51 protein-coding genes (1 of these 51 running past the window's edge) are annotated in these 57,671 nt (G+C 70.6%); 21 read left to right on the top strand and 30 right to left on the bottom strand.

Annotated features, from left to right (window positions below; genetic code table 11):
• Together ACTOQ1_RS27700 and ACTOQ1_RS27695 are read right to left on the bottom strand one after the other, a co-directional pair.
• Nucleotides 1–473 carry the 5' end (the start) of an ATP-binding protein gene (locus ACTOQ1_RS27700; RefSeq protein WP_440070942.1) on the bottom strand. The gene continues 1,567 nt to the left of window position 1, outside the view, so only the first 473 of its 2,040 coding nucleotides appear in the window; the start codon lies at nt 471–473; its stop codon lies off the left edge, out of view.
• Complete coding sequence (locus ACTOQ1_RS27695; RefSeq protein WP_440070941.1) at nt 470–2,587, bottom strand: ATP-binding protein; 2,118 nt, start codon at nt 2,585–2,587, stop codon at nt 470–472. Before ACTOQ1_RS27695 ends, ACTOQ1_RS27700 begins: the two co-directional genes overlap by 4 nt.
• A 467-nt stretch (nt 2,588–3,054) precedes the next feature.
• Here ACTOQ1_RS27695 and ACTOQ1_RS27690 point away from each other — a divergent pair, with 467 nt between their 5' ends.
• On the top strand, nt 3,055–4,074 hold the full coding sequence (locus tag ACTOQ1_RS27690; protein WP_440070940.1) for an adenosine deaminase: 1,020 nt from the start codon (nt 3,055–3,057) through the stop codon (nt 4,072–4,074).
• Between the two features lie 174 nt (nt 4,075–4,248).
• On the opposite strand, the gene ACTOQ1_RS27685 is transcribed toward ACTOQ1_RS27690, so the two are convergent.
• From ACTOQ1_RS27685 to ACTOQ1_RS27675, 3 genes are all read right to left on the bottom strand, one after another.
• A complete protein-coding gene (locus ACTOQ1_RS27685) occupies nt 4,249–5,151 on the bottom strand; it encodes a hypothetical protein (RefSeq protein ID WP_440070939.1) in 903 nt (300 codons plus the stop codon).
• Nucleotides 5,138–5,689 carry an RNA polymerase sigma factor gene (locus tag ACTOQ1_RS27680; protein WP_440070938.1) on the bottom strand — a complete coding sequence of 184 codons (552 nt, stop codon included), beginning with the start codon at nt 5,687–5,689 and terminating at the stop codon, nt 5,138–5,140. The genes ACTOQ1_RS27685 and ACTOQ1_RS27680 overlap by 14 nt, the downstream gene beginning before the upstream one ends.
• Before the next feature lie 110 nt (nt 5,690–5,799).
• Complete coding sequence (locus tag ACTOQ1_RS27675) at nt 5,800–7,908, bottom strand: ATP-binding protein (protein WP_440070937.1); 2,109 nt, start codon at nt 7,906–7,908, stop codon at nt 5,800–5,802.
• Between the two features lie 408 nt (nt 7,909–8,316).
• On the opposite strand from ACTOQ1_RS27675, the gene ACTOQ1_RS27670 reads away from it, so the two are divergent.
• The 3 genes from ACTOQ1_RS27670 to ACTOQ1_RS27660 all read left to right on the top strand — a co-directional run bounded on the left by ACTOQ1_RS27670 (nt 8,317) and on the right by ACTOQ1_RS27660 (nt 10,757).
• Nucleotides 8,317–9,027: a class I SAM-dependent methyltransferase gene (locus ACTOQ1_RS27670; protein ID WP_440070936.1), complete on the top strand. Its 711-nt coding sequence runs from the start codon at nt 8,317–8,319 to the stop codon at nt 9,025–9,027.
• 272 nt (nt 9,028–9,299) lie between these two features.
• Entirely contained in the window at nt 9,300–9,506 is a 207-nt protein-coding gene (locus tag ACTOQ1_RS27665) for a hypothetical protein (protein ID WP_440070935.1), read from the top strand.
• Nucleotides 9,507–9,728: 222 nt separating this feature from the next.
• On the top strand, nt 9,729–10,757 hold the full coding sequence (locus ACTOQ1_RS27660) for a GlxA family transcriptional regulator (protein ID WP_440070934.1): 1,029 nt from the start codon (nt 9,729–9,731) through the stop codon (nt 10,755–10,757).
• A gap of 37 nt (nt 10,758–10,794) precedes the next feature.
• Here the strand turns inward: ACTOQ1_RS27660 and ACTOQ1_RS27655 are convergent, their stop codons facing one another.
• On the bottom strand, nt 10,795–11,952 hold the full coding sequence (locus tag ACTOQ1_RS27655) for a zinc-dependent alcohol dehydrogenase family protein (protein WP_440070933.1): 1,158 nt from the start codon (nt 11,950–11,952) through the stop codon (nt 10,795–10,797).
• A gap of 413 nt (nt 11,953–12,365) precedes the next feature.
• Here ACTOQ1_RS27655 and ACTOQ1_RS27650 point away from each other — a divergent pair, with 413 nt between their 5' ends.
• Nucleotides 12,366–12,566 (top strand): hypothetical protein, encoded by a 201-nt coding sequence (locus ACTOQ1_RS27650; protein WP_440070932.1) that lies wholly within the window; start codon nt 12,366–12,368, stop codon nt 12,564–12,566.
• 147 nt (nt 12,567–12,713) lie between these two features.
• Here the strand turns inward: ACTOQ1_RS27650 and ACTOQ1_RS27645 are convergent, their stop codons facing one another.
• From ACTOQ1_RS27645 to ACTOQ1_RS27635, 3 genes are all read right to left on the bottom strand, one after another.
• Complete coding sequence (locus ACTOQ1_RS27645; protein WP_440070931.1) at nt 12,714–13,859, bottom strand: acetyl-CoA C-acetyltransferase; 1,146 nt, start codon at nt 13,857–13,859, stop codon at nt 12,714–12,716.
• 192 nt (nt 13,860–14,051) lie between these two features.
• Nucleotides 14,052–14,882: a class F sortase gene (locus ACTOQ1_RS27640; protein WP_440070930.1), complete on the bottom strand. Its 831-nt coding sequence runs from the start codon at nt 14,880–14,882 to the stop codon at nt 14,052–14,054.
• Nucleotides 14,883–14,895: 13 nt separating this feature from the next.
• Nucleotides 14,896–15,804 (bottom strand): hypothetical protein, encoded by a 909-nt coding sequence (locus tag ACTOQ1_RS27635; protein WP_440070929.1) that lies wholly within the window; start codon nt 15,802–15,804, stop codon nt 14,896–14,898.
• Between the two features lie 860 nt (nt 15,805–16,664).
• Here ACTOQ1_RS27635 and ACTOQ1_RS27630 point away from each other — a divergent pair.
• The 6 genes from ACTOQ1_RS27630 (at nt 16,665) to ACTOQ1_RS27605 (ending at nt 23,973) form a co-directional block, all read left to right on the top strand.
• Nucleotides 16,665–17,339 carry a DUF2291 family protein gene (locus ACTOQ1_RS27630; protein ID WP_440070928.1) on the top strand — a complete coding sequence of 225 codons (675 nt, stop codon included), beginning with the start codon at nt 16,665–16,667 and terminating at the stop codon, nt 17,337–17,339.
• Nucleotides 17,336–18,928, top strand: a complete 1,593-nt coding sequence (locus ACTOQ1_RS27625; RefSeq protein WP_440070927.1) for a sugar ABC transporter ATP-binding protein — start codon at nt 17,336–17,338, stop codon at nt 18,926–18,928. Before ACTOQ1_RS27630 ends, ACTOQ1_RS27625 begins: the two co-directional genes overlap by 4 nt.
• Before the next feature lie 86 nt (nt 18,929–19,014).
• Nucleotides 19,015–20,037 (top strand): ABC transporter permease, encoded by a 1,023-nt coding sequence (locus ACTOQ1_RS27620; protein WP_440070926.1) that lies wholly within the window; start codon nt 19,015–19,017, stop codon nt 20,035–20,037.
• A 215-nt stretch (nt 20,038–20,252) separates the two neighbouring features.
• Nucleotides 20,253–20,843, top strand: a complete 591-nt coding sequence (locus ACTOQ1_RS27615; protein WP_440070925.1) for a 2Fe-2S iron-sulfur cluster-binding protein — start codon at nt 20,253–20,255, stop codon at nt 20,841–20,843.
• Nucleotides 20,840–21,871, top strand: a complete 1,032-nt coding sequence (locus ACTOQ1_RS27610; RefSeq protein ID WP_440070924.1) for an FAD binding domain-containing protein — start codon at nt 20,840–20,842, stop codon at nt 21,869–21,871. The genes ACTOQ1_RS27615 and ACTOQ1_RS27610 overlap by 4 nt, the downstream gene beginning before the upstream one ends.
• Nucleotides 21,868–23,973, top strand: a complete 2,106-nt coding sequence (locus tag ACTOQ1_RS27605) for a xanthine dehydrogenase family protein molybdopterin-binding subunit (RefSeq protein ID WP_440070922.1) — start codon at nt 21,868–21,870, stop codon at nt 23,971–23,973. The genes ACTOQ1_RS27610 and ACTOQ1_RS27605 overlap by 4 nt, the downstream gene beginning before the upstream one ends.
• A gap of 121 nt (nt 23,974–24,094) precedes the next feature.
• Here ACTOQ1_RS27605 and ACTOQ1_RS27600 read toward each other — a convergent pair whose 3' ends face one another.
• The 4 genes from ACTOQ1_RS27600 to ACTOQ1_RS27585 form a co-directional block, all read right to left on the bottom strand.
• Nucleotides 24,095–25,156, bottom strand: coding sequence for a glycerophosphodiester phosphodiesterase family protein (locus ACTOQ1_RS27600; RefSeq protein ID WP_440070921.1), 1,062 nt, complete (start codon nt 25,154–25,156; stop codon nt 24,095–24,097).
• 697 nt (nt 25,157–25,853) lie between these two features.
• Nucleotides 25,854–26,504: a hypothetical protein gene (locus tag ACTOQ1_RS27595; RefSeq protein ID WP_440070920.1), complete on the bottom strand. Its 651-nt coding sequence runs from the start codon at nt 26,502–26,504 to the stop codon at nt 25,854–25,856.
• A gap of 202 nt (nt 26,505–26,706) precedes the next feature.
• Complete coding sequence (locus tag ACTOQ1_RS27590; protein ID WP_440070919.1) at nt 26,707–27,540, bottom strand: class F sortase; 834 nt, start codon at nt 27,538–27,540, stop codon at nt 26,707–26,709.
• Between the two features lie 12 nt (nt 27,541–27,552).
• On the bottom strand, nt 27,553–28,872 hold the full coding sequence (locus ACTOQ1_RS27585) for a hypothetical protein (protein ID WP_440070918.1): 1,320 nt from the start codon (nt 28,870–28,872) through the stop codon (nt 27,553–27,555).
• Between the two features lie 377 nt (nt 28,873–29,249).
• On the opposite strand from ACTOQ1_RS27585, the gene ACTOQ1_RS27580 reads away from it, so the two are divergent.
• On the top strand, nt 29,250–30,395 hold the full coding sequence (locus ACTOQ1_RS27580; protein WP_440070917.1) for an acyl-CoA dehydrogenase family protein: 1,146 nt from the start codon (nt 29,250–29,252) through the stop codon (nt 30,393–30,395).
• Between the two features lie 130 nt (nt 30,396–30,525).
• On the opposite strand, the gene ACTOQ1_RS27575 is transcribed toward ACTOQ1_RS27580, so the two are convergent.
• On the bottom strand, nt 30,526–30,783 hold the full coding sequence (locus ACTOQ1_RS27575; RefSeq protein ID WP_440070915.1) for a hypothetical protein: 258 nt from the start codon (nt 30,781–30,783) through the stop codon (nt 30,526–30,528).
• A 392-nt stretch (nt 30,784–31,175) separates the two neighbouring features.
• Between ACTOQ1_RS27575 and ACTOQ1_RS27570 the strand changes: the two genes are divergently transcribed.
• Entirely contained in the window at nt 31,176–31,337 is a 162-nt protein-coding gene (locus ACTOQ1_RS27570; protein ID WP_436761249.1) for a hypothetical protein, read from the top strand.
• Nucleotides 31,338–31,427: 90 nt separating this feature from the next.
• Here ACTOQ1_RS27570 and ACTOQ1_RS27565 read toward each other — a convergent pair whose 3' ends face one another.
• The 5 genes from ACTOQ1_RS27565 to pdxH form a co-directional block, all read right to left on the bottom strand.
• Entirely contained in the window at nt 31,428–32,201 is a 774-nt protein-coding gene (locus tag ACTOQ1_RS27565) for an alpha/beta fold hydrolase (protein WP_440070914.1), read from the bottom strand.
• A 53-nt stretch (nt 32,202–32,254) separates the two neighbouring features.
• Entirely contained in the window at nt 32,255–34,480 is a 2,226-nt protein-coding gene (locus tag ACTOQ1_RS27560) for a SpoIIE family protein phosphatase (protein WP_440070913.1), read from the bottom strand.
• Nucleotides 34,481–34,597: 117 nt separating this feature from the next.
• Nucleotides 34,598–35,302: a metal-dependent transcriptional regulator gene (locus ACTOQ1_RS27555; protein WP_440070912.1), complete on the bottom strand. Its 705-nt coding sequence runs from the start codon at nt 35,300–35,302 to the stop codon at nt 34,598–34,600.
• A 159-nt stretch (nt 35,303–35,461) separates the two neighbouring features.
• A complete protein-coding gene (locus ACTOQ1_RS27550; protein WP_440070911.1) occupies nt 35,462–36,709 on the bottom strand; it encodes an MFS transporter in 1,248 nt (415 codons plus the stop codon).
• A 56-nt stretch (nt 36,710–36,765) separates the two neighbouring features.
• Nucleotides 36,766–37,392, bottom strand: coding sequence for a pyridoxamine 5'-phosphate oxidase (pdxH, locus tag ACTOQ1_RS27545; protein WP_440070910.1), 627 nt, complete (start codon nt 37,390–37,392; stop codon nt 36,766–36,768).
• A 196-nt stretch (nt 37,393–37,588) separates the two neighbouring features.
• Between pdxH and ACTOQ1_RS27540 the strand changes: the two genes are divergently transcribed.
• The gene (locus ACTOQ1_RS27540) at nt 37,589–38,695 is read left to right on the top strand and encodes a citrate synthase 2 (RefSeq protein ID WP_440070909.1); all 1,107 of its coding nucleotides are present in this window, start codon (nt 37,589–37,591) and stop codon (nt 38,693–38,695) included.
• 201 nt (nt 38,696–38,896) lie between these two features.
• Nucleotides 38,897–40,006 carry a phosphoserine transaminase gene (gene serC, locus ACTOQ1_RS27535; RefSeq protein ID WP_440070907.1) on the top strand — a complete coding sequence of 370 codons (1,110 nt, stop codon included), beginning with the start codon at nt 38,897–38,899 and terminating at the stop codon, nt 40,004–40,006.
• Nucleotides 40,007–40,151: 145 nt separating this feature from the next.
• On the opposite strand, the gene ACTOQ1_RS27530 is transcribed toward serC, so the two are convergent.
• From ACTOQ1_RS27530 to ACTOQ1_RS27485, 10 genes are all read right to left on the bottom strand, one after another.
• On the bottom strand, nt 40,152–40,559 hold the full coding sequence (locus tag ACTOQ1_RS27530) for a BlaI/MecI/CopY family transcriptional regulator (RefSeq protein ID WP_440070906.1): 408 nt from the start codon (nt 40,557–40,559) through the stop codon (nt 40,152–40,154).
• Between the two features lie 596 nt (nt 40,560–41,155).
• A complete protein-coding gene (locus tag ACTOQ1_RS27525; protein ID WP_440070905.1) occupies nt 41,156–41,803 on the bottom strand; it encodes a rhomboid family intramembrane serine protease in 648 nt (215 codons plus the stop codon).
• Between the two features lie 154 nt (nt 41,804–41,957).
• Entirely contained in the window at nt 41,958–42,722 is a 765-nt protein-coding gene (locus ACTOQ1_RS27520; RefSeq protein ID WP_440070904.1) for a crotonase/enoyl-CoA hydratase family protein, read from the bottom strand.
• A gap of 10 nt (nt 42,723–42,732) precedes the next feature.
• Entirely contained in the window at nt 42,733–43,506 is a 774-nt protein-coding gene (locus ACTOQ1_RS27515) for an SDR family NAD(P)-dependent oxidoreductase (protein ID WP_440070903.1), read from the bottom strand.
• Between the two features lie 84 nt (nt 43,507–43,590).
• A complete protein-coding gene (locus ACTOQ1_RS27510) occupies nt 43,591–43,929 on the bottom strand; it encodes an STAS domain-containing protein (RefSeq protein WP_344750334.1) in 339 nt (112 codons plus the stop codon).
• Nucleotides 43,930–44,089: 160 nt separating this feature from the next.
• Nucleotides 44,090–44,803: an energy-coupling factor ABC transporter ATP-binding protein gene (locus ACTOQ1_RS27505; protein WP_440070902.1), complete on the bottom strand. Its 714-nt coding sequence runs from the start codon at nt 44,801–44,803 to the stop codon at nt 44,090–44,092.
• A 65-nt stretch (nt 44,804–44,868) separates the two neighbouring features.
• Entirely contained in the window at nt 44,869–45,633 is a 765-nt protein-coding gene (gene cbiQ / locus ACTOQ1_RS27500) for a cobalt ECF transporter T component CbiQ (RefSeq protein WP_440070901.1), read from the bottom strand.
• Nucleotides 45,633–46,700, bottom strand: coding sequence for an energy-coupling factor ABC transporter permease (locus tag ACTOQ1_RS27495; RefSeq protein ID WP_440070900.1), 1,068 nt, complete (start codon nt 46,698–46,700; stop codon nt 45,633–45,635). Before ACTOQ1_RS27495 ends, cbiQ begins: the two co-directional genes overlap by 1 nt.
• A 69-nt stretch (nt 46,701–46,769) precedes the next feature.
• Complete coding sequence (locus ACTOQ1_RS27490; RefSeq protein ID WP_440070899.1) at nt 46,770–48,704, bottom strand: glycosyltransferase family 2 protein; 1,935 nt, start codon at nt 48,702–48,704, stop codon at nt 46,770–46,772.
• Nucleotides 48,705–48,902: 198 nt separating this feature from the next.
• Nucleotides 48,903–49,925 carry a hypothetical protein gene (locus ACTOQ1_RS27485; RefSeq protein WP_440070898.1) on the bottom strand — a complete coding sequence of 341 codons (1,023 nt, stop codon included), beginning with the start codon at nt 49,923–49,925 and terminating at the stop codon, nt 48,903–48,905.
• Between the two features lie 663 nt (nt 49,926–50,588).
• Between ACTOQ1_RS27485 and ACTOQ1_RS27480 the strand changes: the two genes are divergently transcribed.
• From ACTOQ1_RS27480 to ACTOQ1_RS27455, 6 genes are all read left to right on the top strand, one after another.
• Complete coding sequence (locus tag ACTOQ1_RS27480) at nt 50,589–50,834, top strand: hypothetical protein (protein WP_440070897.1); 246 nt, start codon at nt 50,589–50,591, stop codon at nt 50,832–50,834.
• Nucleotides 50,835–50,915: 81 nt separating this feature from the next.
• Complete coding sequence (locus tag ACTOQ1_RS27475) at nt 50,916–52,103, top strand: sensor histidine kinase (protein WP_440070896.1); 1,188 nt, start codon at nt 50,916–50,918, stop codon at nt 52,101–52,103.
• On the top strand, nt 52,100–52,762 hold the full coding sequence (locus ACTOQ1_RS27470) for a response regulator (RefSeq protein WP_440070895.1): 663 nt from the start codon (nt 52,100–52,102) through the stop codon (nt 52,760–52,762). Before ACTOQ1_RS27475 ends, ACTOQ1_RS27470 begins: the two co-directional genes overlap by 4 nt.
• A 175-nt stretch (nt 52,763–52,937) precedes the next feature.
• Nucleotides 52,938–55,004: a multicopper oxidase family protein gene (locus ACTOQ1_RS27465; protein WP_440070894.1), complete on the top strand. Its 2,067-nt coding sequence runs from the start codon at nt 52,938–52,940 to the stop codon at nt 55,002–55,004.
• A gap of 791 nt (nt 55,005–55,795) precedes the next feature.
• Nucleotides 55,796–56,161 (top strand): hypothetical protein, encoded by a 366-nt coding sequence (locus ACTOQ1_RS27460; protein ID WP_440070893.1) that lies wholly within the window; start codon nt 55,796–55,798, stop codon nt 56,159–56,161.
• A gap of 321 nt (nt 56,162–56,482) precedes the next feature.
• Nucleotides 56,483–56,971, top strand: a complete 489-nt coding sequence (locus ACTOQ1_RS27455) for a hypothetical protein (protein ID WP_440070892.1) — start codon at nt 56,483–56,485, stop codon at nt 56,969–56,971.
• Between the two features lie 310 nt (nt 56,972–57,281).
• On the opposite strand, the gene ACTOQ1_RS27450 is transcribed toward ACTOQ1_RS27455, so the two are convergent.
• On the bottom strand, nt 57,282–57,671 hold a 390-nt coding region (locus tag ACTOQ1_RS27450; RefSeq protein ID WP_440070891.1), incomplete at its 5' end, for an NUDIX hydrolase.

The raw sequence follows: 57,671 nt of genomic DNA, 5'->3' as shown, positions 1-57,671 counted from the left end.
GGCTCGACGACCATGACGACCTCCAGCGGCAGGCCGAGCTCCTGGCGGCTGGTCACGATGATCTGGACGTCGGGCGCGCCGGTCAGGACGGCGACGACCATGGCCGCGCAGGACTCGATCAGGTGTTCGCAGGTGTCGAGGACGATGAGGAGACGCCGGTCGGCGAGATACTCGATGAGGGACTCCAGGGCGGGGCGTTCGGCCTGGGTGTGCAGGCCGAACACTCCGGCGACGCCGTGGATGAGCAGGCCGCCGTCGCTCTCCGCGGAGAGCTCGGCCACCCAGACGCCGTCGGGGTAGTCGTCCCGGACGTTCCGCGCGGCCCGCAGGGCCAGCCTCGTCTTGCCGACGCCCCCGGGACCGCGCAGGGTGAGCAGGCGCGTCCGGGTGAGGAGTTTCGCGATCTCGTCGAGCTCGGTGGCGCGGCCGACGAAGCTGTTCATCTCGGCCGGCAGATTGCCGCAGCGCGTCAAGAAAAGTCTCCCTGGAGTGCGTGTTCCACGGCTTGGCGCAGGCTGATCGAACCTCCCCGCGCCTCCAGCCGGTCGAACTCCGCCCTGCCCAGGCGCCCGCGCAGCCTCAGCTCGGCCGCGCGGATCCGGCTCGCGATCATGGGCGAGCGGCTGGGCGGGACACCGGCGCTCTTCCACGCGGCGGCGGACGCCCCGAACATGGCGGCGGCGAAGGTGTCGTCGGCGCACGCCTCGGCGATCACGACGAACACCTCCAGCGCCTCCATGAGGGAGATGCTGTCGCCGAACAGGCGTGCCCCGCGCAGGGAGGCGCAGGCGAACTCGACGGCCGAGGCGGTGTTGCCGAGGGCGTGCTCGGCCTGGGCCAGGAGGAGGTCGAGGCGGATGAGCGTCCAGTAGTCGCCGCAGGACTCGCAGAGCTCGCGTCCCTCGCGCAGGACGGCGACGGCCTGGTCGTGGTGGTCGCCGAGCATCATGGCGGTGGCGACCACGGTGTAGGTGGGCAGGAAGCCGGGGAAGACGTTGCCGGTGGAGCGGTGGCGCACCCGGGCGTGCTTGATGAGCCGCAGCGCCTCGACCACGTCGCCCCTGACGACGGCCAGGTGGGCCTGGAACTGGCTGACGTAGGCCGTGGCGTAGCCGTCGGCGTCCTCGGCGGCGCATTCGGTGAGGATGCGCTCGGCGCGTTCGAGGTCGCCGCGCTGGATCGAGACCCAGGCGTGCACCCAGAGGGCCTTGACCCGCTCGGGGCTGGGGGTGTGGTCGAGATCGAGGCCGCGCTGGAGGAGGTCGTCGCCGGGTGCCTGCATGCCGCAGCACGCCCACAGGAACCACAGGTTGCCGACCAGGTCGAGGCCCTTGCGGTATTCCGGCGGCCGGGAGTAGCAGTATTCGATGGCGCCGCGCATGTTGCCGCATTCGAGGACCAGCCTGCGGTACCACTCCAGCTGGCGGCCCTGCCAGCTCATCTCGGCGCGGGCGGACAGCGCGAGGAAGTGGTCGCGGTGGCGGCGCTGGGTCTCGTCGGTCTCGCCGAGCCGGTCCAGCCAGACCACGCCGAACTCGCGGACGGTGTTGAGGAGGCGGTAGCGGACCCCGCCCTCGCCCTCCTCGCGGACGAGGACGGACTTGTCGAGCAGGCCGAGCAGCCCGTCGAGGACGTCCTTGACGGCGAGGGCGCCGCCGGCGCAGACCTCCTCGGCGGCCTCGATGTCGAAGGTGCCGGCGAAGACCGAGGCCCGCGCCCACAGGAGGCGCTCCTGCGGGGTGCAGAGCTCGTGGCTCCAGCCGAGGGCGACGCGCATGGAGCTGTGCCGCCGGGGAGCGGCGGCCCGCCCGCGCGGGGTGGCGCCGGCCCTCTCGGCGTGGATCTCGCGCTCGGCCGCGGGCGTCGTACGGCCTTCGAGGGCCGCGGCGAGCTCGTCGGGGGAGGTCACGTGGCCGTCGAAGGCGGCGAGCCCGGCGGTGGAGATCGGGCGGCCGTCGAGAGTGGCGGCGAGCCCGTCGAGGGTTCCGGGGGTGCCGGGGGTGCCGTCGGCCACGGCGAGCCGGATCGCCAGCGGCAGGTTGTCGAGGCGCCGGCAGAGCTCGGCCGGATCGGTGCCGCCGAGCCTGTCACCGGCGAGGGCGGTGATCAGGTGGACGGCGTCGGCGTCGGGCAGGCCGCCGACCGGGTAGAGGTGCTCGCCGGGCAGGCCCAGCCGCTGCCTGCTGGTGGTCAGGACGCGCAGTCCCTCGACCGAGCGGAGCATCAGGCCGACCAGGATGCCCGCGGTGCCGACGACGCGGTCGCAGGTGTCGAGGACGAGCAGGGTCCGGCGCGCGAGGAACTCGTCGACCAGGGCCCGCAGCGCGGGGACGCCGGGCTCGCGGCGGGTGCCGATCGCGCCGGCGAGCGTCTCGGCCAGGGAGTCGAGGTCGGCGGGGGCCTCCGACAGCTCCACGACGTGGACGCCGCCGGGGAACGCGGGTTCGAGGGTGCGGGCCAGCCGCAGGGCGAGACAGGTCTTCCCGACCCCCGCGGGGCCGGTCAGCGTGACGTGCCTGACCCTTTCGAGCAGCGCGGATACGTCGGCGAGTTCCGTTTCCCTGCCGACGAAGACGTCCGCTTCCATGGCAGCCCCAGCGTCCTGACAACGTGTGCCTCCACGGTCGCACGGAGACGTGGTCCGCTGAAAGCCCGTTTCCTAAATTTCCTCGATATAACAGGGGATCGGATATGGATGGGTGTGCCCCGAACCCGGTAACCCCCGCCCGAAATAACACCTTAAAACCTATAAATAGGCAATTGGGAAAACCGCAAGAAATACCGGGGAGGACGGGCGGGGGCCTGCGCGTTCCTGCCCAGGTCCTCGGCGCCGTGCGGTGACGCGCCACGAAACCGGGATCGCGGCGGCGCCGTACTCCGTACGGCAGGGGCCGTACCCCGTACGGCGGGGCACCCGTCGAAGGCCGCCTCGTCTCCTTCCGCCGCCGGCGAGGCCCCTCCCGCCCTCCCCGGCACGCGAACGGATCGTCAGGTCGAGGCCAAAAACCGCGGGGCCGTCGATCGGGGCCGCCCGGGGTACGGCACCATGTTGAAATGCCACGTCCCCTCAGCGAACTGCCCAAGGCGCACCTGCACCTGCACTTCACCGGCTCCATGCGTCACTCGACCCTCGTCGAGCTCGCCCGCGAGCACGGGTTACACCTTCCCGACGCGCTCGAGGAGGACTGGCCGCCCCAGCTGCGCGCGACCGACGAGCGGGGCTGGTTCCGCTTCCAGCGGCTGTACGACATCGCGCGCTCGGTCCTGCAACGGGAGAGCGACGTCTACCGGCTGCTGCGCGAGGCCGCCGAGGACGAGGCCGCCGAGGGGTCGCGCTGGCTGGAGATCCAGATCGACCCCTCCGGGTACGCGTCGAGATTCGGCGGGCTCACCTCGGCCATGGAGCTGATGCTCGACGCGACGCGCAGGGCCGCGGACCACGCGGGGATAGGGATCGCCGTCGTGGTGGCCGCCAACCGCACCCGCCACCCCCTCGACGCCAAGACGCTCGCCCGCCTCGCCACGCACCACATGGACCAGGGCGTGGTCGGGTTCGGGCTCTCCAACGACGAGCGGCGCGGACGGGCCCGCGACTTCGACGGGGCCTTCCGGCTGGCCAAGCGCGCCGGGCTGCTGGCGGTGCCGCACGGCGGGGAGCTGCTGGGCGCGGCCAGCGTGGCCGAGTGCGTCGACGTGCTGGACGCCGACCGGGTCGGGCACGGGGTGCGGGCGGCCGAGTCGCCCAAGCTCATGGAGCGCCTCGCGGCCCGGGGGATCACCTGCGAGGTCTGCCCGACGTCCAACGTCGGTCTCGGGGTGGCCGAGCGCGCCGAGGACGTGCCGCTGCGGCGCCTGTTCGAGGCGGGGGTGCCGATCGCGCTGGGCGCCGACGACCCGCTGCTGTTCGGCGCCAGACTGCTGCCCCAGTACGAGCTCGCCAGGCAGGTGTACGGCTTCTCCGACCCGGAGCTGGCCGAGCTGGCCCGCCAGTCGGTACGGGCGTCGGCGGCTCCGGACGGCGTGCGCGAGAAGCTTCTCCAGGAGATCGACGACTGGCTGGCGCCGGAGGGCTGAGCGGGCGATCCCCGGCTCCGACGCGCCACGCGACCCGTCGGCCGCCAGGTGTCCGGCCGGCGGACCCGAGCGGGCGATCCCCGGCCGCGACGCGCCGCGACGCGCCGCGCGGCCGGTCGGCCGGTTGGTTGGTCGGCCGGTCGGCCGGTCGGTCGCCAACGCGCCGGGCCGGCGTCAGCGGACCGAGCGGGCGATCTCCAGGGCTCGGCCGAGCTCCCCGACGCCCTCCAGGCGCAGGCCGACCCGCCCCCGCTGCCAGATGAGGGTGGGCCCGGCCGGGCGAGGACGGACCGCGGCCTGGCCGCCGCTCCTGGGCAGGTAGGAGAGGCCGTGGTGGACCGGGATCCACTGCGCCCGCGAGGCGCCCACGCTGGTCTCCTGCGGCCAGGGCGGGCCGAGCTCCTTGCGGAAGACGAGATGGAGGCTACCGTCGTACTCGTCCAGTCTCAGGCCGGGCCAGAACAGCGACACCACCCTGCCGCCGTCACTCGTTCTGACCTCTGTGGGAGCGCCGAGCGCGGCCGGGAGGGAGATCGGGAACGCCACCTGTTCCCGGGCCCGCTCCAGGGTGACCCGCCGCTCGCCGGGCAGCGGCTGGGGCACCCCCGAGGGCAGTGGCCCCGGGCCGCCGGCCCTGAACTCGACCCCCGCGAAGCGCAGGATCTCCGCGACCGCCGCCCTTCCCGCGGGCGTCGCCCCCAGCAGCAGGGCGACGAGGATCGCGACGGCGGCGACCGCCGCCCGCCGGCGTGCCCGGCCGCCGTCCCGCAGCGCCTCCCACCCGCGCCGGAGCGCGCCGGGAGCACCGGGGACACCGGGCGCCTCGGGGACACGCGTCCCGGGAGCGGCGGTTCCAGGGGCCGTCGCCGGTGTCTCGGGGACGGGTGTGCCAGGGGCCGGAGTCTCGGTGACCGGTGTCTCAGGGGCCGGGGTCCCGGAAGCCGGTGTCCCGGAGGCGAGGGATGATTCGAGGCGGGCCCGTACGGCCCGCGCGACGTCGGCGGGGGGCGGGGACGGGACGTCGAGGGACTCGCCGAGAGCGAGGAGCCGGGCTTCGAGGTCGTCAGGTGAGGTCACGGGCCACCTCCTCGCGCAGACGGGCCAGGCCGCGGGAGGTCCGCGACTTGACGGTACCGACGGGAAGGTCGAGCACCTGGGCGGTCTCGGCCTCCGACAGCTGTAGGAAGTACCGGCAGACCACGGTCTCGCGTTCCCGTTCGGGCAGCGTACGCACCGCGTCGAGGAGCCGCGCCCTCCGGTCGGTCGCCACCGCCGCCTCCTCGGGCCCCTCGCCCGGCTCGGGGACGGCATCCGTGAGCCGAGCGGCCAGCCTGTCGCGGCGTCCGCGGGAGCGGGTCAGGTTGTGCGTCTCGTTGGCCACGATCCGCAGCAGCCAGGGGCGGAAGTGCGCGTCCCTGCGAAAGGAGGCCAGGTGGCGGTGCGCCTTGACGAACGCCTCCTGGACCACGTCCTCGGCCTCGTCGGCGGCCCCGAGCATGGCCGCGGTGCGGTGCGCGATCGCGCTGTAGCGGGTGACCAGCACCTCGTAGGCGTCCAGATCACCGGCCAGCGATCGGGTGATCGCCTCGTCGTCGTCCGTCGGGGGCTCCTTCACGGATGTCGTGAGAGATTCCACCGCATACGAGCCGTTTGCGGAAGCCCCTGTCCGCGGGCGCGCGGAATCGCCCGCCGGGGGCGGGTGGCCTTCAGGGGCGCCTTCGGCGGTCAGTGGAGGGCATAGGCGACCGCCGCGTCCGGGTCGGCCTCGTAGCCCTCGGCGAAGACCGCGTCGTAGGTCTCGTCGCCGAGCAGCTGCCTGGCCGTCCGCTCGGCGACGGTCCTCGGCTCGGACATGCCCTCCGAGCCGAAGCCCGTGAGCCCGAAGGTGGCCCACAGCCGCACCCCCGCCCCCTGGAGCCTGGCCGTGCGCAGGCCGTCGCCCTCGACCGCGGCGATCACCGCGAGCTGGTCGACCGCGAGCGCCACCCCGGTGGCGTCGCGCAGGCGCCACTTGACGTCGAGCGACTGGCGGGCGGCCTCCGCCGCCTCGGCCACCCGGCCGAGGCCCAGCTGGGCGATGGACAGGACGTAGTCGCCGCAGGCGCGGGCCCAGCGCTCGCCGCGCGCGTCACAGAGCCGCTGCACCTCCTTGAGCACCGAGACCGCCCTGTCGAACTCGCCGCGCCAGGTGACCGCCATCGCCGCGGTCACCAGGGCGAGAGGTTCGCTGACCGTGGCGGCCTCGGCCCGGCGGAAGTACTCGCGGACGAGCTCGACGCGGGGTTCGACGTCCTCCAGGGCGCCGGAGCACAGGGAGCTGCTGGCCAGCCGGAGCTGGGCGTGCCCGGCCGCCGCGTAGTCGCCCCAGTCGAGGGCCGCCGACAGCGCCGCCTCCGCCCGGCGGCGGCCCAGCTCCAGCTCTCCCCTGGCGATGGCCACGCAGCCGTCGGCCCACAGGAGCCGGGGCAGCCCGGGATCGGTGACGGGAGCCGCCTCGATCGCCCGCGTCATGTGGTAGCGGCCCTCGTTCAGCCGGCCCAGGCAGAACCAGAGGATCCAGAGCGTCCCGGCGAGCTCGACGGACGTCGGGGAGGCGGGGTCGAGGGCGAGGCGGAGGTCGGTCATGGAGAAGGCGAGCCTGGCGGCCCACTCCTCCTGCCCGGGGCCGTACCAGTCGGCCTCGGCCCTGCGCGCCAGGTCGAGGTAGTGGTAGCGGTGCCGCCGCACCAGCCGGGCCTCCTCGCCGAGCAGGGCGAGCCGCTCCCTGCCGTACTCCCTGACCGTGGCGGGCAGCCGGTAGCCGCCGGGCACGCGGACGAGGAGGAACCTCTCCGCCAGGCTCTCCAGCAGGCCCGGTACGTCGTCCAGGTGCTCGTCGCCGCACACCCACTCGGCGGCGGCCGTGTCGAAGCCTCCCGCGAAGACCGAGAGCCTGGCCCAGAGCAGGCGTTCCCGCGGGGCGCACAGCTCGTGACTCCAGCCGATCGCGGCGCGCGCGATCCGGTGGCGAGGGATCCGCGCCCGGCCGTGGAGGACCTCGAAGTGGTCGTCCAGGTGGTCGGCGAGCCGCTCCACCGGCAGGGATCCCAGCCATCCGGCGGCCAGCTCGACGGCGAGCGGTACGCCGTCCAGCCGCCGGCAGATCCTGGCCGCGGCCTCCGTACCGGCCCGGGTCGTCTCCAGGCCGGGCGCCGCGGTCCCGGCCCGGTCGAGGAAGAGGCGAAGCGCGTCGTTCTCCTCCGGTTTCTCCAGCTCCTTTGGCTCCTTTGGGGGTTCCTTCTCCGGCTCCGACCTTTCCGTTCCCGCCCTCTCCGGCGTCCTCTCCGCCCCCGGGCAGGGTGCCGCGAAGGGCTCGACGGGGAGCAGCGTCTCCTGCGGCAGTCCGAGCGGCCGGCGGGAGGTCGCGATGATCCGTACGCCGGGTGCCGCCGCCAGGATCTCCGTGACGAGGTCGCGGCAGGCCGGCAGGAGGTGCTCGCAGGCGTCGAGGATCAGCAGGAGTCTCCTGCCCGCGAGGAACTCGACGAGCGTCGCGGTCCGCGACCGCGCGGACCGCTCCGGGAGGCCGAGGACGGCCGCGACCGTGTGGGCGAGCAGATCGCCGTTGCGCTCGCCGGAGAGCTCCACCAGCCAGGTGCCGTCGGGGTGGTGCTCCTGCCGCTCCAGCGCAGCCCTGACCGCGATCCGCGACTTGCCGATGCCCCCGGCACCGGTGAGCGTGGTCAGCGGCGTGCCGGCCAGGAGCTCCAGCAGCCGCCGCACCTCGCGTTCCCTGCCGATGAAGCCATTCGTCTCCGCGGGCAGGTTCCCGCGCCACCATTGGATCTGTTCCATCGATTCGCGCTCCTTTTTCCACTCACCGGGAATCGCACCGTTTCCAAATCACGAACCGGTCGGCCCGCCATTCCCCAGGGGGGTTTCCTTGTCCCCCGGTGCAAATCTCCCCGCCGGGTCGAGGCCGAACTTCCCCCGTACGGCGTGAACCGTGGAAATGCTGGTGCTTTATCGCTGATTCGGCGGAGCCGGTAATCGGGGTGGGGCACGGGGCGTGCCGCCCGGCGGGCCCGGCCGGTGCTCGCCGCCGAAAGGGCTCGTCAGGGAGGGACGGCACCGGCCGTGAAGCGTTTGAGGGGCCGCCGCGAGGGAAGCGCCACTAGACTCTGGCTGTCCCTGGCCGTGGCCTCGCCGCGGCCTTTCCGTAAGCGAGCTGGACGGAACCGCATGTCTGGGTATGACCGCGTAGTGCAACCCGCGGCCGGTGACGAGGCCCTGGAGAACCACCTGGGTGGGGACGAGGCCAAGAACTACCGGCAGTACGAGCTCGACATGGTCGCCCCGCACGTGGGCCGGTCCATGCTGGAGATCGGCTCCGGGCTTGGCCACTTCGCCGAGGCGTTCCTGCCTCGCCTCGACCGGCTGGTGGTCAGCGACTTCGACCCCTACTGCGTGGAGCAGCTGCAGAAGCGCTTCGAGGGCCGCGACGACATCGACGTGCTCCAGTTCGGCCTGCCGACCGAGATCCCGATCGGTGAGAAGGTCGACACCGTCGTGATGATGAACGTCCTGGAGCACATCGAGGACGACGTCGAGGCCCTGCGCTCCCTCGCCAAGGTCACCCTCCCCGGCGGCCGGATCGTCATCTGGGTGCCCGGCTACATGCAGCTGTACGGAGACTTCGACCGCAAGGTCGGCCACGTCACCCGCTACACCCCCGCCACCCTGCGCAGCACGGTCTCCAAGGCGGGCCTGGACATCGACGTGCTCAAGCCGATCAACTTCCTGGGCGGCATCGCCTGGTGGGCCGCCGTCCGCCGCGGAGGCGTCGGCTACCCCGACCCCCGTCTGGTCAAGATCTACGACCGCACGGTCGTGCCCCTGACCCGCTTCATCGAGCGCTTCGTCCGCCCGCCGTTCGGGCAGACCGTCTTCTGCGTCGCCCGCGTACCCAAGTAGTCCCGGGCGAGCGCCCCCGTAGCCAGCAGTGACCAGCAGTGACCCGCAGTGACCCGCGCGCGGTGCCGCTCCCGAAAAGGAGCGGCGCCGCGCGCGGCCTTTTCACGGCTCTACGGTTCCACGGCTCTCAGGGAATTCCCAGGATCCTCCTTCGAAGCTCACAGCTCGGGACGATTGCCTGATCGACGTCTCCCCGTCGGGAGACGTTCCCGGAAGGACCACCCTGAAGGAGGAAGCTGGCACTCGGCGCCGCGGCCATTACGGCGTCGATCATGCTGACGGGCTCCACCGCCTGGGCGACCGGCACGGCTCCCCCGGTGCCGACCGGCGTGACCGCCCTCGCCGACCAGCTGCTCAAGGCCGACTCCACACTTCGCGGGCCGCGGCTGCGCTCCCACCACAACCTGTGGGTGGTCGGCATCCACGGACGGGCCACCGTCAGGAACAAGAAGCCGGCGAGGGTGGCACCACCGTGGTGACGCGGCTCGTAGCCGGGAAACAGTGAGGTGGCATGCGGCAGCCGGTCGCTGATCGTGGCGAGGAACGTGGCGCTCTGCCCGTCGCGGGGGCTTGGGCACGACCAACCCGCGGTCGGTGGCAGCCGCGATGCCCAGGTTGACCGACACGCTCCTGGACGATCGCCTCGACGCGTTCGTCGAGCGCGGCCTGCGACTCCGGCGAGGCGCCGTCCCCTGAGGCGGATGCGCACGGATGGCGGTAATGCGCATATATGCGAGGATGATGACGCGGTCGGCACGCGTCGACCGGATCGGAGTCGGGTGATGCGGCGACCGCATCAAGTGGTGGTCCTCGTACTCGACGGGGCGCTCCCGCTGGACGTCGGGATCCCGGCGGAGGTGTTCCATCCGGAGTCGGGGTTCCCCTACGAGGTGTCGGCCTGCGGGGTCACCGCCGGAACGGTGCCGTCCCACGGGGGCTTCGGCTACGCGGTCCCGCGGGACCTGGACGCACTGGCCGACGCGGACACGATCGTCGTGCCGGGGTACGCTCCGGCGGGTCGGCCGATACCGGTGGAGGCGCGCGAAGCGCTCCGGAGCGCCGCATCCCGCGGGGCACGCATCGCGTCGATCTGCTACGGCGCATTCGCCCTCGCCGATGCCGGCCTGCTCGACGGCCTGCGGGCGACGACGCACTGGGATGCGGCGGAGAAGCTCGCGGAGCGGCATCCGCAGATCACGGTCGAGCCGAACGTGCTCTTCGTCGACGAGGGATCCATCCTCACCTCGGCGGGGGCCGCCGCCGGTCTCGACCTGTGCCTGCACATCGTTCGGCGCGATCTCGGCGTGAGCGCGGCGAACGAGATCGCACGAGGACTCGTCACCGCGCCCTACCGGACCGGGGGTCAGGCCCAGTACCTGCCGAAGACCAGCTCGGCAGCCCATGGCGAAACCCTCGCCGCGACGCGCGAATGGGCCATGACGCGGCTCGACCAGCGGCTCACGATCGCCGGACTCGCCGCACACGCGCGGATGTCGCCCCGCACGTTCCTGCGCCGCTTCACCGAAGAGACCGGCAGCACCCCGCTGCAGTGGATCCTTCGGGCGCGGGTCGACGCCGCCCGCGAACTCCTGGAGAGCACGAGGCTGTCGGTCGACCGCATCGCGGACCAGGTCGGCCTGGGAACCGGATCGAACCTCCGATTGCATTTCCGCCGGCTCCTGGATGTGTCCCCCTCGGAGTACCGCGCCACCTTCTCCGGGCGGGGCTGACCACCGCGATCATCGCCTGAGTGCCTGGAGCGTTCCGCTACGAGATGCGAGGGGGAAGCGCGACAGTTTCGCCCGCCACATCGATCGCGACCTTGCCGCGCAGTGCATACGACCGCCTGTTCTCCAGGAGTTCGTGAGCCTCGCCCATTCGGGCGAGCGGAAGAGTCGCGCCGATGACCGGCTTCACGAGACCACGCTCGACCAGCGTGGTGAGCGCGTCCAGCTTTCCTCGGTTCTGTCGTGTGAAGACGAAGTGATAGGCGGCGTTCCTGCCCCACGCCTCGATGAGGTTCTGCGGCTGCGCGATGTCGACGATGCTGACGACGCGTCCGGAGTCGGCGAGCGTCAGCGGGCTTCGTGTGAGCGTGTCGCCACCGATCGTGTCGAAGACGACATCGACTCCCTTGCCTCGCGTCAGCTCGGCCACGGCATCGACGTAGTCCGCGGAGGTGTAGTCGATCGCCGCATCCGCTCCGAGAGAGCGCACGAACTCATGGTCGCCGGCCTTCGCGGTGGTGATCACTCGTGCGCCGATCGCCTTCGCGATCTGGATCGCGATCGTGCCGACACCGCCCGTGCCTCCATGGATGAGGATCGTCTCCCCCACGGTGAGCTGAGCTCGCGTCACCAGGGACTCCCAGACCGTTCCGCCGACGAGAGTCAGGCTCGCCGCCTCCAGGTGACTGAGGTTCTCCGGCTTGCGGGCAACGAGGTCGACGTCGGCGACGTGCTGCTCGGCGTAGGAGCCGGGGCCGCCGAAGATCCGGGGCGTGTAGTACACCGCATCGCCGGCGCGGAACTCGGTCACGTGGGATCCGACTTCCTCGATCACCCCGGAGACGTCGTGTCCGATGATCGCCGGGAGCGGCACGTGATCCGCGTAGTCTCCGCGACGGATCTGATAGTCGAGCGGGTTGAGGGCGGTCGCATGGACGCGCACCCGCACCTGGCGGGGTTCGACTCGCGGTACGGAGACGTCGCGCAGCTCGAAAGCATCGGTCCCTCCGAAACGGGCGAGCACAACGGCCTTCATCGGGTCAGTCATATCGGTGTTCCTCATCGTGGTTCTGGGTGCGCGACGCGCCGGGACGGGCGCTTCCCTCTCAGCGTGGCGCGCACGATCCACACACTCCAGTGGCGGCAATGCCAATATCCACGAGGATAGTGACACGCCTGCCGCGCGGTGCTCGGACATGCTCCTTCCGCGGATGCTCGGGCATGCTCCTTCCGCGGATGCTCGGGCGACGCAATGGCCCTTGGGGGACCATTGGCAGTGGATCCGGCGCTAAGCCGTAATCGCCCTGGTCGGGGGTCGGTAGAGGGTAGAGCGGCCCGCGCCCGAGATGTTGGGGCGTTGGTCCCGAAAACGTCCCCCAATCACGGCCCCGACAGATCGGTTCTGCCTGGACCGGCGGCGAACAAATCTGTTGCACGCCTCGGTGGGCAGCCGTATGTTCGACCGCATGTGGACTAACTCCTAGGAGCCGGCGTCGATCGGTCCTCGCCGATCCGCCCGCACTCAGCCCTCTGGCCCCGTTCGTCCGACGCGGCAGCTGAGTCGTCCGACCCGGGATCTCACCGCGTCGTCACATTCTTCAAGGAGTCCATATGCGAATTCACGCTGCTCACGAACTCGCGCAGAAGCGCGGCGGGAAGTCCAGGACCGCCAGGACCACCAAGACCGCCAAGCCCCGCACCCCGCTCCCCGAGCACGTCGTGCCCCCGGCGCCCCGGCACCTGCCGATGCCCCCGGCGCCGATGAGGCCGACCCACCAGCCGCGCCGGATCCCCGGCAAGGGCGGCCGCTGACCCGCGGGCCCCTTCGCGAAACCGACCCGCGGGCCCCTTCGCGAAAACGCGAAAGGCCCCGGTCCTGGATTCCAGGACCGGGGCCTTCCCCACCTCACGGACGCCCCGTGAACACTCAGGTGCCCCGGGGGCCCCGGGGCGCCGGCGTCACAGACGCTCGATGATCGTGACGTTGGCCTGGCCGCCGCCCTCGCACATCGTCTGCAGCCCGTACCGGCCGCCGGTCCGCTCCAACTCGTGCAGGAGCTTGGTCATCAGGATCGCGCCGGTGCCGCCCAGCGGGTGGCCCAGGGCGATCGCGCCGCCGTTCGGGTTGACCTTCGCCGGGTCGGCGCCCAGGTCGTTGATCCACGCCAGCGGGACGGGGGCGAACGCCTCGTTGATCTCGGTGACGTCGATGTCGTCGATCGACAGGCCCGCCCTCTTCAGCGCCTTCTGCGTCGCCGGGATCGGCGCGGTCAGCATGTAGACCGGGTCGTCGCCGGTGAGCGCCAGGGTGACGATGCGCGCCCGGGGGGTCAGGTTGTGGTCGCGGACGGCCTGCTCGGAGGCGATCAGGATCGCTCCCGAGCCGTCGGAGATCTGCGAGGAGGTGGCGGCCGTGATCATGCCGTCGGGCTTCAGCGTCTTCAGCGACGCCATCTTCTCCAGCGTGGTGTCCGGGCGCGGGCCCTCGTCGTCCTCGACACCGTTGATCGGGGCGATCTGGTCCTTGAAGTAGCCGTTCGCGACGGCCTTCGAGGCCCGCTGGTGGCTCTCGTACGCGAACAGCTCCAGTTCCTCGCGCTTGAGACCCCACTTCTCGCACATGAGCTCCGCGCCGCGGAACTGGGAGATCTCCTGCTTGCCGTACCGCTCCACCCATTTCTCCCCGAACGGGAAGGGCATGCCCTTCTCCAGGGCGGCGGTGATGCTCGACCCCATGGGGACGATGCTCATGGATTCCACCCCGGCGGCCACGACGAGGTCCTGGGTGCCGGAGAGCACCCCCTGGGCCGCGAAGTGGATCGACTGCTGGGAGGAGCCGCACTGGCGGTCGATGGTCACGCCGGCGACGCTCTCCGGAAGGCCCGCCGACAGCCACGCGTTGCGCGCGATGTCCATGCTCTGCGGGCCGAACTGCATGACACAGCCCATGATCACGTCTTCGACCGCGGACGGGTCGACGCCCGTACGCTCGACGAGCGCGCCGAGGGTGTGCGCGGCCAGATCGGTGGGGTGGACGGTGGACAGACCGCCCTTCTTCTTGCCGACGGGGGTGCGGACCGCCCCGACGATGTACGCCTCTGCCACAGTGCCTCCTGCTTGCGGAACCGAGCTGCCTGCGAAACCGAGCAATGTTCGGTTAGTAGGAGGTTACAACAGAACTTTCGCCCGCGCCCTGGACGGGAGCGGCGCGCACAGCGGCGAGGATGATCGCGTCTTTCCCTGAACACCGAAGGAACCCGAGACCCGGCCCCGGCCCGAGCGGCCCGAGCGGTCCGTTCAGGCCTTCTTGGTGCTCGTCATGGTCGCGTAGGCGATGACGTTGTCGGTGTAGTGGCCGGTCGCGCGGTTGTAGGTGCCGCCACAGGTGATCAGGTGCAGCTGGGGGGTCGGCGACCGGCCGTACACCCGCTGGGTCGGGAACACCGACTTCTCCGCCTGCTCCAGGCCGCCCACGGTGTAGACGGCGATGATCCCGTCCTTGCGGTGCACCTCGATGACGTCGCCGTTGCGGATCTCGTCGAGGCGGCTGAACACCGCGCTTCCCGAGCGCGTGTCCTTGTGCCCGAGCATGATCGCGGGACCCGCCTCGCCGGGGGTGGGTCCCGAGCGGTACCAGCCGACCAGGTTCGGGTTGCCGACCGGCGGCACCTCGATGGCGCCCTTCCTGTCGAGCCCGACGGACCTGACCGGCGCGTTGACCCCGAGCCGCGGGATGACCAGGCGCACCGGGGACGAGGGCTGCATGGCCGGGGCCGCGGGCAGGCTGGGCAGGGGCGGCGGCGCGGTCGGGGGCGCCTGGAAGTAGGGGTTCGCCGGTGCCGCCGCCAGGTCGCGGGGCGGCAGCGTGGTGCGCTGGTCGGCCAGACCGTACTCCTCGGGCGAGGCCAGCATGTAGAGCAGGCCCACCAGCACCGTGACCACCCCGGCGATCCCGGCGAGGATGAGCACCGACCGCATCATCCGGCTGCCGGGGGGCTCCTCGTACGGCGGGCCGTACTGCTGGTGGGGGCCCGGCGGCGGGTACGGCGGCTGGACGGGGACCGGCCGGTAGTGCGGCGGCGGCCCCGGAGGCGGCCAGCCGCCCGGCGGCGGCGGGGGGGTGGTCATCCGGCCACCCCGATCAGCCGCGACCGGCGGTGCGACGCCGCAGCACGAGCCCGCCGATTCCGGCGAGGGCCACCGTCAGCACACCGCTGAACATGATCATCCGAGCGTCGGGACCGGCGTCGCCGCCGCCGCCTGTAGAGGCGGCGCCCTTGGGGGTCTCGTCGATCTGCTCGTCGGAGTCGGGGTCGGGGACCGGGTCGGCGGTCCTGGTCCGGGTGACGGTGATGGTCGGCGTGGGGGTCGCGCTGGCACTGGCGCTGGGGCTGGCGCTCGGGCTGGCGCTGGGGCTGGCGCTCGGGCTGGCGCTGGGGCTGCCCGTCCCCACGGTCACCCGCAGCGCGGCGGCGGAGACCTGGGCGGACGCCTGGGCGTCGACCACGAGGTCGCAGTTCAGCAGCTCAGTGGGGGAGGTCCCCGCCGCGGAGTCGAGGAACACGGTGAAGGAGTCGGGCTTGAAAACCACGACGCCGGTCGCGCTAGGAGTCACAGTGACCATCAGCGTCGGCAGGGTGAGCGGCTGGCCAGCCGTCATCGTCGCGGCTGGAGCGGTGGCGGCGAGCGAGCGAAGGTCGGAGGGAGTCGCGAGGACCGCCGCGGGAGTGGCGTCGATCCGCATGTCCGCGTCGATGACGAGAGACAGGGGCGTGGTGACGGCCACCGGCGCGGTGAGGGGGGTGGGCGGGGCGACCTTCCACGTCGCCATGATGGGCGAGTTCGTCACTACCGCCGTCGGGCCGGTGAGGTCCATCTGGAGCGTGTACGTCGCCGCCGCCCCACCGGGGGGCGTGCAGGTGTAGGCCACCGGTTTGGGAGCGGCGTAGATGGAGGCGAGCGCGGGAAACGCACCGAAGATGCCTGCGCCCGCCGTGGCGATCACGGCCGTCTTGACCGCGACGCGCAGCCGCGTCTTGGACTTCAGCACAGTTTCTCCTCGTTCCAGCTTGATCGACCGGCCTCACACCGGCCGCCGAGGCTTACAGGTTGCGGTCAAGGTTCGGCATAGATCCTACGAACACAGACCGCGCCACGCGAGCAAGTCGGCTAAACGGACACAAATTCCCATCTATCCCACAGCAAACGACACCGTACATCGGTAAAGCCCGTCATGGCAGGTCGGGTCGGGCCCCGGCCGGACGAGGAACGCGCGGAAGACACCTCCTGGAGCCCATCCGAGGGTCCCGTCGCGAATCCGGCCGCCCGACGGGCGGGCGGCCCGGGGTTGGCAATCAGTGTCCGGATATATGGAAAAAACCAGGTCAAAACTGGTGTCGCCCTACTTAAAGATCACCCTACGGAAGCCCCATCGGGCAGGGTGGAACCTACGGTGGGCCCGATTCGGACGCTCCGAATATCTGTTTGGGTTGTAGAGATATTTCATCGACACACCCACCGTGGTCATCGGCCCGTTCACCTGACCGGGGCCTCGCGTTCGCCCGCGAGGTCGCCGCGCGGGCTGGACGGCGTCCGGCGACTCGACCGGTTCCCGTTCGGGAAGGATTCGGTGGAAGGCGTGCGAACGGGTATACGGAGCATGAAGAGCATCACCGCGCCCTCGGCCTGGTGGGCCGCGAGGATCACTTCGCCGCCCCGCGGGCGCGAGGACTCCCCGGCGGCACGCCGCGTCGTCCGAAGGGTTCCGCCGAACGCCTTCGCCGAACAGCGACGATCATCCCCGGACTCTCCGGTAAGCCTTCCCCCGCCCGGCCGCGAGCACCTTCCGGGGCTCTCCCCCAGCGGATGGATCAGCGATCACCTTGAGGTTTCCCCATTGGAAGGACTGAGATGAGCACGCCGGTTGCATCGGGGGCGCGCGGCGGGCAGGTGCCCCGCCGGCGGATCCCGGCGAAATGGATCGCCGTCGCCCTGGCGGTGGCGCTCCTGGCGGCCATCGGGTTCAGCACCCAGTACCGCTCGGCGGAGTCCGTCGCGGCGGCGGGTCCCCGGCGTTTCGACCCGGCCGCGTACGGAGCGCGGACGTACGAGGACAAGGTCGTGCCCGCGATCGAGAGAAAGGCCGTCGAGCTGCCCGTACTGGTGAAGGCCATGAACGCCGACGCGGAGGCGGCCGGGAAGCAGTACGGCGTCCGGCACGGCAACGGCCCCTACACCTTCGCGGTCGAGGGCGTCGGCACGGCCGGGACGGTGAGGTCGGGACTGATGCACGTGACCGTCCCCGGCCTTCCCCCCGACACCCGGGTCTCGCTGCAGGTCGGTCCGATCATCAACGGCACGGCACTGCGGGACGCGGTGGGGTTCATCACCTTCGGGCAGTTCCTCGACCAGGTGGAGTACGCCGACGCCGCCACCGCGCTGAACGACCAGATGCGGGAGAAACTTCTCAAGAACCTGGACGTGCCCCGGTTGGAGGGCAAGAAGATCTCCTTCGTCGGGGCCTTCAGCTTCCTCACCCCCTCCGTCGTGACCATCACCCCGGTCTCGATCAAGGAGATCGCGTGAGGACCCCGACCACCACCGTCCTGAGCGCTCGCGACGTCACCAAGGTGTACGGGGACACGCACGTGCTCCGGGACGTCGACTTCGACGTCGCCGCCGGCCGGGTGACCGCGCTGTTCGGCGAGAACGGGGCCGGCAAGTCGACCCTGATGAGGATCCTCTCCGGGATCGAGCACCCCACCGGCGGCCATGTCGAGCTCGACGGGGAGCCCGTCAGGTTCGCTTCGCCCCGCGACGCCGCCGACCAGGGCGTCGCGATCGTCCACCAGGGGCTCAGCCTCTGCCCCAACCTGAGCATCCAGGACAACCTGTTCCTGGCCAGGGAGATCCGCGGGGGTCCCTGGGTGATCGACCGCTCGTCCCAGCGGGCCACCGCCGCGGCGATCCTCCACAGCCTGGAGGAGTATCTGGATCCCGACCGACTGGTCGGCGACCTGACTCCGGGCGAGCAGCAGATCGTCGAGATCTCGCGGGCGCTCCTCCAGGAGGCGCGGGTACTGATCATGGACGAGCCCACCTCGGCGCTCACCGCCCCGGAAGTCAAGGTCCTGTTCCGGGTCATCAAGGAGCTGGCCTCGAACGGCGTAGCGATCGTCTACGTCTCCGCGCACCTGGAGGAGGCGCTGGAGATCGCCGACGACGTCGCCGTACTGCGTGACGGGCGGCTGGTCGCCACGGCGGACGCCGACAACGTCGGCATCCGGTGGGTCGTGGAGCGGATGACCGACCGCGACCAGGGCGACCGGTTCCCGCGCTGTGCCGCGGTCGCCGGGGAGGAACTGCTGACCCTGCGCGACCTCGTGGTGGCCGACCCGGCCAACCCGGGCCGCCTCGCCGTCGACGGCCTCTCCCTGACCGTGCGGGAGGGCGAGATCGTGGGGATCTACGGGCTGACGGGCTCGGGCCGCACCGAGTTGCTGGAGGCGCTCGCCGGCCGGATCCCCTCGCAGTCGGGCAGCATCCTGCTCTCCGGCACCCCGCTGGAGCGCGCGGGGATCCGCGACCGGGTCGGCCTGGGCATGGTCCTGGTCCCGGGGAACCGGCGGCGCGACGGCCTCGTCCCGACGATGTCGGTCGGGGAGAACCTCTCCCTGGCAGGGCTGGGCGCGTTCGTCCGGCGGCTGCTCGTCCGCCGTGACCGCGAGCGGGACGCCGTCTGCCGGATGATCACCGACATCACCGTCGGGACGGGCGGCACGGAGGCGTCGGTCGCGTCGCTGAGCGGCGGCGACCAGCAGAAGGTGGTGATCGGCAGGGCGCTGCTGACCGCCCCGCGGGTACTCCTGCTGGACGAACCCTCGCGCGGCGTCGACGTCGGTGCCAGGACGGACATCTTCGAGCTCATCGCGGCACAGGCGGAACGCGGCCTGGCCGTCCTCTTCACCACGTCGGACGCCGAGGAGGCCCTGCGCGTCCCCGACCGCCTGCTGGTGCTCGCCCGCGGGGTCCTCGTCGGCGAGTTCCGGCGCGGCACGACGACCCGGGAGGAGCTGCTGAAGGTCTCGAACGGCAGCACCTCCACCGACATGGACGTCGCCCCTGACATCGATCGGGACACCGGCACGAGCACGGGCAGGGACGGTGCGGGGTGACACCTCGGGAAACGCCCCCCGCACCGGCGCCGCCAGGTCACTCTCCGCCGGGGAAGGCCACAGCCGAGGCCCGCCGCCTCTCCCTGGTGAACGGTCTGTTCGAGCTGCGGGCGCTCATCGCGCTCGTGGCCATGATCGTGGTCTTCGGCCTGCTGTCGGACACGCTCCTCTCCGCGCCGAACCTCGTCATGGTGGCCAAGCACATCGCGATCAACGCGGTGATCGCGCTCGGCGTGCTGCTGGTCGTCGTCAGGGGCGGCGTCGATCTGTCGGTGGGCTCGATCGCCGGGCTCTCCGGGGTCGTCGCCGGCGAGTTGCTCGAAGGACTCGAACTCGGGTTCGCCGACGCCTTCGCCTACCCGCCCGTGTGGGGCGTGATCGTGCTCTGCGTCGCGGTCGGCATGCTCGTCGGCCTGGTGAACGGCGTCGTCATCACCCGGTTCAAGGTGCCGCCGTTCATCGCGACGTTCGGCATGCTGTACGTGGCGCGGGGAATCGCGCTGCTGATCTCCGACGGCTCGACCTATCCCAATCTGGACGGCAATCCCGAGCTGGGCAACACCGGCTTCGAGGTCCTCGGCAACGGGCGCCCGCTCGGCCTCCCGGTGGCGATCTGGATCGCGATCCTCCTCGCCGTCGCCGTCGCGCTGGTGCTCACCAAGACGCCGTTCGGACGGTGGCTGTACGCCGCGGGCGGCAACGAGCGGGCCGCAGAGCTCTCCGGGGTCCCGATCGACCGCGTCAGGACGGCCGTGTACGTGATCTCCGGTGGCTGCGCCGCGCTCGCGGGTCTCGTCATCGCCTCGGAGCTGGCCTCGGCGACGCCGCTGGCCGGTGAGACGTACGAGCTCAACGCGATCACCGCGGTGATCCTCGGCGGCGCCGCGCTGGGCGGAGGGCTCGGCACGGTGCGAGGCGCTCTCATCGGGGCCTGTGTCGTCGGCCTTCTCGCCGAGAGCCTGGTGCTCACGGGAGTGTCGGAGTTCTGGCAGATCGTCATCAAGGGAACCGTGCTCGTTCTCGTCGTCATGCTGGACCAGAGCCGGCAGCGGTTCCGGCGGCGCGGGGCCACCGCGTCGGCGATGGCCGCCGGCAGGCGACCGGGCTGACGTGGCCGTACGGCCGCGTCCGCCGGGGGCGGGCCAGGGCTCAGGCCCCGCCCCCGGCCGCCGCGGCCAGCGGTTCGTGCCGGGCCGGAGTGTCACCGGTCTTGGCGGCCCTTTGATTCCCCCGTGATTCTCGAAGCACCACGATTGCCGCTTCTTTTGGATTTTCAGATTAATCACAAATCCCCCCATCATTGGGGAATTGACAGGATAAACGCATGGCAGTCGAAGCGTTCAGCAGCGAGATCACGCTGCGCATCAACGGTGCCGACCACTCCGTCTCCCTGGACAACCGGGTGACCCTCCTGGACGCGTTACGGGAGCATCTCGGGCTGACCGGGACGAAGAAGGGATGCGACCACGGGCAGTGCGGGGCGTGCACGGTCCTGCTGGGCGGCCGCCGGGTGAACAGCTGCCTGACGCTCGCGGTCATGGCCGCCGGGCAGGACATCGTCACCATCGAGGGGGTGGCCGGCCTGGCCGGCGCGAACGATCTGCACCCCGTCCAGCAGGCGTTCCTCGATCACGACGGCTTCCAGTGCGGCTACTGCACACCGGGCCAGATCTGCTCGGCCATCGGCGCGCTCGACGAGGCGGAACGAGGCTGGCCGAGCCACGTCACCGAGGACGTCGCCGCGGGCGTCGCCTCCAGCGGCGCCCTGGACGCCGAGGAGGTCCGCGAACGGATGAGCGGCAACCTCTGCCGCTGCGGGGCGTACGCCGGAATCGTCGAAGCCGTCCTCGACGCGGCCGGCGGGGGAAGCCCGGACCCGGTTCTCTCCGGACGGAATCCCGGGAGCGCGCGATGAGGCCCTTCACCTACGAGCGCGCCACCGACCCCGGCGCCGCCGCCACCGCCGTCCTCGACGGCACCGGCACGATGTTCCTGGCCGGCGGTACCAACCTCGTGGACCTGATGAAGCTCGGCGTGGTCGAGCCGGCGACGCTGGTGGACATCACCCGGCTGCCGTACGACCGGATCGAGCACCGGGCCGACGGCGGCGTGCTCATCGGCGCGATGGTGCGCAACAGCGACCTGTCCGGCGACCGGGGCATCAGGGAACGTTTTCCCGCGCTCTCCCAGTCGGTGCTGGCCGGGGCCTCCGGGCAGTTGCGGTCGATGGCCACCACCGGCGGAAACCTGCTGCAGCGCACCCGCTGCCCGTACTTCCAGGACGTCACCAAGCCGTGCAACAAGCGCGAGCCGGGTACCGGCTGCTCGGCGATCGGCGGTGACCACCGCGACCTGGGGGTGATCGGCACCTCCGTCGCGTGCGTGGCCACCAACCCCTCCGACATGGCGGTGGCGATGGCCGCCCTCGACGCCGTGGTGCACATCAGGCTCGCGGGAGGCGACGAGCGGGCGGTCCCGCTCTCCCGCTTCTACCTGCTGCCCGGCGACACGCCGGACCGGGAGACGGTGCTGGAGCCCGGTGACCTGATCACCGGGATCGAACTGCCCCCGCCCCCGGACGGCGCGGCGATGCTGTACCGCAAGGTCCGCGACCGCTGGTCCTACGCGTTCGCGGTGGTCTCGGTCGCGGCGGTGGTCGCGACGGAGGCCGACGGCTCGCTGCGGGAGATCCGGCTGGCGCTGGGCGGGGTGGCCCCCGTGCCGTGGCGGGCCCGGGAGGCCGAGGGGATGCTGACCGGCCACCGGCCGACCAGGACGTTGCTGCTGGCGGCCGCGGAGGCGGAGTTCGTGGCGGCGCGCCCCCTCCCGCGGAACGAGTTCAAGATCGGACTGGCCGGCGACCTGATCGCGGCGAGCGTCCGGGATCTCACGAAACCGACGGGGTCCACGGGGAACGGCTTCACTCGGGAGGAGCGAAGATGACCACTCTCGACAAGGTGGTGGGCGGGGCACCGGTCAGGATCGAGGGACGCGACAAGGTCACCGGCGTGGCCCGCTACGCGTACGAGTACCCCGTACCGGACGCCGTCTACGTCTGGCCGGTGCAGTCCACGATCGTCCGGGGGCGGGTGCGCTCCGTCGACGGCGCCGCCGCGCTGGCCCTGCCGGGGGTGATCGCCGTACTGGACAGCGGCAACGTCTCCCGGCTGCGTCCCGTGCAGGACGCCGAACTGGCCGTCCTGCAGTCGGCCGACGTCGCCTACCGGGGGCAGATCGTCGCGGCCGTGGTCGCGAACACCCTGGAGGGGGCCCGCGAGGCGGCGGCGGCCGTGCGCGTGGACTACGACGAGGAGGAGGAGTACGAGGTCGTGCTGGATCCCGGCAGCCCGCGTATCTCCTCTCCTACGAGGGTCAACGCGGGTTTGACGGGGACGGTCGAGTGGGGTGACGCCGAGAGCGCCCTGGCGGCGGCGCCGGTCGGCGTGGACGCCGCCTACACGACCCCGACCGAGCACTCCACCCCGATGGAGCCGCACGCCACGATCGCGTTCTGGGAGGGCGAGACCCTGACGCTCTACAACGCCGATCAGGCACCGTGGGTGTCGGCGACCGCGATCGCCCAGCTGTTCGGCCTTCCCGAGAGCGCGGTGAGCGTCGTCGCGGACCACGTCGGCGGCGGTTTCGGGTCGAAGGCGGCGACCCGCCCGCCGACCGTGCTGGCGGCGCTGGCCGCCCGCGCCGTCAGGCGACCGGTCAAGGTGGCGATGACCCGGCAGCAGATGTTCGCGCTCGTCAGCTACCGGACGCCCACCGTGCAGCGCGTACGCCTGGGGGCCGAGCGCGACGGCAGGCTGACCGCGGTGTGGCACGACGCGCTCCAGCAGAGCTCGAAGCTCGTCGAGTACACCGAGCAGACGGTCTCGCCCAGCCGCGTCATGTACGCGACGCCCAACAGCCACACCGTCCACCGGCTCCTGCGGCTGGACGTGCCGACCCCCTCGTGGATGCGCGCTCCCGGCGAGGCTCCGGGGATGTTCGCCCTGGAGTCGGCGATGGACGAGCTGGCGTACGCCCTCGGGATGGACCCCGTCCAGCTGCGGATCGTCAACGAGCCTTCGGCCGACCCCGAGTCTGGACTCCCGTTCAGCAGCCGCAACCTGGTCGCCTGCCTGCGTGAGGGGGCGGCGCGCTTCGGCTGGGCCGGGCGCGACCCCACGCCGGGCGTCCGCGAGGACGGCCGGTGGCTCGTCGGGACCGGCGTCGCGTCGTCGACCTACCCCGTCTACACCAGGGCGTCCACCGCGGCCGCCTATGCCGAGCCCACGGGCAGGTTCGTGGTCGAGATCGCCGCGGCCGACATCGGCACCGGCGCCCGCACCGCGCTCACCCAGGTCGCCGCCGACGAGCTCGGCGTGCCGATGGACCGGGTCACGGTCAGGGTGGGCCGCAGCGTCTTCGGCCCCGCGGCACTCGCCGGGGGGTCCATGGGCACCTCCTCCTGGAGCTGGGCGGTGAGCAAGGCCTGCCGGGCGCTGGTCAAGGATCTCGACGAGCGGTCCGGCGTGGTCCCCCCGGAGGGCCTGGGGGCACGGGCGGACACCGCCGAGGACCTCGCCGTGTGGAAGCGTTTCTCACGCCACTCGTTCGGGGCGCAGTTCGCCGAGGTCAAGGTGAACCTCGACAGCGGACAGGTCCGTGTCGAGCGGCTGCTGGGGGTCTTCGCGTGCGGCCGGATCATCAATGCCAGGACGGCGCGCTCGCAGTTCCTCGGCGGCATGACGATGGGGATCTCCATGGCCCTGCACGAGGCCCTGGAGCTGGACCCCCGGTTCGGCGACTTCGTCAACCACGACCTGGCCGGGTACCACATCGCGGCGAACGCCGACGTCCGCGGGATCGAGGCCCACTGGATCGACGAGCAGGACGACGAGCTCAACCCGGTCGGGGCCAAGGGCATCGGCGAGGTGGGGATCGTCGGCACCGCCGCGGCGATCGCCAACGCCGTCTTCCACGCCACCGGCTTCCGGCAGCGGGACCTGCCGATCACCCTTGAGCGGGTACGGGCGGCCATGCGGACCGGATGACGGGGGCGCGTCGACCGACCGGACCCGGCGCGCGCAGGTCTTCGCCGCCACCCGGCGGCGCCACGCGAGATCCGACCGGCGCGCGTCAACCTGCTGGTGCGAAGCTGGTCCCGTACGGTCGTCAGCCTCCGGCGCGAAGCTGGTCCCGTACGGCGCGTGCCAGGCCGGGGTCGTCGGCGATCACCCCGTCCACTTTGAGCCTGCACAGGCGCTTCAGCCACCTCCTCACCTCTTCGGTGGCGCGCCCGCCGGAGGTGTCGCCCCTGAGTTCCGCCCGGAGCCGCGCGGCGAGCTTGCGAACCGTCGTGGCGTGGACCAGGAGCCCTTCTTCCTGGGCGTTCCTGACCAGCGCGGCAGGCGAAACCGGCCTGCCGTCGAGACCTCCGGGATCACCGGGACCGATCCGCTTGGTGACCACCCCGATGCCGTCGGCGTACTCGGCGACCTCCCGCAGCCCCTCCGGGGTGACCATGTCGTCATAGGTGAGCGGGTCACCGGCGCTCGCGAGGTCGTACGGGGCGCCGGTGGCGCCGACGAACTGGATGAGCCGCAGCCGCGTGAGGGGACGCAACCGCTTGAGGTTCCCGGTCTCGAAGGACTGGATGAAGGCCGGGTCCCGCTCGTCGTCCCAGCCGTACCGCGCGAAGGTCTCCAGCAACGGCTCCTCCAGCGGCAACCCGATCGAGGCGAAGTAGGAGGGGAACTTGGTCTCGGCGTAGACGCCGACCCCGTGCTTCTGCGCGAGCTGGACCACCTCGTCGAGCGTCGGGATCCGCTCTGTCCCGTCGTAGGCGGTGTTGTCCCGCCGCTCCTTGGGGAAGCGCTCCCTGGCGCGGAGGGTACGCAGTTCCTCCAGCGTGAAGTCCTCGGTGAACCAGCCGGTGTGCCGGATGCCGTTGATGACCTTGGACGTCCTGCGGTCGGCGAACTCGGGATGTCTGGCGATGTCGGTGGTCGCCGAGAGCTCGTTCTCGTGCCGGGCGACCAGCACGTGGTCCTTGGTCGAGACGAGATCGGGCTCGATGTAGTCGGTGCCCATCGAGATGGCGACCGTGTACGCGAGAAGCGTGTGCTCGGGACGGAACGCGCTGGCTCCACGGTGTGCGATGACGATCGGCGCGACCTCGTGGCGGCCGAAATGCCTGGCCTCCGGGTTCGCGGCACGTCCGGCCGCGGAACTCACGGGCCGTCCGTCCGTGGAGCTCGCGGGCCGCTCGGCCGTCGAGGCAGCGGATCCTTCGTCCGCGGGACTCGCGGATCGCGTGCCCGTCGAATCAGCGTGGTGGAGGGCACCGATCGCGGCGACCCCTATGAGTACGGCCAGCACACCGGCCCGCGCCTTGCTCACCTGTGTACACCCCTCGCTCTGCTTCAGCGGGGGAGACACATTCGCATAAACGGCTATACCCGGACCGGACATACGATTAACGATCAGAAGCGATTCTGACTTAGATAAGAGCACATGACCGTCTCCTGAGGCATTTCCCCAGATGTGTCCCGGTATTGTCGGCCACAAAAAAAGAGTGAGCGATCAATCACTCACTCCTCGGTGCGGGAAGGGGAAACCCGGGTCGACAGGCGGCTACGCGTCCCTGTTCCCGGGCCTGGTCTCGGCCTCGCGTCCCCGCGTCGGCCTCAGGCGGCGATCCCGGCACCGTACGGACCTCGGACGGCGAACCGGTGGCTCACCGGCCCCGAACTCGGACGGCGAACCGGCCCTCCACCCGCTCCGACCGCCGAACGGGCACCGTACCGGCTCCCGGCGACGGGCGGGTGTCCTCGCATCATCGCCCGCGCCCGCTCCGTCCCTCACCCGACCAGCCGTTTCCGTGCCGGTGTCCCCGCCGGTATCCGTACCTGTGACGATGGCGCCGCTCGCCTCACCCGGCCCACGCCGGCCGCGCGAACTCCCGATCCCGATCGCGCCGGGCGTCGGACCCGTGCAGCCCGAACCCGTCGCCCCCATGCCATCCGGCCTCCGGACCTCTCCGCCAGAACCCCTGGTCTCCGTCACGCCCGAACTCCTGGTCCCTGTCGCGCCCGAACTCCCGGTCCCTGTCGAGCCCGAACTCCCGATCCCTGTCGAGCCCGAACTCCCGATCCCTGTCGAGCCCGAACTCCCGATCCCTGTCGAGCCCGAACTCCCGGTCCCTGTCGAGCCCGGATCTCGACCCGTCGCCGCGCTCGCCGCCCGGACCGCGCCGCCCGAACCCGAGGTCGCCGTGGCGTTCCCGCCCCGGGTCCCATCGCCCGGCCGCCCTGGCCCGGTGCCGCCCGCCGTCCGAATGTCTCGGCCGCCCGAAGCCCCAGTTCCCCTTGCGCTCGATGCTCGTCCTCGAGCGCTCGGCCGTCCGTCCCCCGTTGCCCCAGTTCTTGGTCGTCCAGCCCCCGGCATGCTTCGGCGTCGAGTGCGCGGGACGCTTGGCACCCCAGCCCGAGGATCGCTCGTTTCCCGACTTCGGGTGCTGGACCGCGCCGAGAGCGGCGACCCCTATGAGTACGGCCACGACCCCGGCCCGCACGATGCTCACCTGGGCACACCCCCGCCTTCTGATCATTCGGGGGGTTGTCTCCTGTTGTACAACTCCCTACCCGGATCGCCGGGGAGGCTAACGATCAGCGACGGGCGACGAAGGGGCCGTGACCTGCCGGTCCGGCGAGCACCGCGCTCGATTCGGAGAGCACCGCGCCCGGCTCGCGAGCCAGACGGTACGGCGCGGTCAGGCGATGCGGTCAGGCGCGACGGGTCTTCGACAGGGTCGCGTAGACGATGATGTTGTCGGTGTAGTGACCGGTCCTGCTGTTGTAGACACCACCGCAGGTGATCAGCCGCAGGGTCGCCTCACCGGTGTTGCCGTAGACCCGCTTCGACGGGAAGGCCGCCTTGCTGACCTGTTCCACCCCGTCGACCGTGAACTCCGCGAGGCTTCCGTCGGACCGGGAGACCTTGATCTTGTCCCCACGCTTGACCTCCTTCAGCCGGCTGAAGACGGCGGCGCCTTTCTTGGTGTTCACATGCCCGAGCACCACCGAGGGCCCCTGCTGCCCGGGAATCGGACCGTGCTTGTACCAGCCCGCCTGGTTGGGCCTGCTCAGCGGAGGCGTCTGGATCTCCCGCTTGGAGTCGACGCCGAGCGCCATCAGCGGGGCCAGCACGCCGATCTTCGGGATGGCCAGCCGCCGGGGCTTCACCCCGTCGCTCTTCAACGGCTCCGGAGGCATGACCACCGGCAGCGGCGGCGCCGCCGTGGGCGCGGCGGCCGTCAGAGGGGCGTCGAGCCCGCCCGGCCCCACGGAGGACGGCGTCACTCCCGCCGGCTGCTGGCCGGCGGCCGGGACCTCCTGGATCTGGATGTTGCTGTCCGCCGCCTGCGGCACGGGCGGGCCGTACGGCTCCTCCTCCAGCGCCGGAGTCAGGTACGCGAGCAGACCCGCCATGATCGCGGCCACCCCGCCGAGCGACCCGGCCACGAGGAGCCCGGCCATCAGCATGCTCCCCTTGGGCTTGGGAGCCGGGCCCCGGCCCTGGTAGGGGTCGGGACCGCCCTGCACGGGTCCTTGATACATCCGGCGCCTCCTTCAGCTGTCCCTCTGGCCGCGCGCGTGTGCCGCCCGCCGCCTCATCAAGACCACACCGCCCAGTGCGCTTCCCGTCACCATCGCCGTGCCCGCGCCGAGAAGCCCCAGCCCGGAGCCTCCCTGAGGAGCCTCACCGGTCTGCGCCCCGCCGCTGGGGGTGATGATCACCTGCGGCGCGGTGGGGGTGGGCCTGGTGGGGGTGACGGTGGCGGTCACGGTCAGGGTCGGCTTGGGCGTCGAGGTGGTCGTGCTCCTGGTGGTGCTGTTCGTCCCGCCGTTCTGGTCGCCGTTCTGGTTGCCGTTCGAGCTCGGGGTGGGCGTGGGCGTGGGGGTGATCGTGGGAGTGAAGGTAGGGGTGAAAGTGGGAGTGGCGGAGGGGTCCGAGGTGTCGGTGATCGTCGGGCTGGCCGTAGGCGAAGGGGACTCGCCCGGCTCGGAGATGGTGACGTTCACCGAGACCGGCGCGCTGACGAGCGTGCAGGTGGCCCGGTAATCGGCCGGCGGGTTCGCCAGGTTCTTCGTGATCACCCGGAAGGCGTCGACCTGCGCGAACTTGCCCGCCTCCAAGTTCGTGACCTGAAGGGTGTGCTCGCCGTACTTGAGGTCGTTGAACCTCCACAGCGTGAGCCCGCCCTGGTGCGCGGCGTTCGTCGGCGTGCCGTCGGGGTTCTTCGAGGCGTCGACGGAGGACGGCGTGGCGTCCTGGCCGTCGATTTTGAACCCGACCTGCCCCGCCTCCGTGCTGCGCCGGGCGATGTACTCGATCCCGGTGCCGGTGAACTTGAAGGTGGCGAAGGAGTTCACCTTGTCCGTACGGTGCAGGTCACGGCCGTGATCGCCGATGCTCAGCGGCTGGTCGTTCAGCTCGTACCAGTCGCCCGCCGCGTGGTAGCTCACCTGGGGGTCGTCGTTGTTGACCACGACCTCACCGGCCGGAGGCATGAAGTCCACGAACAGCTTCCGGGGGCTGACCTTGAGCGTGCCCGCCCTGTCGGTGTGCGCGGAGTCGGAGATCCCGTCGGGGAGCTTCAGGATCTTTCCCGGCTGCAGCTTGCCCGGCTGGTCGACGGAGCCCTTCGGCTGGAGGACGCCGACCCAGCTCCCGGAGACCTGCACGTTCCCGGTGACCAGGACCTTGCCCCCGGGGCCGAAGTAGCCCGGCGAGCCGAACCTGGCCGGGTCGCCGTTCTTGTAGTTGAGGGCCCAGCCGATGTTGAGCGGCTCCCCGACCGTGAGCGTGGTGGGAATCGACACCTTGGTCCGGAGGTTCACCACGCTGCCTCCCAGGGCGATCCCGCCCGTACAGCTGTAGTCGACCACGAGTTCGGCATTGCTGGCACCGGACGCACCGGTGGGCAGCGCGACCAGCGCGCCGCCGACAAGGCACAGGGCCGAAACCGCGAGAGACCTACGGAGCCCAGATCGCCACCGAACCACCACACACTCCGATCACGAAGGCTGCCGTCAACAGGCATACCCATAGCACACCGAGGGTAGATCGTACGGTTTCTACCATCTTCGCCGCAGCGAGATCGCGGGTGGATCCGAAGACCGTGGCGCACTTGTGATCTGGATGTACCTCTCCATACCTCCATACATCGCACGAACGCGCCGGGTCCGGGTGTACCTGCTGGTAACAGAATCGTATTCTGTGTCACGAGCCGTCATGAGCCGTCGCGAGTCCTAGGAGGCACACCATGCAGCGAGACCTCTTCGAGGAGGAGCACCAGCTCTTCCGGGAGACCGTGCGCGAGTTCCTGGCCCGCGAGGTGGCGCCCCACCACGACCAGTGGGAGAAGGACGGCATCGTCCCCCGCGAGGTGTGGAAGAAGGCCGGAGAGATCGGGATGTTCGGCTTCGGGGTGCCCGAGGAGTTCGGCGGAGCCGGAATCACGGACTTCCGCTACAACGCGGTGATCGTCGAGGAGGTCATCGCGATCGGCGCGTCCGGTCTGGGCTACTCGCTGCACAACGACGTGATGGCGCCGTACTTCGTGGACCTCACCAACGACGAGCAGAAGGCCCGCTGGCTGCCCGGGTTCACCTCCGGCGAGCTGATCACGGCCGTCGCGATGAGCGAGCCCGGCGCGGGCAGCGACCTGCAGGGCATCAGGACGACCGCCGTGCGCGACGGCGACCACTACGTGGTCAACGGCCAGAAGACCTTCATCACCAACGGCATCAACTCCGACCTGGTCGTCACGGTCGCGAAGACCGACCCGGCGGCGGGCGCCAGGGGGATCTCGCTGCTCGTCGTCGAGCGGGGCATGGAGGGCTTCACCCGGGGTCGCAACCTGGAGAAGATCGGCATGCACGCCCAGGACACGGCGGAGCTGTTCTTCGACAACGTCAGGGTCCCCGCGGCCAACCTGCTGGGCCCCGAGGAGGGGCAGGGCTTCTTCCAGCTCATGGCCAACCTGCCGCAGGAGCGCCTGTCGATCGCGGTGATGGCCGTGGCGGCGGCGGAGACGGTCCTGCGGACGACCATCGAGTACTGCAAGAGCCGCACCGCCTTCGGCCGGAACATCGGCAGCTTCCAGAACACCCGGTTCGTGCTGGCCGAGCTGGACACCGAGGTGGACATCGCCCGCCTCTACGTGGACAAGTGCATTCTGGCCCTCAACGCCGGGGAGCTCACCGCCGTGGACGCCGCCAAGGCGAAGTGGTGGACCACGGAGCTGCAGACCAAGGTCATCGACCGCTGTCTCCAGCTGCACGGCGGCTACGGCTACATGATGGAGTACCCCGTGGCCAAGGCCTGGGTCGACAGCCGCGTCCAGACCATCTACGGCGGCACCACCGAGATCATGAAGGAGATCATCGGCCGCTCCTTCGGTTTCTGAGAAGCACGCCTGCGGTTTCTGAGAAGCACGCCTGCTTCCGGGGGACACGCAGCGGCTCCGGGACGCCCCCGCGGGGAACCGCCGTCCACGCACCCGCGGGACAGCGGTTCCCGGTGATCGGCCGGGGTCGTCACCTCTCGCTGATGTCCTCGATCTGGACGGCCACCCCGTCCTTGATCGTCACCTTGGCGAAGAAGGCGCCCCCCTTCTTGATCACCTTCTGCAGCTGCTCCACCGAGCAGCTGTACGGAGCGTTCCCCTCCTTGCAGACCAGCCCCCGCGCGTCGCGGACGACCGTGTACGGCAGCAGGAGGGCTTTCACCTCCTGGTCACTCTCGGAGGTCACGATGATCCCGTCCACCCCGCGCAGGGCGATCTTCCCGTTCACCGTGGTATCGACTCCCCGGCCCCCGGGAATGCTCGTGGACGGCGACGCCGTGACGAGCGCGTCGACGTCCACGGACGCGGAAACGGACGCGGACGGAGAGGGCGAAGAGGACGCGGAGGAAGACGGGGAGAGGGTGGCGGAGGCCACGGGGGACGGGGAGGCGGTCACGGTAACGGTGGCCGTGGCGGTCGCCGACGCGCCGGACGTGGCACTCCCGCCCGAACATGCGGAGAGGCCTGCGCCCAGAACTGCCACCAGCAGGGCACGCGTTACCTTCGATGTTCTGTTCACGAAAGGTAACGATCCCATGGGTTGGGGATTGCGGTTACCGGCCGCACAGGCGGTCCCGCCGACGCATACTGGTCAGCGGAGACTCCCCCGAGGTGGTGACGATGGACAGCGGGCTGATTCTGCTGATCTTCCTGGCGTTCCTGTTCGCCTGGGGCCTGAACCGGGTGCGCCGCGCCCTCCGGTTCGGCCCGGTCGCCTACCTCGGCGTCATGGTCGCGTTCGTCATCGCGATGCTCGCCATCTGGGGACAGACCATCCGCTGACTCCTTCCGCCGGGCCCGGACGTCCTGAGGACGAAGCACCTCCGAGCCGGCCACCCCCGGGCGCCCTCCCCCGGGACCGTACGACGCCCCCTACCGGGACCCCTCCAGCAGCACGCTCGTGACCAGCTCCGGGTCGTCGGTCATCGGCAGATGCCCGCAGCCCTTGAGCAGCTTCACCCGCTGCCCCGACCACCTGGCCGCCCGGACGGCCTGCCGGCGCGGGAGCAGCCGGTCGTGCTCGCCCCAGGCGATCGTGACCGGCGCCTTCGGCGGCGCGGGAGGCATCAGCCCCGCGAACGAGGCGAGGGTCTCGTCGAAACCGGAGGAGTCCCCGAGCGACTGGAGGGCGGCGAGCAGCGCCTCGGGCGTGAGCCTCACCGGATGGGCGACCAGGACACCGGCGCAGAGGACGCGGCCCAGCGGATCTTCCGCGAGGGCGGCGGCCCGTCCGGGAGGAAGACGGCGAGCGGAGACCCTGATGGCGCGGAGGACGGCTCGCGTGTACGCGAGCTCGCTGCGGTTCCAGAATCCGGCGGGAGAGAGCGCGGTGGCCGAGCGGACCACCCCGCGCGAGGCCAGTTCGAGGGCGACGTAACCGCCCAGGGAGCTGCCCGCCACGTGAGGGTCGCGCAGGCCGAGCACCGCGAAGAAGGACTCGATCGCGTCGGCCAGGCTTTCCGCCGTGTACGGCGTGCCGGGCGGCAGCGGCGGCGAGACGCCGAACCCCGGGAAGTCGACGGCGATCACGTCCCGCTCGGCGGCGAGCCTGTCGAGCACTGGCAGCCATGCCTGCCAGTGATGCCCGATCCCGTGCAGCAGGACCAGCGGGGAACCCGTCCCGCGCCGTTCGAACGCCAGCTCCATACCCCCGAGTCAACCACCGATCGGGGAGGTGTTCCAGCTCTGCCGCGTCCGGCTCAGCGTGACCTGGTGGGGATCTCGAACCAGACTGCCTTGCCCTCCTTGGTGGGGCGGGAACCCCAGCGCTTGGCGAGCTGGTCGACGAGGTAGAGACCCCGTCCGCCCTCGTCGTTCTCCCCCGCGCTGCGGATGCGCGGCAGCCGGAGATCCTGGTCGAAGACCTCGACCCAGACGGACTCCCTGCCCCGGCGGAGCCTGAGCGTGAACTCCTTCTCGTTGACGATCTCGTCTTCGAAGCCGGGGACGTCCCAGGACTCGTCGAACGGCAGCGGAGGGCCGTCCATCGTCAGCTCCCTGCGCGGGATGCTGGCGGTGGCGGCGTGCAGCACGACGTTGGTGACGACCTCGGAGACCAGCAGGCAGGCGAGCTCGGCGCGCTCCTCGGGGACGTTCCAGCCGATGAACGCCTCCGATGCCATCCGGCGCGCCTCCCCGACCATGATCGGCTGGGCGGGGAAGGTGCGCTCCTCGACGGCGAGGTCCTCGGAGGCGGACCTGAGCACGAGGATGGCCATGTCGTCGTCGATCTCGCCGGGCACCGCGACGGTGGCGGCGTCGGCGAGGCGCTCGACGGAGGCGTCACTGATCTCGATGAGCTTGCCGCAGAGCTGCGCCAGCGTCTCCTCGACGTTGGGCGGCCTGCCGTCGGCGTCGCGGATGGGGCGACGGTCGACGAGCCCGTCGGTGTAGAGGAGCAACGCGGCCCCGGGGGGCAGCGTCCGCGTCTCCTCCTTGTAGACCAGGTCGGCGTGCATGCCCTTGGCCCGCACCCCCAGCGGCTGGCCGACCTCGTGGATGTCGAGCTCGGTACAGGTGTCGCCGATGAGCAGCAGCGGAGGCGCGTGGCCGGCGTTGGCGAACGACAGCTGCCGCGACCAGGCGTCGTACACCAGGTACTGGCAGGTGACGATGGGCGGGACGCTGATGTCGGTGCCGCTCTCGTCCTGCTCGGGGGTGGCGATGATGCGGGTCCACTCGTCGAGCCTGGCGAGGATCTCCGCGGGCGGCTTGTCGTCCTGGGCGAAGGCCCGCAGGGCCGCCCGCAGCTGCCCCATGACCGCCGCGGCCTTGGCCCCCCTGCCCTCGACGTCGCCGATGACGATGCCGACCCGGCCCGCCGACAGCGGGATGACGTCGTACCAGTCACCGCCGACCTGGGTCTGGATGCCCTGTCCGTGGCTGGCCAGGGGTGCGGCCGGGTAGTAGCGGACCGCGATGTCCAGCCCGTCGAGCTGCGGCAGCGCGCGGGGCAGCAGGTGCTTCTGGAAGGACTCCGCGGTGTGCCGCTCCTCCTCGAACAGCAGGGCGTTGTCGACGGCGAGCGCGACCCGGGTGGCGATGGCCCCCACGAAGTCGCGGTCGAAGGCGTCGTAGTGCGGGCTGCGCCGGTCGGTCAGGTTGGACAGCCCCAGGTACATCAGCCCGAGGGTCTCGCCGCGCACGCACAGCGGCGCCACGATGGCCGAGGTCATGCCGATCTCGGCGGCCAGTCGGGTGTTGGCCTCACCCGGGCTGGGGTAGTTGGTCTGGGAGAAGTCCTCGACGAGGATCGTCTCCTGGCGGCGCAGCGCGATCTCGGCGTAGTGCCCCACCGGGTAGCGGATCTCCGCCCCGAGCGGCGCCCAGGTGTTGGGCGGCGGGCTCCAGCCCTGGACGTGGGTGGAGACCCTGCGGGTCAGCCGCCCCTCCTCCATCAGCTCGATGAAGCAGTGGTCGGCGAACTGCGGGACGAGCATCTCGGCGACGCGCTTGAGCGTCTCCTCGACGTAGAGCGATCCGGCGAGGCGCTCGCCGATCCGCTCCAGCAGGCCGAAGCGGTCCTTCTCCCGCTCGTTGCTGCGCATCGCCTCGCGGGCGGTGATGACGATGCCCGTCACCGCTCCCGAGGGGTGCCGCAGCGGCACGGCCTGTGCCCGTACGTAGATGATCGTGCCGTCCCCGCGCCTGACGTCGAACGTGCCCTCCCAGACGCCGCCCTTGAGGACGTGCTTGGAGAGCTCGACGGCGAGCGGGTGATCCTTCTCCATGATGCCCAGGGAGAGGGACTGGTCACGGGGCCCTGATGTGCCGGGGCGCCCGAACAGCCTTTCCGCGAACGGGTTCCAGTAGAGAAGGTTGCTGAACCTGTCGGTGACGACCACCGCCATCTCAGCGTGATCCAGGACGGAGCCGGCCGTAAGGTGATCAGCGGCGTCCTGGGAAACATCCCCCCACCGCTTCATCCGGTGACCGCCCGTCGTGGGCGGGTGTGTGCAAAGCGAACCACGGTTGCTCCTGCAGTCTCGGCCTGGGAGCGGAGGGACTCCCGAACGGGATCCAACCGAGCTAAGGGGCCTCGGTCAGCGTGTGGAGACGAAAACGTGCGCGGCAATCTCTCGCGGGAGATCCGCAAGAAAATTGTCCGCCTCGTCGTCACCTGTCACCCGCACACCGTCGTCGCTCGCCGCGAGCGTCACCTCGCGTCCGGGTTGTATCCCAACTTGCTTGAGTTTAAGCATCACAGCCGGATCGCTTTGCACTTGTTCGCTAATTCGCCGCACGACAACGGGTATATCTCTGGGTCCGGCCATCGCCGACATCGACGGCAGCGACTCCGGCCTCCCGCCGGGAACCCCGGTAACGCCGAGTTCCTCGAGTCCGGGTATCGGATTGCCGTGCGGATCCTCGGTGGGATTGTTGAGCAGGCTGACGAGCCTGGCCTCCACGGATTCGGACATGACGTGCTCCCAGCGGCACGCCTCGATGTGCACCTCTTCCCAGGGCAGACCGATGACCTGGGTGAGCAGGCACTCGGCGAGGCGGTGCTTGCGCATGACGCGGGTCGCGAGCGTGCGCCCCAGGTCGGTCATGGTCAGGTGGCGGTCGCCCTCGACGCGGACCAGGCCGTCGCGCTCCATCCGGGCGACCGTCTGGCTGACGGTGGGTCCGCTCTGCTGGAGGCGCTCGGCGATGCGCGCGCGCAGGGGGACGATGCCCTCCTCCTCCAGCTCGAAGATCGTACGAAGGTACATCTCCGTCGTGTCGATCAGGCCGTGTGCGGTCAAGGTTCCTCCCGTCCTCTCTCGATGCTACGTCCATCGCGCGGTGTTCCCGGGAGGGCGGCGCGGGACCTCGGAAGTTTGAGAAGACGACCCTATTGGGAGAACAGCCCACGATGACAAAGGACGGCAACGCCGGAGGGCGCCAAATCCTTCCCTAGCTGCTCAAACGCTACGCGTGAGCGGGCGATATTTTCTGAAGGCCGGAACGGCCAGTCCCACCGCGACCACGGCCACCGCGCAGGCGATCCCGCCGCCCACCCAGGCCCACGTGGCACCGAACCACGAGGCGGTGCCCCCGGCCCGCAGGTCTCCCAGCCTGGGGCCTCCCGCGACGACCACCATGAAGACCCCCTGCATCCTCCCGCGCATGTCGTCGGGCGCGTGGGTCTGCAGGATCGTCTGCCGCCACACCGCGGAGACCAGGTCGGCGGCCCCGCCGAACGCCAGCAGCGCGACCATCAGCCACAGTTGCTCGGCGAGCCCGGCCGCGGCGACGGTGAGCCCCCACGCGGCGATCACGTACGTGAGCGCCAGTCCCTGGCGCCGGACCCGGCCCACCCAGCCCGACAGCAGGCCGCCGAGCACCGAGCCGATGGCGATGCTGGCCGAGAGCCAGCCGAACGCGATCGGGGAACCACCGAACCGCTCGTCCACGATCTCCGGGAACAGCGCCCTGGGCAGCGCGAACGCCATGGCGATCAGGTCGACGACGAACGACATCAGCACGACCGGGTGCCCGGAGACGTAGCGCAGGCCGTCCACCACCGACCGCAGTCCCGGGCGGGTCACCTCGCCGGCCGGTTCGAGCCTCGGCAGCCGCACCGCGGCGTAGAAACCGGCGCCGAACAGCAGCGCGTCGATCAGGTAGGCGGTGGTGAAGCCGCTCTGGGCGAGCACGACCCCGCCGACCAGGGGCCCGATGACGGTGCCGAGGCCGCCCACCAGGAAGTTGAGGGTGTTGGCCGCGGGGATCAGGTCGGCGGGGACCAGCCTGGGGATGATCGCGCCCCTGGTCGGCCCGGTGATGGCGAACCCGGTGGCGTGTACGGCCACGGTGGCCAGCAGCAGGCCGACGCTGGTCGAGCCCAGGGCGGCCTGGACCAGGAGCGCGAGCGTCCCCGACCAGGCGATCAGCGCGCCGATCATGAGGAGCCTGCGCCGGTCGACCGCGTCGGCGATCGCGCCTCCCCACAGCCCGAAGACGACCAGGGGGATCAGGTTGGCGGGGCCGAGCATGCCGACCCAGAAGGACGACTTCGTGATGTCGTAGATCTGGGCGCTGACGGCCACCGAGGTGAGCTGGAATCCGATGAACGACACGCCCTGACCTGCCCAGAGCCGCCGGTAGGCGGGTATGGCGAGCGGACGCGTATCAGCCGCGTGCCTGCGGACGAAGACCCCGAAACCCACCCCGTTACCTCTCTACCTGACATACATGGATATATCAGTAAAGAGCGGGCAGAGTCTCAAGGGGCCAGGCGTTCGACGATCCAGGTGGCGCCGGAGCGCCGGTAACGGAGGCGGTCATGCATGCGGTCGGTGCGGCCCTGCCAGAACTCCACCTCGGACGGCACCACGCGCAGCCCGCCCCAGAAATCGGGGATCGGCGGATCCTCGGGCCAGCGCTCCGCCAGCTCCTCGTAGCGGGCGTCCAGCTCGTCCCTGGAGTGCACGACCGCCGACTGCCGCGACGCCCACGCGCCGATCCGCGACCCGTAGGGCCGGGACCTGAAGTAGGCGGCCGACTCCTCGCGCGGCAGCCGCACCACCGCGCCCTCCACCCGCACCTGGCGGCGGATGGAGTGCCAGGGGAACAGCAGGGCGGCCCGCGGGTTCTCCGCCAGGTCCCGGCCCTTGCGCGACTCGTAGTTGGTGTAGAAGACGAACCCGTTCTCGTCGTAGCCCTTGAGCAGCACGGTCCTGGCCGTCGGCCGTCCACCCGCCGAGGCGGTCGCCAGCACGGTCGCGTTCGGCTCGGGAAGCCCGGCGTCCACGGCCTCGCCGAACCAGAGGGCGAACTGCGAGAAGGGGTCGGGGGCGAGGTCTGCCTCGATCAGGGGCAACCCCTGGTACGTGCGTCGAAGGCCCGCCATCGAAGGCGGTCGCGATGTGGCATCCACGGGAAGGTATTCTCCCGTGCCGAGCAGGAAGCCCGCGCGGCGCCCCCCACCTGGGGCGATCGCGTTCCGGCGGGTCCGGCGGCACACCGCCTCGGCCCAGGGGGTTGAATATGACCCGCCGGTATCTCGACATCAAGGCTTTGACTTCAAGAAAGGGAGGCAGCCGAGAATGTCCGACTTCAAACCCGGGCTCGAAGGCGTTGTAGCTTTCGAGACGGAGATCGCGGAACCGGACAAAGAAGGGGGCGCCCTTCGTTACCGGGGCGTCGACATTGAAGAGCTGGTCGGCCGCGTCTCTTTCGGACACGTGTGGGGCCTGCTTGTCGACAACGAGTTCCAGCCGGGTCTGTCCCCGGCCGAGCCCTTCCCCGTCCCCGTCCACTCCGGTGACATCCGCGTCGACGTGCAGAGCGCGCTGGCCATGCTGGCCCCCGCGTACGGTTTCAGGCCGCTGCTCGACATCGACGACGAGCAGGCCCGCGCCGACCTGGCCCAGGCCAGTGTGAACGCGCTGAGTTTCGTCGCGCAGTCCTCGCGCGGCCTGGGGAAGCCGATGGTCCCCCAGAGCGAGGTCGACAAGGGTGAGAGCATCGTCGAGCGGTTCATGATCCGCTGGCAGGGCGATCCCGATCCCAAGCACGTCAAGGCCATCGACGCCTACTGGACGTCCGCCGCCGAGCACGGCATGAACGCCTCCACCTTCACCGCCAGGGTCATCGCCTCCACCGGAGCCGACGTCGCCGCGGCGCTGAGCGGTGCGGTCGGCGCCATGTCCGGGCCGCTCCACGGCGGTGCGCCCGCGCGCGTGCTGCACATGATCGAGGGCGTCGAGCAGGTCGGCGACGCCAAGAAGTACGTCCAGTCGGAGCTCGACAAGGGCCAGCGTCTGATGGGCTTCGGCCACCGCGTCTACCGTGCCGAGGACCCCCGGGCACGCGTGCTCCGCCGCACCGCCAAGGAGCTCGACGCGCCGCGTTACGAGGTCGCCGCGGCGCTGGAGAAGGCCGCGCTGGAGGAACTGCACGCCCGCAAGCCCGACCGGGTGCTCGCCACCAACGTCGAGTACTGGGCCGCGGTCATCCTGGACTTCGCCAAGGTTCCCTCGTCCATGTTCACCTCCATGTTCACCTGCGCCCGCACCGCGGGCTGGGCCGCCCACATCCTGGAGCAGAAGCGCACGGGCAGGCTTGTCCGCCCCAGCGCCAACTACGTGGGTCCGTCCCAGCGCTCGGTCCAGGACGTCCCCGGAGGCAGCGAGGTCGTCCACCCCTTCTGATTCCCCCTCCTGTACGGCTGTCGCGCGGCGTCTCGCGCGGCAGCCGTCGCCGGTTCCGGCCCTCCACACCCCCGGACCGCCCCGCCCGGCTCGTCCCGCCCGGCCCCGCGATCACCCAGCCCTGCCCAAAAACCCGCCACGGCTCGTCTCAGAATCCGGACCCCGTCCTGGTCCGATCCTCGGGCTCAGTAGGCTGGTCAGGTGGCTGACATCGTGATTCCCTCTGACATCAAGCCCGCCGACGGCCGTTTCGGCTGCGGGCCCTCGAAGGTGCGCCCCGAGCAGCTGTCGGCTCTCGCGGCCTCCGGATCCAGTGTCCTGGGCACCTCTCACCGCCAGAAGCCGGTCAAGTCGCTGGTCGGGCGCGTTCGCGCGGGGCTCTCCGAGCTGTTCTCCCTCCCGGAGGGGTACGAGGTCGTCCTGGGCAACGGCGGCACCACCGCGTTCTGGGACATCGCCGCCTTCGGGCTGATCCGCGAGCGGTCCCAGCACCTGCACTTCGGCGAGTTCTCCTCCAAGTTCGCCTCCGTGGCGGCCAAGGCCCCGTGGCTGGGCGACCCGACCGTGATCAAGTCGGAGGTCGGCAGCCACCCCGAGGCCCGGCTGGAGGAGGGCGTCGACGTCTACGCGCTCACCCACAACGAGACCTCGACCGGCGTCGCGATGCCGATCAGGCGCGTGGGCGAGGAGGGCTCGCTCGTGCTGGTCGACGCCACCTCGGGGGCGGGCGGCCTGCCCGTCGAGGCGAGCGAGTTCGACGTCTACTACTTCGCGCCGCAGAAGAGCTTCGCCTCCGACGGCGGCCTCTGGATCGCCCTGATGTCCCCGGCCGCGCTGGCCAGGGTGGACGAGATCGCTTCCAGCGGCCGATACGTCCCCGAGTTCTTCAGCCTCCCGGTGGCGATCGACAACTCCTCCAAGGACCAGACGTACAACACCCCGGCGGTCGCCACGCTCTTCCTGCTCGCCGAGCAGATCGAGTGGATGAACGGCAACGGCGGCCTGGCCTGGACGACCGCCCGCACGGCCGACTCGGCCCAGCGCCTCTACACCTGGGCGGAGAAGACCTCCTACACCACCCCGTTCGCGGGTCCGGAGTTCCGCTCCAACGTGGTCGGCACGATCGACTTCTCCGATGACGTCGACGCCTCCGTGATCGCCAAGGTCCTGCGGGCCAACGGCATCGTCGACACCGAGCCCTACCGCAAGCTCGGCCGCAACCAGCTGCGCGTCGCGATGTTCCCCTCGATCGACCCCGACGACGTCGAGGCCCTGACCACCTGCGTCGACTACGTCGTCGAGCGCCTGTAGTCCCCCCGGCTCCCGCCCGGGAGCCGGAATCCGTTCCCGCCCGGGCCGGCGGTGACGGCCGCGCTCTCCGCTCCCGTCCCGGAAGCCGGACTTCCGGCTCCCCGGGCGGGAGGCCAGGCGTGCCCGGCCTCCGTGGCCGGTACGGCTAGGGCAGCGTGCTCGGGGTCCCGGCCGGCCCCGGGGCGTGCGCCTGCTCCCCCGCGCGCCGCGCCAGCTCGTGCAGCAGGCGCAGGGCGTCGTCCGGGTCCACCCCCTCCGCGAACCGCGAGAGCACCGGAGCCCGGTCGGGACTCCCGGCCAGGGCCGCGAGCATCAGCCCGGCCACGTGTTCGTCCCGGGAGCGGCTGGCGGTGTAGCGGAAGGCGTTGCGCACGGGTGCCCGCTCCAGCAAGCCCTTCCTGACGAGGCGCTCGGCGACGGTCTGCACCGTGGTGTAGGCCAGGCTCCGTTCGGCGTCCTGATTCAGCATGTCCTGTACCTGGCGAACCAGCAGTGGCTGCTTACAGCCCCACAGCACGTCCATGATCGCGCGTTCCAGGGATCCCAGGTTCACCCGCGGCCACCTTTCGAGGGTCGCGCCCGGCTGTGATGGCCCTGGAACATGTACGGGCACGCGGCCAGGCAGGTTCACACATGAAATTTTGTCACATTGTCACTTAAATCAACCGATGCGGCCATAGCTGATGAATTCCAGCAGTATTTTCTGTCGCTCGGTCATGGAAGAAACCACCCGGTGGTCATGAAAGAAACCATCCGGAAAAGGCGTCCGGCCGAAACACGCCGACGCCGGGTTCGGCCGCCGGGCCGCCGGTCCTTCGCCCGCACCGTGCCGGCCCCGCCGGTGGGCGGCGCTCCGGAACGACCTCATTCGCCCGTGGAGACCGCGTCCGGCCGACTCCGGCCCCCGAGATTCCAGCGGCGCCACGAAGCGCCACATAGCGCCTACAGCCCCACACAGCGTCCTTCTGCGGATGAGGCCCCCAGTTCGGGTGGCGACGGGTCGCGGGGGCGGGAAAGGCCCCCGCCCGGAACTCACGGGAGTGGGAAAGGCTCCCGCCCGGAACCCGCGAGACCCGGAAAGGCCCCCGCCCGGAACCCGCAAGGCCCGGAAACGCCCCCGCTCGGAAAGGCGGCCGGTGGGCGGGCGCCTCAGTAGGCGGGGGCGACGGCCCGGCGCCTGCGGCGCACCACCCAGGCCGCGATGACGCCACCGACCAGCCCGAACAGGTGACCCTGCCAGGAGATGCCCGACTCGCCGGGAAGCACGCCCCAGATGATCGAGTAGTAGGCGATCGCCACGCCGACACCGATCACGATGTCAAGGGCGCGACGGTCGAACAGGCCACGGGCGACGACGAATCCGAAGTAACCGAAGACCAGACCGCTGGCACCGACCGTGATGGCCAACGGCGAGCTGGTGAACCAGACGCCCAGGCCGCTGACCAGGACGATGATCAGGCTGGCGGCCAGGAACCGGCCGATCCCGCGCAGCGCGGCGAGGAAGCCGAGGATGAGCAGGGGCAGCGAGTTGGCCATCAGGTGGCCGAATCCGGCGTGCAGGAAGGGAGCGAGGAAGATGCCGCCCAGGCCCTCGGGGTCCCAGGCCCGGATGCCGTAGACGTCGAACTCTCCCGGCAGGACGTAGTCGGCGACCTCGATCACCCACATGGCACCGACCATGAGGACGTTGATGATCGCGGCGCCCAGCGCGCCCGCGGCCAGATTTCCCGCCCTGCGCTTCAGAAGATCGCCGGAGGATCGGCCGGTGGGGGACATCCCGGTCGGGTGGTCGTTCATGCACTCTCCTGGCCTTGGAGCGGTGGCGTGGATGTCAAGTGCCCCCGCCGCACCCGTCCACACCTTTACCGTACGCACTCCTGGCCGTGAACGCGCCGGGCGCGACCCCGTGGATCTCGCCCGGCCCGCTGAATTCTCTCCGCCCCCGTAGGGGTTACTCGCCCTTCCACCGGGGAGCACGCTTCTCGGCGAAGGCCGCCGCCCCCTCCATGGCGTCCTTGGAACCGAACACCGGGCTGATGATCTCCCCTTGTTTCGTGAACATCTCGTCGCGGCTCCAGTCCGCCGACTCGACGATCACGCGCTTGGTCGCGGCGAGCGCCAGCGGGGCGTTGGCGGCGATCCGCTTCGCGAGCTCGACGGCCGTGGCCAGCGCCTCGCCCGCGGGCGTGACGTGGTTGACCAGGCCGAGCTCGTACAGCCGGGAGGCGGGGAAGTGGTCGCCGGTCAGGGCGATCTCCATCGCGATGTGGTACGGGATGCGCCGCGGCAGCCGCATCACGCCGCCCGCCCCCGCGACCAGCCCCCGTTTGGGCTCGGGAAGCCCGAACTTGGCGTCCTCGGAGGCGATGATGATGTCGCAGGCCAGCGCCAGCTCGCAGCCTCCGGCCAGGGCGTAGCCCTCGACGGCGGCGATGAGCGGCTTCTTCGGCGGCGCCTCGGCGATGCCGCCGAACCCCTTGCCCTCCACCACCGGGAAGTCCCCGGTCAGGAACCCCTTCAGGTCCATGCCCGAGCAGAACGTGCCGCCGGCGCCGGTGAGGACGTAGGCCGCCACGTCCTTGCGCTCCTCCAACTCGTCCAGCGCACCGGCGACGCCCCGGGCCACCGCGCCGTTGACGGCGTTCCTGGCCTTGGGGCGGTTGATCGTGATGACGGCCACGCCGCCGTCGACTTCGACCAGAACCTCGTCAGACACCGGGTGACTCCTACTTGGGCTGGAAGCGGATGCCGCCGTCGAAACGGACCGTCTCGGCGTTCATGTAGTCGTTCTCGATCAGCGAGCGGACCAGGTGCGCGAACTCGGCGGCCCGTCCCATGCGCTTGGGGAAGACCACCGGCGCCACGAGCTTGGCCTTGAACTCCTCGGCGTTGGCCGAGAAACCGTAGATCGGGGTGTCGATGATGCCGGGGCAGATGGTGTTGACGCGCACGCCGATGGCGGCGAGGTCGCGCGCGGCCGGGACGGTCATGCCGACGATGCCGCCCTTGGAGGCCGAGTAGGCGACCTGACCGGTCTGCCCCTCCAGCGCCGCCACCGAGGCGGTGTTGATCACCACGCCGCGCTGGCCGTCCTCGTCGACCGGCTCCGTCTTCGCGATCGCGGCGGCACCGATGCGCATGAGGTTGAAGGTGCCGATCAGGTTGACCTCGATGACCTTGCGGTACGAGGCCAGATCGTGGGGCGAGCCGTCACGGCCGACGGTCCGGCTGGCCCAGCCGATGCCCGCGCTGTTCACCACGACGCGCAGCGGCCTGCCGGTCGCCACGGCCGCGTCCACGGCCGCCTGCACCTGCTCCTCGTCCGACACGTCGGCCTTGACGAAGACGCCGCCGAGCTCGTCGGCGAGTGACTTGCCGCGCTCCTCGTTGAGGTCGGCGACGACGACGGTGGCGCCGTGCGCGGCGAGGTCGCGGGCCGTGGCCTCGCCGAGGCCGCTGGCACCGCCCGAGATGATTGCTGCTGCTCCGTTCAGGTCCATGAGCGGACTTTAACGCGCCTACCGAATGAAGTTCTACTGGGGGTGGCTAAAACTCTCCGCCACCGATGTCCATGACCGGTACGGCTAGATCTCCCCGACGGCGCTGCTCACGTCGGGATAGACCTTGATCCGCCGGTCGAGCCCCGTCGTGCGAAGGATCCGGGCCACCGGCGCCTGGGGGGCCGCCAGCGAGACTCCGCCGCCCTCGCTCGTGGCCAGCCGCCACGCCTCGATCAGCACGGAGAGGCCGCTGGAGTCCATGAAGGACAGGGCGGTGAGGTCGAGGACCAGCCGCGCGCCGTCCAGCTTGATCGCGTCGCGGACCTCGTCTCGCAGGAAGGGAGCGGTGAACAGGTCGAGCTCACCCTCGACAGCCACCACCACGGCGTCCCCGACGGCGCGGCGAGCCAGCCGTAGCTTCATCAGTCCTCCTCGCGCCCGAAGGGCAGACCTACTTTACTTTGCCGTCACTCCGCGCGAGGTCATGCGCGATTGTTCACAGCAAGTTCACGCCGACCTCGCTCCGGTGTCCGGGATCTCGCACCCGGCGCCCGGATCGAGATCGGGGCCGGAGACCCCGAGGTCAGGGGGCGGCGAAACCGTACGGCAGTTCGAGCCGGTGCGCGGCGAGGAGGCCGGCGTCGGCGAGGATCTCGCGGGTCGGCCCGTCGGCGGCGATGACGCCTCCGGAGAGGATGAGCGAGCGTTCGCACAGCTCCAGCGCGTACGGCAGGTCGTGGGTGACCATCAGGACGGTCACGTCGAGCCCCCGCAGGATCTCGGCGAGCTCGCGCCGGGAGGCCGGATCCAGGTTGGACGACGGCTCGTCGAGGACCAGGATCTCCGGCTCCATGGCCAGCACGGTCGCCACCGCGACCCGGCGGCGCTGGCCGAAGGACAGGTGGTGCGGCGGCCGGTCGATCGTCTCCAGCATGCCCACGCGCTCCAGCGCGTTCCTGACCCGCCGCTCCAGCTCCTCGCCCGCGACCCCCATGTTGGCCGGGCCGAAGGCCACGTCCTCGCGGACGGTCGGCATGAAGAGCTGGTCGTCGGGGTCCTGGAAGACGAGCCCGACCCGTCTGCGGATCTCCATGAGCGACCCCTTGCCGACCGGCAGCCCCGCCACGGCCACCGTGCCGTGCCCGGCGGTCAGGATGCCGTTGAGGTGCATCACCAGCGTGGTCTTGCCCGCGCCGTTCGGCCCGAGCAGCGCGACCCGCTCGCCCCGCTCCACCCGGAGGTCCACGCCGAACAGCGCCTGCGTGCCGTCGGGGTACGCGTACGCCAGGCGGCTCACCTCGAGCGAGGGCGGCGGAGGCGGGGACGCGGTCGAGGACGGCACAGGCGGCGAGGACGGCACGGTCACGCGAACCCCCAGCTCCCGAGTAGCACGGCGAGTGCCGCACCCGGCAACATACCCGCGACGAGCCACTGCCGCGAAACGGCGGAGAGATCCTGGATGACCGGCATCGATCCGGTGTAGCCCCGGCTGAGCATCGCCAGGTGCACCCGCTCGCCCCGCTCGTACGAGCGGATGAACAGCGCCCCCGCCGACCTGGCGATCACCGGGATGTGCCGCACGTCCCTGGCCGCGAACCCGCGCGACTCCCTCGCCACCCGCATCCGGCGCATCTCGTCCAGGATCACGTCCATGTAGCGGAGCATGAACATGGCGATCTGCACCAGCAGCGGCGGCAACCTCAGGCGCTGGGCGCCCAGCAGGATCAGCCGCGGCTCGGTGGTGGCCGCGAGCAGCACGCTCGCGACCACGCCCAGGGTCGCCTTGGCCAGGATGTTCCAGGCGGCCCACAGGCCCGCCACGCTGAGTGAGAGGCCCAGGAAGGTCACCCTCTCGCCGAACCCGATGAACGGGATGGCCAGCGCGAACACCACGAACGGGATCTCGACCACCATCCGCCGCAGCACGAACCCCGCCGGGACGCGCGCGAGGGCCGCCACGGCGGCCAGAAGCACGGCGTACAGCCCGAAAGCCCAGAACCACTCGCGCGGGGTGGCGACCACCACCAGGGCGAACCCGGCCACCGCCGCCAGCTTGCACTGGGGCGGCAACCGGTGCACGAGCGTGTCGCCCGGCCGGTGCAGCTGGTGATGGTGCCCCGCTCCCATCAGACGGAGACCTTCTCGTCACTGTCGTCCCTGCCGGTGCCGCCCTCCTCGCGGCGGCGCACGGCGTAGAACACCCCGCCGCCGACGGCCAGGGTCACCCCGACGCCGATCAGCCCGGCCACGCCCACCGGGAGGCCGCCCACGTCGCCGTAGTCGGCGAGCGGCTGCTCGCCCAGCGCGTGGTCGTCCGCCTGGCCGATGAAGCCCTTGTCCTCGGCGACCCGCTCCAAGCCGTCGGGCGAGGAGGAGGCGTAGAAGCTGACGACGCCCGCCAGCAGGGCCGCCACCGCGACTCCGGCGGGCAGGAACCAGCCGGGACGGCGGGCGGCGACCGGCGCCGAGGACGCGGAAGGCCCCGGGGTGGCGGGGCTCCCGGGGGTGACGGTCACGTCGCCGTCCGCACCGCGCAGGACCAGCGGCGCGACGAGCTCGCGGGCGCCGTACACCAGGTCGGGCCGGATCGCCAGCACGGTGCTGACGGTGACCGCGGTGATCAGGCCCTCTCCCACGCCGATGAGCAGGTGCACGCCGCCCATGGCGGCGGCGACCGTGCCGATCTCGATGGGCGCGGTGCCGCCGGCCCAGAACAGCAGGGTGAACGCCAGCGCCGAGGCCGGCACCGAGAGCAGCGCCGCGACGAACGCGGCCGCCACCACGGCGCCCCTGTTCCGCACGCTCCGGGTGATCAGGCGGAAGACGCCCCACCCGACCAGCACGGCGACGAGGCCCATCAGCGTGATGTTGACGCCCAGCGCGGTCAGCCCGCCGTCGGCGAAGAAGAACGCCTGCACCAGGAGGACCACGGCCACGCACAACACCGCCGTGTACGGGCCGACGAGTATCGCGGCGAGCGCGCCGCCGAGAAGGTGACCGCTGGTGCCCGCGGCGACCGGGAAGTTGAGCATCTGGACCGCGAAGATGAAGGCGGCGACCAGCCCGGCCATCGGAGCGGTGCGGTCGTCGAGCTCACGGCGGGCGCCACGTAGGCATACGGCCACGCCGGCGGCGGCGACCACTCCCGCCGACACCGAGACGGCGGCGTTGAAAAAGCCATCGGGTACGTGCACAACAAGCCTCCGAGGTGCGGATTTGCCCCTAACTTTAGGCCATTGGCTTGTAGTTGCAAGAATGTGGCATTAACGAACGATACGTCTGATGAAAGTTCTGGGGCCGAAGGTGCGGACCACCGTGCTGAGCCGGCCCTTCCCCGCCGTGGCGTAGGGCCTGACGCTCCACCGGATCGCACCGCGCCACCACGTGCGCGGCTGCTCGATCACCTCCGGCACCGCCTCGATCCTGAAGCGCGCGGGCGGCCCGCCCAGGTCGAGCTCCAGGTAGGCGTCCCAGGTGCCGGGCCCCAGCCGCCCCATCGCCTGGGAGGCCGTGAACGTGCCGCCCGCGCCGACCGTGACCGGCTCGCGCCGCTCCCGGCTCGACTCGCGCTCCCGCCAGACCAGGGAGCGCACCGCGTCGGCCGCCGGGGCCGCCGCACCCACGCTGACCTCGCCGTCGAGCACCAGCCGGTGCCCGGCCGCCCAGCGGGCGCGCACCAGCCTGGCGCCGCCCGGCACCGCGACCACGTGCCCGCCGATGTCGAGGCTGAGGTTGCCGTACGGGTGGGTGAAGTACGGAAGGGCGACGACGTCGCCGACCACGCGCGGCGCGGGTGGCGCGATCAGCCCCTCCACGTCGGCGCCCAGGCGCGCGAGCCGGGGAACGCCCTCGAACGCGACGCTCACGTGGACGTCCCAGATGCCGGAGGACAGGGTGGTGACGTCGACGATCCCGGTGAACCCCGCGCAGTCGCCGGTCACCGGGACCACGACCTCGTCGGACGGGCCGGGGTCCACGTGCCGGCGCCGCAGCACCAGGGCGAGGTCACCGCCGGTGATCTCCGGGCGGTCGTGGCGCTCCAGCGTGCTCAGCGCCACCTTGCCCGAGATCGCCAGCCGCCCCTCCCGCTCGCGCTCCCAGCGAAGTGCGGTGAGCTCCCTGCGGACCGAGGCCGACTCGATGTGCGCGAGCCGCACCAGGCGGTCGATGTCCTGCAGCGCGGCGATCCGACTCCGGTCGATCGCGGGAAGCCGTTCGCGGACCCCGTCGGTCAGCCACCGCTCGCACATGTCGGCCACCTCGGCGGCGATCTCCTTGCGCTCGACCTCCCCGGCCTCAAGAAAGGGCCTGCCGAGGTTGCCGAAGGCGTCCATCCGGAAGTGACGCCGCAGGAGGTGGTCGCGGAGATCCCCGGGGCGTACGTGGGCGAGCATCAACTCGATCGGCCGCCTGATCATCCGCAGCCAGGAGACCGGGTCGCGACTCCCCTGCCGCTGCATGATGCTGGTGCCGTCCGGCCGGGCGACCAGGTGGTAGCAGTCGTAGTCGGCGACCACCGAGATCACGTCCGCGTGACAGTAGGCGTGGGTGGTGAAGACGACGTCCTCTCCCACCAGGAGCGTCTCGTCGAAACGGATGGCGTGCCTCTCCAGCATCTCCCTGCGGAACAGCTTGAAGCAGCTCAGGCTGTTGTAGACCGCGCTGTCGCCGAGGGGCACCCGCTCGGCGTTCTCCTTGAACATCGAGATCGGCACCTTGCGGTCATGCCCGACGATCTTGCCGAGCACGATGTCCGAGCCGTTGCGGTCGGCCATCGCGAGCATCCGCTCCAGCGCCTGGGGGCCGAGGTAGTCGTCCGCGTCGCAGAAGAAGACGTATCTGCCGCGCGCGTGGGAGAGCCCGACGTTGCGCGGGCGCCCCGCGCCGCCGGACGCCTCCTGCCTGACGACGCGGATCACCCCGCGGTGGCAGGAGGCGTACAGGTCGAGCAGCGCGGCACCGCCGTCGGTGGAACCGTCGTCGACGACCACCACCTCCAGGGCGACGCGCTGGATCAGCAGCGAGGTCAGGCACCTGTCGAGATAGGGCCCGCAGTTGTGGAGGGGGACGATCACGGTGACGTCGACGTCGGACCGGATCGCCTCCTCGCTCGTGATCTCGCAGCCGCCCCGCTCCGTGCTCGTGCCATCGCAGCCGCCCCGCTCCGTGCGGACTCGCTGGAGGATCGTTACTGTCACCGCCGCGCCCCTCGTCGGTCACTTTCCGCTTATCTAGCGTCTCAGTATGTGACGAAGGGCCGTTCGTACGGGGCGAATCCACAGGGTTGCCTCCCCGATCTGCCGGCGCGGGAGACCGCATAGGGAGTGAAACGACCGTTTCGTACGCCTTGCGGCGTGCCGCGGACCTCGCCGGACCTCGCCGGACCTCGCCGGACCTCACTGAGCCTCGTCACCGACCCGGGCGGGGGCGTCGCGGCCGCCCTGACCGTCGCCGCCCTGGCCGTCGCCGTCGGGGTCGTCGCGAGCGGGGTCGTCACGACCGCGCGGCCCCCGAGCCGCCCCGAGCGCGCGCGCCCGGTGCCGGCGGCGCGACAGCCAGGCGAGGGCGTACAGGGCCGCCGCGACCGCGATCAGCGCCCCGAGGAAATGGAGCGGGAAGATGACCAGCGTGACGCTCCGCCGGGAGGTCCCGCCACTGCCGGAAACCGACACCGTCGCGCGGCAGACGCACATGAACGGCGGGTTCGCCCACCTGGCGGTGACGCTCCTGCCGACCCCGCGGGGCAGCGTGAAGTCGGGGAACGGCACGTCGTAGCCGTTCACTCCCACCTTCAGGCTCCGCGGGGCGAGGAAGTCGCGGTGAACGGTCCCGACGTTGTCGACGGTGGCGGTGAAGTCGATGGGGCCGCCCGTCGTGAAGCCGCTGGGGGTGGTGAGGTCGCCGACGTTCACGGAGGTGTCGATCGGCCCCGGAACCGTGAGGTAGATCGGCGTCCCGATCACCCGGTCGAGCTTGATGTCGCCCCCGCCGGCTCCGGCGGGGACGGCGAAGAGCAGGGCCACCTGGTACCCGCCGTGCTCGGGCCTGGGCGGGGGGTCGATCCGCACGGTGACGCGCCGCTCCGCGCCGGGGGCGAGACGGAAGCCCGCCGGCGTGACCCTGAGCCAGCCGGCGGCGGAGTGGGGGGCGTCGTGCTCGAAGAGCATCTCGCCGGCCCCGCCCACCGTGAAACCCGCCTTGTCGACGACCATGTCGACCGGCGACCGCCCCCTGTTGACCACCTGGAACGACTGGGGGTCGTCGATCTCCTCCGGACCGACGACCAGGCGTGCCGGACTCACCGTCAGGGAGAAGTCCGGGGCCGGGCCGGACGCGCCGGAAGCTCCGGACCCCGTCACCGGCGCCATGCCGCCCACCACGAGAAACGCGACGATCCCGCGCCGAAGCCTTCCGGCCACCGCACATCCCCCTACCGTCGTGGAACGCCGCCGGGGCCCGCCCGGACGGCCACGCCCCGGCCGGACACTCCACCGGACGCTCGGCCCGCCACCGCACTCCCCGTCACCGCACCCACGAGCACCGGCAGGACCCCGGACACCCCTTGCCCAAAGATCCCTCAAGATCTTTTTTACGCATGGTAGTTATTTGATCACAGATGAAGCAAGTTCCGGGCGGACGTGTCGCCCGCGCGCCACCGCCTCCCCGCGGCTCTTTCCCTCATCAGGTCATGGACGCGGGGAGGGGCAATCTGTCCGTGCCCGGACATGACGGCTCAGGAGGGCCGCTCCTCACCGTCGTCCTGCCGGGCGAGACCCCGCTGCCGTGGCCGCTTCGTCTGATGCCCGCTGAGGCCCGATCTCCATCACGCGGATCAGCACGGCGGGGACTCCGGATGAGAGGCAACGGCTTGCCGCAGCAGAACACGGATCAGGACCAGGCATGCGGTGCGACATGAATCGCGCCCGAAAAGCCGCCCGCACAGGAAGCCGGGAGCTCGCCAGGACGAGTGTGAGTGCTCCGATGAGTGGCGTCGCGATGACCCATGGGCTATGCCGGTAGTCGAGTCTCACGGGTCGGATTATGACGGCACATTCTTGGCTGCGTGGGATGTCGAACGTCGCATGGCGGCCGAGATTTGCAACCAGCTTCTTAAGTCGATCATGGGCACAGCGGTGAACGACGAGTTGATCCGCAAGAACCCGTGCCGGATCAAGGGTGCCGGCATGCCGGACACTCCGGACCGGGAGATGATCCCCCCGGCCAAGGTCGTGGAGATCGTGACGACGGTCCCGGAGCGATACCGGGCGTTCGTGCTCCTGGGAACCTTCGCGAGCTTCTGCCGGCGCGGGAGATCACATAGGGAGTGAAACAACCGTTTCGTACGCTTTGCGGCGTCGGGCTCCCGAGCTCTCGCCCGTCACGTTTCAAGGGGCGTTTAGGGTGTGGCCATGAGCCGATGGAAGCGCGCCGCCGCCGACACCGGCCTGGCGACGCTCGTCGGGATCCTGGTGGGCATCGCGATGAGCGTGGCGACCGAGCCCGTTCTCGGATCACGGCCTCCCGACGCGGTCGCCTACGGTCTCGCCGCGGTCATCGGAGGGGTTCTCCTGTTCCGCAGGCGTTCACCGCTGGGCGTGCTCCTCGTCACGGCCGCGTGCCTCCTGCTGTACTACGGGCTGGAATATCCAGGAATCACCCCGGCCGTCCCCCTGGCCCTCGCGCTCTACACCGCGGCGTCGGGAGGACTGCTGGTGTGGTCGCTCGGGATCGCCGGGCTCTTCGTCGTGCTGGGGCTGACGATCCGCCCCCTGCATCTCGGCGAACCGATCCTGCCTGTGCTCACGGACATGACGGCCCAGGCAGGGCTGCTCCTCGCCGTCGTCCTGCTGGGTGAGACCATGCGCAGCCGGAGGGTACGGCTCGCGGAGGCCGGGGAGCGGCTGGCCCTGGTGGAGGCCGGACGGGAGCGCGAGGCGGCCCGGCGGGCGGCGGAGGAGCGGCTGCGGATCGCCGGGGAGATACACGACGTGCTGAGCCACACGATCACCGGGATAACCATCCAGGCGGCGCTGGCCGACGAGGTGCTCGACGATCGGCCGGCCGACGCGCGGACGGCTCTGCGCGCCATCCGCACGGCCGCCAGGGAGGCCACGATCGAGCTCAGGTCGGCCCTGGGACTCCTCAGGACGGACGACGGCGAGACCCCGCCGCGCGTACCGGCTCCGGGCCTGGGCCAGGTCGGCGAGCTGGCCGGACGGGCGCGGAGCGCCGGTCTGGAGGCGACGGTCGTCGTGAAAGGCGAGGCACGGCGGCTGCCTCCCGCTGTGGACCTCGCCGCGTTCCGCGTCGTGCAGGAATCGGTGACGAACACCATCCGGCACGCGAACGCCGGCACGGTACAGATCACCCTGGCCTACGAGCCGGACGCGCTCGAGGTCGAGGTCGTCGACGACGGACGTCCCCGCGAGGGACATGACCGGAGCGACGAACACCCGGAAGCCGGGGGGACCTCCGGATACGGGCTCAGCGGGATGGGGGAGCGCGCGTCGTCCCTCGGCGGAACGCTCACGGCGGCGCCCCTTCCCGGTGGCGGATTCTCCGTCCTCGTCAGGTTGCCGATCGGAGACCCCGCGTGATCCGGGTACTGATCGCCGACGACCAGACGATGGTCCGGGTGGGCCTGCGCGGGCTCCTGGAGAACTGCGACGACATCAGGGTCGTCGCCGAGGCCACGACAGGGGAGGACGTGGTCCGGCTCGTACGCGAGCTGCGCCCCGACGTGGTGCTCATGGACATCAGGATGCCGATCATGGACGGGCTGGAGGCGACCAGGCGGATCGCCGGGGACGACACGCTGTCCGCGGTTCGCGTGATCGTGCTCACGACTTTCGATCTCGACGAGTACGTCATGGACGGCCTCCGCGCGGGCGCGAGCGGCTTCCTCACCAAGGATGTCGAACCCGCCGACCTCCGGCAGGCGGTGCGCGTGGTCGCCCAGGGAGAGGCGCTACTGTCCCCAGCCGCGACCCGCCGGTTGATCGCCCGGTTCCTCGCCCAAGAGCCGGCCCCTCGGGACACGGGCGCGCTCGGCAGGCTCACGGGCAGGGAGCGCGAGGTCATGGCGCTCGTGGCGGCCGGGCTGAGCAACGAGCAGATCGGTGAGCGCCTGTCCATGAGCCCGGCGACCGCACGCACCCACGCTCACCGGACGATGGTGAAACTCGGCGCGCGCGACCGGGCCCAACTCGTAGTGATCGCCTACGAAACCGGCCTGGTCCGCCCTGGACACGCCTGACGGCCAGGACACGCCAGACAATCCAAATACGCCCAACGACCACGGCGCGCTCGACGGCCGGGACACACCCGGCGCCGTACGGCTCCCACCCGGCCGCCCGTACGGTGATCCGCGTAGCCGGTGTCGGCATCGGGCGGATGCGAACGCCCCCGCCGGGAACCTAGCGTCGGCGCCCATGTACGAGTTCGCGGTGAATGTCGACAGCATTTTGGTGATCCTGCTCCTCATCGTCTGGGGCGCCGCAGGACTCCTCGCGGGAGGTCTCTCAACGCGCCGCCGGACCCGGCTCCTCCTCGCGCTGATCGGCGTGGGGACGGTCGTCACGGTGGCCCGGGGGATCGGCACCGGCCTGCTGTGGTCGAACGGCTGGGTCTTCGTCGCCGACCGGGTGCTGGTGGCACTGCCCCTGCTCGCCGTCCCGATGGTGGCGATGTTCGCACTGGCCGTCCCAGCACTGCGGCGGATCGCCGGTCGACGTCAAGCGACGAACGGAACGGCGAAGACGGCGGAGACGGCAAAGACGGAGACGGCGGGAGCACCGCCGACGCCCTTCCCGGTTTCCGTCCGGGTCTCCGTACGGACGACCGCGGTGGCAGCCCTGCTCGGTGCCTTCATGGAATACCTCTCCCGTCCGCTCCCGCCGTACGGCGCGGACATGGCGATCTACACGGGTATCCTCCTCGTGGCCGCGGCGGCGTCCCGGGGGCGAAACCCCCGTCCTCGCCGGGCCGGGACCAGGCGGGCCGTGGCCGTCACCGCCCTGGTGGCGACGGCCATCACCGGCGCGGGCGTCTACGAGATGCGGACGAGCCTTCTGCCCGACCGGATGTCCATGATGGGCCACGGCGACGTGGACTACGGAGGAGGTCCCGGCGGTTCCCACCACGGGAGCCGGGCATCGGGCGCCCCGGCCGTCAAGGCCGTCAACGCCGCCGACCTCACCGGCCCGCGCACGGGCACCCCGGACCGCGCGTTCACCCTGACGGCCCGGGAGACGAGCATCCGGCTCGGCTCCGGCGCCGTGCTCGACGCCTGGACCTACAACGGCCAGGCACCCGGGCCCGCGCTGACCGTACGCGAGGGTGACCTCGTCCAGGTGACGCTCGTCAACAGACTTCCCCGCGAGGGGGTCACCATCCACTGGCACGGCCTGGACGTGCCCAACGCCGAGGACGGCGTCGCGGGCGTGACCCAGGACGCCGTACAGCCGGGCGAGAGCCACGTCTACCGGTTCCGCGCCGACCAGGTGGGCACATTCTGGTATCACACCCACCAGCGCCCCCTCGTCGGCGTGCGGCGCGGGCTGTTCGGCTCGCTCGTGGTACTCCCCCCGGAAGGCACCACGGGCGAGGACATCACCGTGATGGCCCACAACTGGGAGCGTCCCGACGGGCTGGTCGCGGCGTTCGGCACGTCGGACACGCTCGACCGCCGGCCGGTGAGACCCGGCACCCCGGTACGGCTACGCGTGGTCAACACCGACAGGAACGCCTGGTCGGACGTCGAGTCCAGGAACCTCGTACTGCTGGGCGCGCGCTTCCGGGTGGCCGCCATCGACGGAGTCGACCTCGACGGCCCCTCCGAACTCGACGGGGTGCGGCTCTCCGTGGCCGAGGGCGGCCGGTACGACCTGACCTTCGTCATGCCGGATCGGCCGGTTCTCCTGGCCGACCTCGCCAACCCCCGGGCCGGACTGCTCCTGAGCCCCGGCTCCGACGGCCCGGTGACCGCGCCCTCGATTCCGTCTGACGCGCCGGTCTTCGACCCCGCGACGTACGGCACGCCGGCTCCGGTCCCCTTCACCCGCTTCGACCGCGATTTCACGGTCATCATCGACGACAGGATCGGTTTCCACGACGGCACCCTCCATTTCCTGCCCACCGTCAACGGGCGCAGCTTTCCTCACACCCCCGTCCACATGGTCCGGCAGGGTGAAGTCGTCCGTATGACATTCGTGAACCGCAGCCACCAGGTCCACCCGATGCACCTGCACGGGCACCACGCCCTCGTGCTTTCCCGAAACGGCCGCCCGACCACCGGGAGCCCCTGGTGGATCGACACCCTGGCCGTCCAGCCTGGCGAAACCTACGAGATCGGATTCCGCGCGGACAATCCCGGCGTCTGGATGGACCACTGTCACGACCTCGGCCACGCGGCCGACGGCATGGTGACGCACCTGGCCTACGAGGGGATCTCCACTCCCTACGAGATCGGACACGGAACCCCCAACCAGCCGGAGTGATCGGGTCGCGGGAATCGAATTCCACTCGTCCCCGTGGCCGGTTCACGGAGTGAGAACGATCCGGCCGCGAAGGCCCTCTTTCCCGAGCAGGGCGTGTGCGGTCCGGGCGTCGTCGAGCGGCAGTGTCCGCGCGACACGGAGCGTGACCACGCGGGCGGCGCTGATCTACCGGCACGCCGGTCAGGACCGTGACAAGGTCATCGCGGAGGCTCTGGGCAAGGCGCTCAAGGGGACACGCGGGACGGCCACGAAGAAGGCCGGTGGCACGCGGGTGGCACGGAAGGGCGAGAAGCCCTCTCAACGATCAAAGGGCCAGGTCAACCGGATGCCGGTTGACCTGGCCCTCTGTTGCGAGCCGACGAGGGGAATCGAACCCCTGACCTACAGTTTACAAGATCTCGGTACGCGACCCTCTGACCTGCTGCGCTCCAGGTCAGAGGTGGTCCCGCCTTGCCCGCGAGTCCCCGTGATTCCCCCTTGATGACCCTCCTGACGGGCACGCAGCGGGCACGGCCTGAGAACCCCGTGCGGACGCACACACCTCTCCCGCCGGATCTTCCCGTCGCCGTCGTCCCACCCTCCGGGGAGCGGGCCGGGGCTAGGGCGCCAAGGTGGAGCGCCCCACTGGACGAACGACCTTGGCGCCCTAGCCCCGGTCTGCTCGGCTTGTCCTGGGACGACGGCGACGGGAAGATCTGGCCCCCGCCACTCACGAACCCGGCCCTTGCTCCTGGCGATCATCCCGGAGCCGGAGTGCCCCCGCCGGAGGCATAGGTTGTACGGTCACCTGCATGGACCCCCAGTACGCTGCTGATGCTCGCCACATCTGGAAGACCTACGTACCGCGCCGAGGGCAGGCGGACACCGTCCAAGGTGAGTTGCTGCGGGCAGTGGAGAAACTCCGGGACGAGGCCCAGCGCAACGGCAACGTCAACTGGGATGAGCACTTTGAGCAGCTCCTGGCCTACCTGCGCGAGAAGTTCACCGCGTCGGGATTGTTCGATGCGGAGACCTTGAAGGAGCTGTCCGCGGATCTGGATCGCCTCGCCGACTTTGAGCGTCCGCTTACTGACGATGAGCCCTTCGATCGCATCACTTACCGCGTCGTCGACTGGTACCGCGCTCATCCTGAGCCGGTACCGCGTGAGCACGTCTGAAGTTGGCCGGCGGCGGCGCGGCCCCATTGCGGCGGGTTGGTTGGGTACGGCGCGCGGGCGGTGCGGCGGGCGGGCCGATTTCCGCCGCCGTTCGGGACCGGCGCCCACGCCGCACGCCCGGACGGCGGGCGGGTGGAGGGCCGTGCGGCGGCGCGCCGCGCCGCCGCCTTGATACCCATAAGAACAATTCGGCAGTGATCGCAGCACGACGTTTTGTCTTGTCTCGGGAGATGCTTGACACGTCAGTCCCAGGACATGTTTGACGGCGACCTGCCCTGTCATCCCATCAGGATTGACGGCGCTCGACGGTATGGTCCCGCCATGACCCTCGTCGACTGGCGAGCCAGCCTTCATCTTCTTGCCAGCATCCTGCGTCAACACGGGCAAGCACCCGGCGCCATTACCGACACCAGGGCCGCGTGGGCGGCATTCGCAGAGTTCGCTCAAACGAAAGTCACCGGAATCGATACCCAACCCGATTCCGACTCCGACGGGTTCATCCTGCAGTGGGGGCGCCGGTCCTGGCATGATCACCGTCCGAGTATGAGCTTCACCCGGCAAGTGGCTGTGCCCTACGCGAACGGTCAGTTCGATGGCTTCGTCGAACTTTGGCAGATCGAGCTAGTTCTCTTCTATGAGGACTCGGGGATGCTCAGCTCTCATTCGGATCAAGACACGGGTTTCTACTTCCCCAACGACGATGAGGAGTGGGAGGCGGCTCTTGCGGAGGCACAGGACTTTCCGCCATTCCAAGCTGTTGCCAAAATCGCCCCGGTGAGCAGCTCCTTGACCCTGGAGCACGCCGACTAGAGTGCTCAGAAGACCGGCGGTCGGTATGCGCATAGGCTGATTGTCAGGTGGTGCTGAGCTGAACTCGATTCCCGAACTGATGACAATCTTTGTCGGGCTTCTCTGCATGCTCTTCCCCCACGTCTCGTACACGTATAAGCACAACAGCACACGAGGCAAAAAGGGCGAGGTGATGCGTGATGAACGTACGAAGGACCTGCGGGTCTCGATCGGTAGCCGGACGGCGGCAGCTCTCGCGACTGCGACGTTTGCATCCCTTCTGGGGTGGTCGCAGATAAGCGGGGGGTCGGGTTGAGCTCAGCAACGCCTCTCAGTCTTCAAGCAGATGCGTGCCGTCGTGGTGGCGGATGGCCGGGGCCTGGTCCTGGTGCATGGCGTCGAGGACGCGGATGGCGAATGCCTCGGATGCGAGTTCCTGGACCTCGTCCGCGGTGACCCAGCGGAAGGCGCGGGCTTCGTCGGTTTCGGTGAGGTGGCCGCTGACGACCTTGCAGCGGAAGACCAGGGCGACGATGCCGCGTGTCATGTTCTTGTAGACGCCGGTGAGGGTGACGGGTTCGACTGTCAGGCCGGTCTCTTCGTAGATCTCTCGGAGTAGGCCCGTGGTGATGTCTTCGTCTCGCTCCAGGACTCCGCCGGGTGCTTCCCAGTGGTCGTTGTCTCTGCGCTGGGTGAGGAGTGCTCGGCCTTGGTCGTCGAT

This window comes from Streptosporangium sp. OZ121, assembly GCF_051918885.1.
Classification (GTDB): Bacteria; Actinomycetota; Actinomycetes; order Streptosporangiales; family Streptosporangiaceae; genus Streptosporangium.
The sequence above is the reverse complement of the archived record's forward strand: the minus strand, read 5'-3'. Positions and strand labels throughout refer to the sequence as shown.

Excerpts from the sequence above, each read along its gene's own strand:
- ACTOQ1_RS27465 (WP_440070894.1), top strand. The coding sequence starts at position 52,938 with ATGTACGAGTTCGCGGTGAATGTCGACAGCATTTTGGTGATCCTGCTC.
- pdxH (WP_440070910.1), bottom strand. The coding sequence starts at position 37,392 with ATGGCGGGCCTTCGACGCACGTACCAGGGGTTGCCCCTGATCGAGGCA.
- ACTOQ1_RS27480 (WP_440070897.1), top strand. The coding sequence starts at position 50,589 with ATGGCGGCCGAGATTTGCAACCAGCTTCTTAAGTCGATCATGGGCACA.
- ACTOQ1_RS27540 (WP_440070909.1), top strand. The coding sequence starts at position 37,589 with ATGTCCGACTTCAAACCCGGGCTCGAAGGCGTTGTAGCTTTCGAGACG.
- ACTOQ1_RS27655 (WP_440070933.1), bottom strand. The coding sequence starts at position 11,952 with ATGTCCGAGCACCGCGCGGCAGGCGTGTCACTATCCTCGTGGATATTG.
- ACTOQ1_RS27460 (WP_440070893.1), top strand. The coding sequence starts at position 55,796 with ATGGACCCCCAGTACGCTGCTGATGCTCGCCACATCTGGAAGACCTAC.
- ACTOQ1_RS27590 (WP_440070919.1), bottom strand. The coding sequence starts at position 27,540 with ATGTATCAAGGACCCGTGCAGGGCGGTCCCGACCCCTACCAGGGCCGG.
- ACTOQ1_RS27455 (WP_440070892.1), top strand. The coding sequence starts at position 56,483 with ATGACCCTCGTCGACTGGCGAGCCAGCCTTCATCTTCTTGCCAGCATC.
- ACTOQ1_RS27615 (WP_440070925.1), top strand. The coding sequence starts at position 20,253 with ATGGCAGTCGAAGCGTTCAGCAGCGAGATCACGCTGCGCATCAACGGT.
- ACTOQ1_RS27690 (WP_440070940.1), top strand. The coding sequence starts at position 3,055 with ATGCCACGTCCCCTCAGCGAACTGCCCAAGGCGCACCTGCACCTGCAC.
- ACTOQ1_RS27650 (WP_440070932.1), top strand. The coding sequence starts at position 12,366 with ATGCGAATTCACGCTGCTCACGAACTCGCGCAGAAGCGCGGCGGGAAG.
- ACTOQ1_RS27610 (WP_440070924.1), top strand. The coding sequence starts at position 20,840 with ATGAGGCCCTTCACCTACGAGCGCGCCACCGACCCCGGCGCCGCCGCC.
- ACTOQ1_RS27565 (WP_440070914.1), bottom strand. The coding sequence starts at position 32,201 with ATGGAGCTGGCGTTCGAACGGCGCGGGACGGGTTCCCCGCTGGTCCTG.
- ACTOQ1_RS27665 (WP_440070935.1), top strand. The coding sequence starts at position 9,300 with ATGCTGACGGGCTCCACCGCCTGGGCGACCGGCACGGCTCCCCCGGTG.
- cbiQ (WP_440070901.1), bottom strand. The coding sequence starts at position 45,633 with ATGGGAGCGGGGCACCATCACCAGCTGCACCGGCCGGGCGACACGCTC.
- ACTOQ1_RS27570 (WP_436761249.1), top strand. The coding sequence starts at position 31,176 with ATGGACAGCGGGCTGATTCTGCTGATCTTCCTGGCGTTCCTGTTCGCC.
- ACTOQ1_RS27525 (WP_440070905.1), bottom strand. The coding sequence starts at position 41,803 with ATGAACGACCACCCGACCGGGATGTCCCCCACCGGCCGATCCTCCGGC.
- ACTOQ1_RS27560 (WP_440070913.1), bottom strand. The coding sequence starts at position 34,480 with ATGAAGCGGTGGGGGGATGTTTCCCAGGACGCCGCTGATCACCTTACG.
- ACTOQ1_RS27605 (WP_440070922.1), top strand. The coding sequence starts at position 21,868 with ATGACCACTCTCGACAAGGTGGTGGGCGGGGCACCGGTCAGGATCGAG.
- ACTOQ1_RS27660 (WP_440070934.1), top strand. The coding sequence starts at position 9,729 with ATGCGCACGGATGGCGGTAATGCGCATATATGCGAGGATGATGACGCG.
- ACTOQ1_RS27695 (WP_440070941.1), bottom strand. The coding sequence starts at position 2,587 with ATGGAAGCGGACGTCTTCGTCGGCAGGGAAACGGAACTCGCCGACGTA.
- ACTOQ1_RS27580 (WP_440070917.1), top strand. The coding sequence starts at position 29,250 with ATGCAGCGAGACCTCTTCGAGGAGGAGCACCAGCTCTTCCGGGAGACC.
- ACTOQ1_RS27510 (WP_344750334.1), bottom strand. The coding sequence starts at position 43,929 with ATGAAGCTACGGCTGGCTCGCCGCGCCGTCGGGGACGCCGTGGTGGTG.
- ACTOQ1_RS27640 (WP_440070930.1), bottom strand. The coding sequence starts at position 14,882 with ATGACCACCCCCCCGCCGCCGCCGGGCGGCTGGCCGCCTCCGGGGCCG.
- ACTOQ1_RS27630 (WP_440070928.1), top strand. The coding sequence starts at position 16,665 with ATGAGCACGCCGGTTGCATCGGGGGCGCGCGGCGGGCAGGTGCCCCGC.
- ACTOQ1_RS27675 (WP_440070937.1), bottom strand. The coding sequence starts at position 7,908 with ATGGAACAGATCCAATGGTGGCGCGGGAACCTGCCCGCGGAGACGAAT.
- ACTOQ1_RS27515 (WP_440070903.1), bottom strand. The coding sequence starts at position 43,506 with ATGGACCTGAACGGAGCAGCAGCAATCATCTCGGGCGGTGCCAGCGGC.
- ACTOQ1_RS27475 (WP_440070896.1), top strand. The coding sequence starts at position 50,916 with ATGAGCCGATGGAAGCGCGCCGCCGCCGACACCGGCCTGGCGACGCTC.